The sequence below is a fragment of the Paenibacillus sp. EPM92 genome (genome assembly GCF_016586185.1).
Classification (GTDB): domain Bacteria; phylum Bacillota; class Bacilli; order Paenibacillales; family NBRC-103111; genus Paenibacillus_G; species Paenibacillus_G validus.
In genome coordinates this window covers 1-57671 of sequence record NZ_BCPS01000067.1, presented here as the reverse complement: position 1 = coordinate 57671, position 57671 = coordinate 1, and the positions used below count along the sequence as shown (strand labels likewise).

Annotated in this window: 49 protein-coding genes and 2 pseudogenes (1 of these 51 running past the window's edge); 11 read left to right on the top strand and 40 right to left on the bottom strand. The window is 56.4% G+C overall.

Annotated elements, in window-relative coordinates; translation table 11 throughout:
- Both JMF85_RS14825 and JMF85_RS14820 read right to left on the bottom strand, forming a co-directional pair.
- A protein-coding gene (locus JMF85_RS14825) for a hypothetical protein (protein ID WP_141333701.1) crosses the window boundary here: on the bottom strand, nt 1-216 show its 5' portion. It extends 45 nt beyond the left edge of the window; 216 of the gene's 261 nt are visible here — the first part of the coding sequence; it begins with the start codon at nt 214-216; the stop codon falls past the left edge of the window.
- Nucleotides 217-317: 101 nt separating this feature from the next.
- Entirely contained in the window at nt 318-773 is a 456-nt protein-coding gene (locus tag JMF85_RS14820; protein WP_201318446.1) for a hypothetical protein, read from the bottom strand.
- Nucleotides 774-1122: 349 nt separating this feature from the next.
- Between JMF85_RS14820 and JMF85_RS14815 the strand changes: the two genes are divergently transcribed.
- Nucleotides 1123-1605 (top strand): toll/interleukin-1 receptor domain-containing protein, encoded by a 483-nt coding sequence (locus JMF85_RS14815; RefSeq protein WP_054798191.1) that lies wholly within the window; start codon nt 1123-1125, stop codon nt 1603-1605.
- A 47-nt stretch (nt 1606-1652) separates the two neighbouring features.
- On the top strand, nt 1653-4058 hold the full coding sequence (gene fxsT, locus JMF85_RS14810) for an FxSxx-COOH system tetratricopeptide repeat protein (RefSeq protein ID WP_201318445.1): 2406 nt from the start codon (nt 1653-1655) through the stop codon (nt 4056-4058).
- A gap of 59 nt (nt 4059-4117) precedes the next feature.
- Here fxsT and JMF85_RS14805 read toward each other — a convergent pair whose 3' ends face one another.
- The 6 genes from JMF85_RS14805 to JMF85_RS14780 all read right to left on the bottom strand — a co-directional run bounded on the left by JMF85_RS14805 (nt 4118) and on the right by JMF85_RS14780 (nt 11169).
- Nucleotides 4118-5446, bottom strand: a complete 1329-nt coding sequence (locus JMF85_RS14805) for a right-handed parallel beta-helix repeat-containing protein (protein WP_201318444.1) — start codon at nt 5444-5446, stop codon at nt 4118-4120.
- A gap of 112 nt (nt 5447-5558) precedes the next feature.
- A complete protein-coding gene (locus JMF85_RS14800; RefSeq protein ID WP_054800063.1) occupies nt 5559-5846 on the bottom strand; it encodes a stage VI sporulation protein F in 288 nt (95 codons plus the stop codon).
- A 101-nt stretch (nt 5847-5947) separates the two neighbouring features.
- Nucleotides 5948-8002, bottom strand: coding sequence for an ATP-dependent DNA helicase RecG (recG, locus tag JMF85_RS14795; RefSeq protein ID WP_201318443.1), 2055 nt, complete (start codon nt 8000-8002; stop codon nt 5948-5950).
- 6 nt (nt 8003-8008) lie between these two features.
- Entirely contained in the window at nt 8009-8866 is an 858-nt protein-coding gene (locus JMF85_RS14790) for a DegV family protein (RefSeq protein ID WP_127608464.1), read from the bottom strand.
- A gap of 70 nt (nt 8867-8936) precedes the next feature.
- Nucleotides 8937-10736: a DAK2 domain-containing protein gene (locus JMF85_RS14785; RefSeq protein ID WP_201318442.1), complete on the bottom strand. Its 1800-nt coding sequence runs from the start codon at nt 10734-10736 to the stop codon at nt 8937-8939.
- Nucleotides 10737-10806: 70 nt separating this feature from the next.
- On the bottom strand, nt 10807-11169 hold the full coding sequence (locus JMF85_RS14780) for an Asp23/Gls24 family envelope stress response protein (protein ID WP_054798200.1): 363 nt from the start codon (nt 11167-11169) through the stop codon (nt 10807-10809).
- 188 nt (nt 11170-11357) lie between these two features.
- On the opposite strand from JMF85_RS14780, the gene rpmB reads away from it, so the two are divergent.
- Nucleotides 11358-11546, top strand: a complete 189-nt coding sequence (gene rpmB, locus JMF85_RS14775; RefSeq protein WP_054798201.1) for a 50S ribosomal protein L28 — start codon at nt 11358-11360, stop codon at nt 11544-11546.
- Between the two features lie 102 nt (nt 11547-11648).
- Here the strand turns inward: rpmB and spoVM are convergent, their stop codons facing one another.
- The 19 genes and pseudogenes from spoVM to JMF85_RS14680 all read right to left on the bottom strand — a co-directional run bounded on the left by spoVM (nt 11649) and on the right by JMF85_RS14680 (nt 33013).
- Nucleotides 11649-11729, bottom strand: coding sequence for a stage V sporulation protein SpoVM (spoVM, locus tag JMF85_RS14770; protein WP_014652194.1), 81 nt, complete (start codon nt 11727-11729; stop codon nt 11649-11651).
- A gap of 365 nt (nt 11730-12094) precedes the next feature.
- Nucleotides 12095-12412 carry a hypothetical protein gene (locus JMF85_RS14765; protein WP_201318441.1) on the bottom strand — a complete coding sequence of 106 codons (318 nt, stop codon included), beginning with the start codon at nt 12410-12412 and terminating at the stop codon, nt 12095-12097.
- Between the two features lie 7 nt (nt 12413-12419).
- Nucleotides 12420-13079, bottom strand: a complete 660-nt coding sequence (gene rpe / locus JMF85_RS14760; protein ID WP_054798202.1) for a ribulose-phosphate 3-epimerase — start codon at nt 13077-13079, stop codon at nt 12420-12422.
- 2 nt (nt 13080-13081) lie between these two features.
- On the bottom strand, nt 13082-14002 hold the full coding sequence (gene rsgA / locus JMF85_RS14755; RefSeq protein ID WP_201318440.1) for a ribosome small subunit-dependent GTPase A: 921 nt from the start codon (nt 14000-14002) through the stop codon (nt 13082-13084).
- Nucleotides 14002-16191 (bottom strand): Stk1 family PASTA domain-containing Ser/Thr kinase, encoded by a 2190-nt coding sequence (gene pknB / locus JMF85_RS14750; protein WP_201318439.1) that lies wholly within the window; start codon nt 16189-16191, stop codon nt 14002-14004. The genes rsgA and pknB overlap by 1 nt, the downstream gene beginning before the upstream one ends.
- An 8-nt stretch (nt 16192-16199) precedes the next feature.
- Entirely contained in the window at nt 16200-16973 is a 774-nt protein-coding gene (locus JMF85_RS14745) for a Stp1/IreP family PP2C-type Ser/Thr phosphatase (RefSeq protein WP_054798205.1), read from the bottom strand.
- Nucleotides 16974-16981: 8 nt separating this feature from the next.
- Complete coding sequence (rlmN, locus tag JMF85_RS14740; RefSeq protein WP_054798204.1) at nt 16982-18064, bottom strand: dual-specificity RNA methyltransferase RlmN; 1083 nt, start codon at nt 18062-18064, stop codon at nt 16982-16984.
- 90 nt (nt 18065-18154) lie between these two features.
- Nucleotides 18155-19666 carry a 16S rRNA (cytosine(967)-C(5))-methyltransferase RsmB gene (rsmB, locus tag JMF85_RS14735; protein WP_201318438.1) on the bottom strand — a complete coding sequence of 504 codons (1512 nt, stop codon included), beginning with the start codon at nt 19664-19666 and terminating at the stop codon, nt 18155-18157.
- A gap of 8 nt (nt 19667-19674) precedes the next feature.
- Entirely contained in the window at nt 19675-20622 is a 948-nt protein-coding gene (gene fmt, locus JMF85_RS14730; RefSeq protein WP_127608490.1) for a methionyl-tRNA formyltransferase, read from the bottom strand.
- 17 nt (nt 20623-20639) lie between these two features.
- Nucleotides 20640-21125 (bottom strand): peptide deformylase, encoded by a 486-nt coding sequence (def, locus tag JMF85_RS14725; RefSeq protein WP_127608470.1) that lies wholly within the window; start codon nt 21123-21125, stop codon nt 20640-20642.
- Nucleotides 21126-21419: 294 nt separating this feature from the next.
- Complete coding sequence (gene priA / locus JMF85_RS14720; RefSeq protein ID WP_201318437.1) at nt 21420-23918, bottom strand: primosomal protein N'; 2499 nt, start codon at nt 23916-23918, stop codon at nt 21420-21422.
- A complete protein-coding gene (gene coaBC, locus JMF85_RS14715) occupies nt 23915-25138 on the bottom strand; it encodes a bifunctional phosphopantothenoylcysteine decarboxylase/phosphopantothenate--cysteine ligase CoaBC (protein WP_155615688.1) in 1224 nt (407 codons plus the stop codon). Before coaBC ends, priA begins: the two co-directional genes overlap by 4 nt.
- Nucleotides 25139-25195: 57 nt before the next feature.
- On the bottom strand, nt 25196-25411 hold the full coding sequence (gene rpoZ, locus JMF85_RS14710; protein ID WP_054798758.1) for a DNA-directed RNA polymerase subunit omega: 216 nt from the start codon (nt 25409-25411) through the stop codon (nt 25196-25198).
- 1 nt (nt 25412) lies between these two features.
- Nucleotides 25413-26053 (bottom strand): annotated as a pseudogene (gene gmk, locus JMF85_RS14705) (guanylate kinase).
- Nucleotides 26043-26303: an extracellular matrix/biofilm regulator RemA gene (remA, locus tag JMF85_RS14700; RefSeq protein WP_009672664.1), complete on the bottom strand. Its 261-nt coding sequence runs from the start codon at nt 26301-26303 to the stop codon at nt 26043-26045. The pseudogene gmk and the gene remA overlap by 11 nt, the downstream one beginning before the upstream one ends.
- 76 nt (nt 26304-26379) lie before the next feature.
- Nucleotides 26380-27261 carry a YicC/YloC family endoribonuclease gene (locus JMF85_RS14695; protein WP_201318436.1) on the bottom strand — a complete coding sequence of 294 codons (882 nt, stop codon included), beginning with the start codon at nt 27259-27261 and terminating at the stop codon, nt 26380-26382.
- Between the two features lie 29 nt (nt 27262-27290).
- Entirely contained in the window at nt 27291-29195 is a 1905-nt protein-coding gene (locus JMF85_RS14690) for a bifunctional homocysteine S-methyltransferase/methylenetetrahydrofolate reductase (protein WP_141333709.1), read from the bottom strand.
- 24 nt (nt 29196-29219) lie between these two features.
- Complete coding sequence (gene dapF, locus JMF85_RS14685) at nt 29220-30068, bottom strand: diaminopimelate epimerase (RefSeq protein WP_155615689.1); 849 nt, start codon at nt 30066-30068, stop codon at nt 29220-29222.
- A gap of 158 nt (nt 30069-30226) precedes the next feature.
- Nucleotides 30227-33013, bottom strand: coding sequence for a calcium-translocating P-type ATPase, SERCA-type (locus JMF85_RS14680; protein WP_201318435.1), 2787 nt, complete (start codon nt 33011-33013; stop codon nt 30227-30229).
- A gap of 226 nt (nt 33014-33239) precedes the next feature.
- On the opposite strand from JMF85_RS14680, the gene JMF85_RS14675 reads away from it, so the two are divergent.
- Nucleotides 33240-35027, top strand: a complete 1788-nt coding sequence (locus tag JMF85_RS14675) for an Rqc2 family fibronectin-binding protein (protein WP_127608477.1) — start codon at nt 33240-33242, stop codon at nt 35025-35027.
- A 327-nt stretch (nt 35028-35354) separates the two neighbouring features.
- Nucleotides 35355-36533 carry an IS110 family RNA-guided transposase gene (locus JMF85_RS14670; protein ID WP_201318434.1) on the top strand — a complete coding sequence of 393 codons (1179 nt, stop codon included), beginning with the start codon at nt 35355-35357 and terminating at the stop codon, nt 36531-36533.
- Between the two features lie 211 nt (nt 36534-36744).
- On the opposite strand, the gene JMF85_RS14665 is transcribed toward JMF85_RS14670, so the two are convergent.
- The 7 genes from JMF85_RS14665 to JMF85_RS14635 all read right to left on the bottom strand — a co-directional run bounded on the left by JMF85_RS14665 (nt 36745) and on the right by JMF85_RS14635 (nt 45686).
- The gene (locus JMF85_RS14665) at nt 36745-40344 is read right to left on the bottom strand and encodes a CheR family methyltransferase (RefSeq protein WP_201318433.1); all 3600 of its coding nucleotides are present in this window, start codon (nt 40342-40344) and stop codon (nt 36745-36747) included.
- A gap of 260 nt (nt 40345-40604) precedes the next feature.
- Complete coding sequence (locus JMF85_RS14660; protein WP_201318432.1) at nt 40605-41945, bottom strand: UDP-glucose dehydrogenase family protein; 1341 nt, start codon at nt 41943-41945, stop codon at nt 40605-40607.
- A 33-nt stretch (nt 41946-41978) separates the two neighbouring features.
- Entirely contained in the window at nt 41979-42845 is an 867-nt protein-coding gene (galU, locus tag JMF85_RS14655) for a UTP--glucose-1-phosphate uridylyltransferase GalU (RefSeq protein ID WP_054797032.1), read from the bottom strand.
- Complete coding sequence (locus JMF85_RS14650) at nt 42842-43702, bottom strand: PHP domain-containing protein (RefSeq protein WP_155615457.1); 861 nt, start codon at nt 43700-43702, stop codon at nt 42842-42844. The genes galU and JMF85_RS14650 overlap by 4 nt, the downstream gene beginning before the upstream one ends.
- A gap of 24 nt (nt 43703-43726) precedes the next feature.
- A complete protein-coding gene (locus JMF85_RS14645) occupies nt 43727-44638 on the bottom strand; it encodes a selenium metabolism-associated LysR family transcriptional regulator (RefSeq protein ID WP_054797030.1) in 912 nt (303 codons plus the stop codon).
- Nucleotides 44639-44787: 149 nt separating this feature from the next.
- Nucleotides 44788-45228 (bottom strand): hypothetical protein, encoded by a 441-nt coding sequence (locus JMF85_RS14640; RefSeq protein ID WP_127608479.1) that lies wholly within the window; start codon nt 45226-45228, stop codon nt 44788-44790.
- Nucleotides 45229-45419: 191 nt separating this feature from the next.
- Nucleotides 45420-45686 carry a YlbG family protein gene (locus tag JMF85_RS14635; protein WP_127608480.1) on the bottom strand — a complete coding sequence of 89 codons (267 nt, stop codon included), beginning with the start codon at nt 45684-45686 and terminating at the stop codon, nt 45420-45422.
- A 53-nt stretch (nt 45687-45739) separates the two neighbouring features.
- Between JMF85_RS14635 and JMF85_RS14630 the strand changes: the two genes are divergently transcribed.
- Nucleotides 45740-46774, top strand: coding sequence for an asparaginase (locus JMF85_RS14630; RefSeq protein ID WP_054798755.1), 1035 nt, complete (start codon nt 45740-45742; stop codon nt 46772-46774).
- 55 nt (nt 46775-46829) lie between these two features.
- Here JMF85_RS14630 and JMF85_RS14625 read toward each other — a convergent pair whose 3' ends face one another.
- The 3 genes from JMF85_RS14625 to JMF85_RS14615 form a co-directional block, all read right to left on the bottom strand.
- Nucleotides 46830-47276 (bottom strand): YlbF/YmcA family competence regulator, encoded by a 447-nt coding sequence (locus JMF85_RS14625; protein WP_127608481.1) that lies wholly within the window; start codon nt 47274-47276, stop codon nt 46830-46832.
- Nucleotides 47277-47352: 76 nt separating this feature from the next.
- On the bottom strand, nt 47353-49416 hold the full coding sequence (locus JMF85_RS14620) for a helicase-associated domain-containing protein (RefSeq protein WP_201318431.1): 2064 nt from the start codon (nt 49414-49416) through the stop codon (nt 47353-47355).
- Nucleotides 49413-51110 carry a DNA repair helicase XPB gene (locus tag JMF85_RS14615; protein WP_127608483.1) on the bottom strand — a complete coding sequence of 566 codons (1698 nt, stop codon included), beginning with the start codon at nt 51108-51110 and terminating at the stop codon, nt 49413-49415. The genes JMF85_RS14620 and JMF85_RS14615 overlap by 4 nt, the downstream gene beginning before the upstream one ends.
- A 179-nt stretch (nt 51111-51289) precedes the next feature.
- Here JMF85_RS14615 and JMF85_RS14610 point away from each other — a divergent pair.
- Both JMF85_RS14610 and JMF85_RS14605 read left to right on the top strand, forming a co-directional pair.
- Nucleotides 51290-51757: pseudogene (locus JMF85_RS14610) on the top strand (thermonuclease family protein); the annotation flags it as partial.
- 53 nt (nt 51758-51810) lie between these two features.
- Complete coding sequence (locus JMF85_RS14605; protein ID WP_201318430.1) at nt 51811-52041, top strand: sunset domain-containing protein; 231 nt, start codon at nt 51811-51813, stop codon at nt 52039-52041.
- Between the two features lie 49 nt (nt 52042-52090).
- On the opposite strand, the gene JMF85_RS14600 is transcribed toward JMF85_RS14605, so the two are convergent.
- The gene (locus tag JMF85_RS14600; protein ID WP_054797028.1) at nt 52091-52528 is read right to left on the bottom strand and encodes a CBS domain-containing protein; all 438 of its coding nucleotides are present in this window, start codon (nt 52526-52528) and stop codon (nt 52091-52093) included.
- A 94-nt stretch (nt 52529-52622) separates the two neighbouring features.
- Entirely contained in the window at nt 52623-53810 is a 1188-nt protein-coding gene (locus tag JMF85_RS14595) for a M20 metallopeptidase family protein (protein WP_054798754.1), read from the bottom strand.
- A gap of 209 nt (nt 53811-54019) precedes the next feature.
- Here JMF85_RS14595 and JMF85_RS14590 point away from each other — a divergent pair, with 209 nt between their 5' ends.
- Nucleotides 54020-54367 (top strand): YugN family protein, encoded by a 348-nt coding sequence (locus JMF85_RS14590; protein ID WP_054798753.1) that lies wholly within the window; start codon nt 54020-54022, stop codon nt 54365-54367.
- A 13-nt stretch (nt 54368-54380) separates the two neighbouring features.
- A complete protein-coding gene (ftsW, locus tag JMF85_RS14585) occupies nt 54381-55538 on the top strand; it encodes a putative lipid II flippase FtsW (protein WP_127608486.1) in 1158 nt (385 codons plus the stop codon).
- 407 nt (nt 55539-55945) lie between these two features.
- Here ftsW and JMF85_RS14580 read toward each other — a convergent pair whose 3' ends face one another.
- The gene (locus JMF85_RS14580; protein ID WP_127608487.1) at nt 55946-56335 is read right to left on the bottom strand and encodes an Asp23/Gls24 family envelope stress response protein; all 390 of its coding nucleotides are present in this window, start codon (nt 56333-56335) and stop codon (nt 55946-55948) included.
- Nucleotides 56336-56612: 277 nt separating this feature from the next.
- On the opposite strand from JMF85_RS14580, the gene cax reads away from it, so the two are divergent.
- Complete coding sequence (cax, locus tag JMF85_RS14575) at nt 56613-57665, top strand: calcium/proton exchanger (RefSeq protein WP_054797026.1); 1053 nt, start codon at nt 56613-56615, stop codon at nt 57663-57665.
- The last annotated feature ends 6 nt before the right edge of the window (nt 57666-57671 follow it).

The window sequence follows — 57671 nt, the reverse complement described above, 5'->3', positions numbered from 1 at the left end:
CCCGGATGTCGCACCGCTCGTGCCGCTTTTCACCTTACCGCTGGAGCCGCCGTAGTAGCCCGACGAATGTCCCCCGCTTCCGTCATCGCAATAGCCGTCTTGATTTCGATCCGTGCAGCTGCCGTTACTTGAACAGCCGGCCGCACCGCCGATCACGAGCGCCGAAGCGACGAACAGCGAAACGACTTTGCGCGTTCTGCTTTTCGTTAGACCCATCGTTCGTTTCACCCCTCCCCTTGCGGCTGACCGCGATTACATAGCCCGGGAGCCGGGCAAGCCAAACTCCGCCGCCTCTCCCTCCGGGCTATTGCATTCATTTACGTCGAAGTCGAAATGGCGTAATATACATACGTTTCGCGGTCTTCATCGATTTCCGAAGACGTGCGCTGCCACTCCCGACCTTCCGCATATAAATAATTCGCTTGCACATGCAGCATTGCTTCCAGCGTATCGGCGAAGCGGTAAGTCTCGACCAGCCGGTAGTCGGCTGTGCCTTCGCTGTACTCCCGCAGCTCCATGTAGATGCCGCGCGGGCCGTTCGCATCCGGCCGGCGCCATGGCATCGTTCGTTCCTCTTCGGCTTCTTTCACATAAATGACGTAACCGTCCGACTCGACGGCGCATGACGTTTTTTCATACACCCGTCCGCTTTTGACGAAATAATCGCAAGCGAACCGAAGCGCCGCCTCGTCTCTCCCGATCTGCTCGTAGTAATAAAGGACCGGGAACGTCTCGCCGCCTTCCGTATATAACCGATATTCCAATCGCGCCAAGTAAACCGCTCCTTTCCGTCATCGACCGCGCGGAGGCATCAAGGCGTCGTCCGCGCTTCGGGCAGCATGCGGGCTGCATCCGCCCTTATCCGGTCATCCGTACCATTCATACGTGCAACAGCGCCTAAAGATTCGTTTCGTAACAACGGCCGCATTACCCATTACCATTTCGCTTAGACGCACTTTCGGGCTCCAAAGTTGCGCCTTCGGATAAAATCAGGTGCATTTTCCAGGCGCGTACACCGGCAGCGCGACAAGCTCACATGTCGGGCAATAAAAGGAAATGTATGGATGATGTCGAATATATAGCTGTTTCCATCTTTTATAGCGAATGATGAGGGGTATGAATATGTCGAATAAAGACTTCTTTATTAGCTACAACAAGAACGACGTGCAGTGGGCGGAATGGATCGCTTGGGTGTTGGAAGCGAAAGGTTATCAAACCGTCATCCAGGCTTGGGATTTCAGACCGGGAAATAATTTTATTCTAAAAATGCAGGAAGCTGCCAGTCAATGCCAAAGAACCATCGCCGTGTTGTCGCAAGATTATTTGAATTCAGCATTTACGCAGCCGGAATGGGCAAGTGCATTTGTTCATGATCCGACTGGTAATCAGTCTACCCTGCTGACTGTGCGCGTTAAACCATGCGAACTGGAAGGTCTGTTAAAACCGCTCATCTACATCGACCTGCTCGACAAGCCGGCCGATGAAGCGGAAGAAGCGCTGCTTCAAGGCGTGCAGCTAGGGCGGGCAAAGCCAAATCAAGCACCCGTTTTTCCGGGAGCAGCGGCAAAGACTGTTCCGTTCCCGGGTAATCGTGTAAACCCCTAGCAGGCTCATCGGGACAATCAGACACACACTTGATGGGCCCACAAACCGTGTCTGCCAGACGTTCACACTGGAATATTCCGCACCACCTGAAAAACAAAAACTTCGTAGGCAGAGATACGTTTATAGCCGATCTGAACCACCATGTACATACAGCGGTATCTAACCGCATTTTTGCTATTCACGGTATGGCCGGGATTGGCAAGACCCAGATTGTGTACGAATACATCCGTACATTCAAAGATCAATACGACCTGATCTACTGGATGAGCGCAGAAGATGAAACGCTGGCGCTGAAAGATTTTATCGGGCTCGGAGAAAAGCTGAAATTACCCATAGACCCGGATCAGGAGCAACGCTGCAATCTGGAACTGGTCAAAAACTGGCTTGGCGCGAACGAACGGTGGCTGTTAGTTTTTGATAATATGGATGATCCTAAGCTTCTTCAAACTTTTTTACCGGACGAGGTCCGGGGTAACATTCTGCTCACGAGCAGAAACCCGAACTGGATGCATGCTGCCGAACCGATTGAACTGGGCCTCCTGGATCCTGACTATTCAGCGTTGTATCTCCAGCAGCGATCCGGCGTTTCAGACCCTGCTGCCGCCCTTCAGTTGGCCAATCTTCTGGGCAATCTTCCACTAGCGCTGGAACAAGCAGGGGCCTACATTGAAGCCACCCGCTGTTCACTTGCAGATTATATCGAGGAATACAATAAATATAAGTCAAAGCTGCTCCAGCTTTTCCAACCGTACAATTACAATTTTACGGTAGTTAAGGTCACGGAACTAGCGCTGGAGCGAATACGCGATAGTAAGCCGGATGCGCTATGTCTGCTTAACGCGATGAGCTTCCTTCATCCTGAGGATATCCCCAAGGACTTGTTTGTCCAAGACGATACAGATTTGGAGCTCGAACACTACTCCATTAGGGATTCATTAACGCTTAACTCTTATATTTATGAATTACGGCGTTTTTCTATCATTCATGCGGATCAGGCTTCGCTATCCATGCACCGGCTGATCCAAGAGATTGTACGCGCGGGATTGCCGGAATCCCGGCAACGGGAGACGCTGCGTCTGGTGCTGCGGCTATTGGAAAAATCGACCTCCAAATGCAACGAAACGGAACTGGAGATCACCGCTAGCGGCGAACGGCTTGTTTCCCATCTGGTACGCGCTACCGAACATGCGCTGCAAATGGATCAATTTACGGATCAAGCCATTGATTTAATGACTTTTTTAGGACAGTATTTCACGCTAACCTCCAACTACGAAAAAGCGATCCATGTTTATGAAGAAACGATCGATTGGGTCAAAAAGTCTTTAGGCGAACAATATGAAGGCTTGATCGACCCCTACAGCGGGCTGGCTTTTACCTATTACCGCATGGCACAATACGCAAAATCGGAGTCTTTGTATCAACAAGCGCTACAATTGATTTCGAGAAGTAAGGCAAGCAACGAGTACGCCACCTACAATCATTACGGCTTGCTGTTGTTGAAAACGAATCGGTTTCCCGAAGCGAGAACATTTTTTATTCAAGCACTGCGGGGGTCAAGGAAAAAATTCGGAAAAAAATCATTGCAAACCGTCAATATTAATGGCAACTATGCCGAGCTGCTTTTAAGACTGGATCAAAACGAACGAGGGTTAAAAATTCTTAACCAAAACATAAAGTTGTTACAGGATTTGTACAGCGACAAGCATCCTTCCATAGCGACCTGCCACATTCTCCTCGGTCAAGCCTACAGCAATCTTCACCGATTCAATGAGCAGGAGCAGCATTGCCGTTTAGCCCTCGGGATGGATGAAGAGTTGTTTGGCCGCGAGCATCCCAAAGTGGCAACCGATTGCAATAACCTCGGACTGGCGCTCATTAATCAGGAGCAATATGACGAAGCGCTCGCTTATTTTAAACGCTGTTACCGGATCGACCGTCAATACCTGGACATGGATCACCCGAAAATAGCGGTTCGCCTTTGCAACGTAGGTCTCGCTTATAATCATAAAGGGAAGCATCGACTTGCCATCAAATTTTACAGAAAATCGCTTGCCATCAATCAAAAAGCATTCCCGGACGGTTCATTGGAAGCCGCAACGCAGCTCGTTAATATTGGAACGGCTTATCAAAGTTTAGGAAAAACGACCGAAGCCATTGAATATTTGGAACAAGGACTGGCTATGGAGAAAAAATTTTATAAATCCGATCATAGCGAGTTAGCGAAGAGTTATCTCAATTTGGGATTCTCGTATTGCATGACGCGTCTTCCGTTCTATTTGGATAAGGCGGTTACGTATTTCAACAAGGCACTTCGGATCTATGAAAAAAAACTGGCACCCGGCCATCCGTTAATTAAACAAGCTGTTGAATGTTTGTTGGTTGCCTACGAACTCCAAAAAGATTTCTTGAATTTCACTTCAACCCTTACCAAATACAGGAGCATTCTAAACTAGTACATTGGTGAAGATGAATAAGGCTCGGCGCCAATGCGCGCCGAGCCTTCCTCATTACTTCAAAACCCGCTGCGGATCGTGCCCTTGCCCGCATCGGCCAACGCTTCGCCGTTCGCGGAGCCGCCGTTGCCGAAGACAGCGTTTGCTTCGCAGCGCTGCGTGGCAAGGCGGATGCCGGCCTCCGTGCAGCGAAACACCGTATTGCCGGTGATGACGTTATCCCGGCAAACGGAACCGCTCTTCTCGCCGGACGTGTCCAGCTCGATGCCGACCTTCGTCCGCCTTACGTCGTTGCCGCTCACCGTGTTGGCGTCGCTGTTCAGCAGCGCGATGCCTTTCGGCGAATCTACGATGCGGTTGCCGGCGATCAGGTTGCTCTTCGGGCGTTCCGCCTCCGCCGCCCCGTCGCCTTCCAGCCAAATGCCGGCCGCGGACGCGCCGGCGATTCTATTGTCGGCAATTACGTTATCCGTGCAGTAATGGCGCAGCACAATTCCATGCCTGCAGCTCTTCTCCCCGGCGGCCAGACCGGTTGACGTCACCGTATTTCCTTCGATCCGCAAGTGGGAGCACGCCTTGAGCGGTGACGTAACGGTAATTAGCGATTCCTTGCAAGCTTCAGCCGTATTGCCTGCGATCGTGGAATGCGAGCAGCCGCCCGATACGTAAATGCAGGGCTTGTCCAGCTGTTGAAACCGGTTGTCGACAAGGCCGAGCTTCTCGCCCGCCTCAGCAACGATTCCGTAACCTTCGTACAAGCTTTCCGATGAGTACAGCCGGATGAACGAACAGCCGACCACCGTCGTTTCGCGGCAGCCGGTTAGCCAGACGCCGTTGGCAACCGCCTGGAACGCGCAGTCGCGGACGATAGCCTGCTCGCATTCCGTCAGCGCGATCGCCTTCTCCGTTTGCAAGTCGTTGCGGCCTGTCAGCGATCCCGAGCCTTCAAAGCCGAGCCGTTCCACCGACGACTGCTTCAGTTTCGCGCCCTGCACCATCACCATCGACGAACGGTTCGACTTGATGACCGAAGAAACGGGCCCGTCTCCGATCAACCGGACATTCGAATACAGAAACAAAGGCGCATCGATGATATATCGTCCTGGAGGAACGTACACCGTGCCGCCGAACCGGGAAGACCCGGCCGCATTGATTGCCGCCTGAATGGCCGGCGCATCATTCTCGAAGACGAGCCCGCCGCCTTTGGCGCCGTAATCTTTAACGTTCAACCAAGGGCCCGCCGCCGAGGGAAGCGGAGCTGCCGCCGAAGCGGTCCGCTCGAAGCTTGCGCTCCCTCCCAACATAAGTCCCGCCGCGCCCGTACCGATCGCCGCCAGCAGCTTGCGCCGCGACCACGTCTGTTGCTTTGAAGAAGAGTCCGATGGCATACCGATGTACCTCCCGTAAATCTACATAATCTAGCAATCTATGAAAATTATAGCCGTAGCCTGAACGTTTGACAATGCAGCCGGGAAGATCTTCAAAAAAACCATGCTCCGTTTAACGGAACATGGTCCACAATTTAATAAGATGGAACGTATTGTTCGGATCGATTTTTTGCGAAATTATGAAATTTACCAAATTCTCCATTTGGAGATCCGTTACCTTTTCTCCGAGCGCCTTGGTCAGCATCCCTACGAAACGCCGCACTTTCACCCGATCCTGCAAATCGGCCTTCGTCACGCCCTGCAGAATCATCTTCACCCGTTCCTTCGTCTCCGGGTTTTTCATCTTTTGCTTGATCCGTTCCACCTGTGCGGGGTCAAAACCGTATTTCGTGTAGCTCACGCCGCCCACCTCCGTCAATTTCAGCATAGAAACATACCTATACCGTAAGTCTATGACGGATGGCTTGACCATGTTTACCCTTCGGGCACCCAAATCATGAATTAGTCCAACATCTCGCTTTCAAAAATGTGCTCCCGCTGCAAGAAGCTCCTGAGCGGCACGTACGCCGCCCCGGTCCAGAATTCCGGACGCCGGACGATTTCCGCCGCGTCGTCGCGCGCCTGCTCCATGACCTCGAAGTCGGTCACCATATCCGCCAGGCGGAAATCCGGCACCCCGCTCTGCTTCGTTCCGAAGAAATCCCCCGGTCCGCGCAGCTCCAGGTCGCGCCGCGCGATTTCGAAGCCGTCGTTCGTCTCCGTCATCGCCTTCATGCGCTCCTTGCCGACTTCGCTCTTCGGGTCGGCGATGAGCACGCAGTACGACTGATGCTCGCCCCGGCCAACCCGGCCGCGGAGCTGGTGCAGCTGCGAGAGCCCGAACCGGTCGGCGTCGTAAACGACCATCAGCGTCGAATTCGGTACGTCGACGCCTACCTCGATGACGGTCGTCGAGACGAGCACATGCACGCGTCCTTCGCTGAATTCGCGCATCACTTCGTCCTTCTCGCCAGGCGACATGCGGCCGTGCAGCAGCCCGACGCGGTAAGACGGGAACGCAAATTGCAGCTGCGCGTGGATATCGATGGCGTTCTGCACATCCAGCTTCTCCGATTCTTCGATCAGCGGACAAATGACATACGCCTGCCTCCCGGACTCGACCTCGCGGTTGATAAACCCGAGCACGCGCTCCAGCATCGAATGCGGCACCGCATAAGTCTGGATCGGCTTCCTCCCCTTCGGCAGCTCCCGCAGCGTCGACACGTCCAGATCGCCGAACGCCGTAATTGCCAGCGTGCGCGGAATCGGCGTCGCCGTCATCGTCAGCACGTCCGGGTTCATGCCCTTGCGGCGCAGCACACTGCGCTGGTTGACGCCGAAGCGATGCTGCTCGTCGGTTACGACGAGCCCCAGCGCGCGAAAGAACACGTCTTCCTGAATCAGCGCATGGGTCCCGACGACGATATCGACGAGCCCCATCTGCATCGCGCCCAAGACGTCGCGGCGCCCGCGAGCCGTCAGGCTCCCGGTGAGCAGCGCCGTTTGGATGCCGTAAGGCTCGAACAAGCGGTCAAGCGAGCGTTTATGCTGCTCGGCCAAAATTTCCGTCGGCACCATCAGCGCGCCTTGGTACCCGGCCTTGACGACGGCGAACAAAGCAACCGCTGCGACGACCGTTTTTCCCGCACCGACGTCGCCCTGCAGCAAACGGTTCATGCAGTAAGGCTGCTGCAGATCATGCAAAATTTCGGCGATCACCTTCTTCTGCGAATCCGTTAATGTGAACGGCAGCGAGCGGACGAACGCCCGCACGGCCGGCAGATCGACCGGTTGCGCGACGCCGTCGGCGCGCTTATGGTTGATCGCCCGGTAAGCCTGCATTTTCAGCTGAAACAGGAACAATTCCTCGAACACCATGCGACGGCGCGCCCGCTGCCCCTGCTCCATATTGCCGGGCATGTGCAGCAGCTTCACGGCGGCCTTACGCGGCAGCAGCTCATATTTATGCAGCAGCTCGGCCGGCAGCACCTCGGGAATCATCTGCCCGAACTGAAGCAGCGCCTGCTTCATCGTTTGGCGGAACCACTTTTGCGTGAGCGCCCCGGATACGGAATAGACGGGCTGTAACGTTCCGGTCTGTGAAGCGCCCTGTCCGGGAAATTCGGATTCGGTTACGGTGATGTGCTGCCGCTTCTGATCCCATTTGCCGGTCAGCACGATCTCGGCGCCGCTCGTCAGCTTGTCCTTCAGAAAGTGCCGGTTAAACCAAACCGCCGTCACGAACCAGGTATCGACCAGCACCTTACAGAGCATGCGCGACTTCGTTCGCCCATACATCTGCACCTGCGGGATGCCGACGATCTGACCCTTCACCGTAACTTTGTCCCCATCCTTTACCTGGGTCAAGTCGCGAAGCGTGTAATCTTCGTAGCGGAAAGGATAATAATCAAGAAGCTGCCCCACGCTTGAAATGCCAAGCGCGTGCAGCTCCTCCAGCTTCTTTCCTTTAACGCCGACGACTTGACCGACCGGTACTTTGTACAAATCGATCGACATGTTCATTCACTCCTGAGCCGGATAGGCAAACACCGCAATGGTTCCCGGTCCGGCATGAGCTCCGATAACGGAGCCAATTTGCGTATAGTTGATACTCTGCACTTGAAATTGAGACTCCAGCTGCCTTTGCAGCTCCTGCGCATGCTCTTGCCCCTTCGTATAAGCAAAAATAAGATGAAGAGGACGATGGCCGAAATCCTGCTTCAGCATCTCGGCAATGCGGCCCATCGCTTTCTTCGTGCCGCGCACTTTATCGACGGAAAACACCTGACCGTCGTCGCTGATGGACAAGATCGGCTTAATATTGAGCAGCGAGCCGACCAATGCAGCCGCTTTGCCGATACGTCCGCCTTTTTGCAGAAATTCCAGCGTATCGACCAGAAAATATATTTTCGTGCTTTCGCGAATCCCGGCAATCATTGCCAAGATTTCTTCCCTGCTCTTCCCTTGCCGTGCGGCTTCCGCCGCTGCGACGACGAGCAGACCGAAGCCGTAAGACGCGGACTTCGAATCGACGACGTCAATGTCGATCTTATCGTCGATCATTGTCTTCGCGATCAGCGCCGACTGGTACGTGCCGCTCATCGCCGAAGACAGATGGATCGAGATGATCGGTCCGTCCCCCTGTTCGGCCAGCTGCTGATACACTTCGAGAAATTCGATCGGCGACGGCTGCGAAGTAGTCGGCATGACGTTCGAACCCGTCAATTTATCATAAAACGCATCTGCGCTAATATCAACGGCGTCGCGGTAAGATTCGGTGCCGAACAATACCTTCAAGGGCACCATCTCGATCCCCAGCTTCTCGCGTACGTCTTTGGGAATGTCGGCTGTGCTGTCGGTTACGATGCGAACTTGGCTCATGGGAGCCTCCCCCCGTCCAAATGGTAATTGGGTGACGCGCCTCGAGACCGAAACGGTCTCGAACCGTGCCTTACTCTGCGGAAATAATGTAATAGTACAACGGTTGACCGCCTTCGTGCACTTCCACTTCGACGTCGCCGTGCGCCTCATGCACATACGCAACAAGCTGCTGCGTCGTCGATTCCTCGGCGTCCGCCCCGGCGTACAATGTTAATATTTCCGCGCCGTCCGCAAGCAGGCTGTCGATCAGCTGCCGGCAGGAGGCGACCAAGTCCGGGTTCGAAGCGACGATCTTGCTGTTGTGAATGCCGATATAATCGCCCTGCTTAATGTCGATGCCGTCCATCTGCGTATCGCGGACCGCGTACGTCACTTGACCGGCATGCACCTGCTGGAGCGCCTGCTGCATATTGTCGGCATTCTCGTCAGGCGCCGCTTCCTCCTGAAACGCGATGATGGCGGCGATGCCCTGCGGAATCGACTTGCTCGGAACGACGATCACTTGCTTGTCTTCCACGAGCTCGACCGCCTGCTGGGCAGCCATGATGATGTTGGAGTTATTGGGCAGTACGAACACGGTATGCGCTTCGACCTCCGAAACGGCCTTTACGATGTCCTCCGTGCTCGGATTCATCGTTTGTCCCCCGTGCAGCACGCGATCGACGCCCAGGCTGGTGAAGATTCCGCTCAGCCCCTCGCCTGCGGACACCGCTACGAAGCCGTATCGCTTCAAATCGTCCGTATCCGCAATTGCGGCAGCTTCGGCCGGAACCGCGGCAGCGGCTGCTTGAAGCGCAGGCTCTACCGTTCCGAACGGCTGCTCCGATTCCAAAATGTGCGTGTGCTGATCGCGCATATTTTCGATCTTGATCCGGCTCAGCTCGCCGTACTGCTGGGCATGCGTCATTACCGTTCCGGGATATTCGGCATGGATATGAATTTTGACCAGATCGTCGTCAGCCACGACGAGCAGCGAATCTCCATACGCGGACAGCTGCTCGCGGAAGAGCGCTTCGTCAAAAGGCCGGGAGGCCGTCTTGGACGGGTTCAAACGGATCATGAACTCGGTGCAGTACCCATATTCGATATCTTCCGTCGCCAGGTGGGCCTGCGCGCTCTTCGGTTCGGCGTGAGCCTGGACGTTCACGGCCGTATTCTCCGGTTCCAGCAGCTCGTCGATCGGCTGCACCGCGCCAAACGCCACATACGGCATATCCGCCGGCTCAACCACCTCATCTTGACCTTCAAGCGCCGACATAAACCCTTCATAGATCAATACCAAGCCTTGTCCACCCGAATCGACAACGCCAACCTGCTTCAGCACCGGAAGCAAATCGGGTGTACGGTTTAAAGCGTCCTGCCCTTGACGCAGAAGCTCGGACACAACCGTCGTCACATCCGATTGACGCTTTGCCGTCACGACCGCTTGTTTGGCCGCTTCTTTGGCTACCGTCAGAATGGTGCCCTCCACCGGTTTCACCACTGCCTTATACGCCATATCGACGCCGTTCTGAAAAGCGGCTGCGACCTGCTGCGCGTTCGCTGTGCTAAGGTCGGCCACGGCTTTCGAAAAACCGCGGAACAACTGCGACAGAATGACGCCCGAGTTACCGCGTGCACCCATCAACAGCCCTTTGGCCAGCGCCTCGGCTGCCTTCCCGAGGTGTTCGGACGGCCTGCGCCGCAGCTCCTCGACCCCGGATGTAAGAGTTAGATTCATATTCGTTCCTGTATCTCCATCCGGCACCGGAAACACGTTCAGCGCGTTGACTCGATCGACATTCGTCTTCAGCCGAAGAGCCCCCGCCTCCACCATTCGGATAAAATCCGCACCGTTCAATTCATTGAAGCGCTTACTCAAAAAGACCATTCCCCTTCCTGCTATTCCCTATCCCGCGCCAGGCCCCTGGCCCGGTCGCAACTGATGCCTCTGCTTAGTCTTATTGGGCGATACGAACGCCTTGTACGAAAATGTTGACGGCATCGACTTGCAATCCCGCCACTTCGCGAAGCATGTACTTCACTTTGGTTTGAACGTTGTGCGCCACAACGGAAATCTTCGTGCCATAGCTAACGACGATATATAAATCAATGGCGAGAATGCCCGTTTCATCGCGATGCACTTCAACGCCGCGGCTCAGGTTATCCCTTCGCAGAAGCTCGGCGATTCCGTCCTTGAACTGGTTGCGCGACGCCATGCCGACAAGCCCGTAACATTCCAGAGCTGCGGAGCCGGCGAGTACGGAGACTACTTCGTCCGTCACATATATTTTGCCATAGGGTGAAGCCAGTTCAATAGCCATCTTTAGAACGCTCCTTTAATTTAGATTACGATGGACTATGTAACATTGTACTATATCTGTTGCAAGAAATAAATAAACTTCCATGAAAAGTGCCAAGATTGTCCTTTCGTTCCGTTGACGGCTTTTACCCACTGTGCTATCATAGTTAAGTATGCTTTGAGCGCGTATGCTTTAAGGAGGTGTAACACATGTCCCGTAAATGTTTTATTACCGGTAAAAGTCCGAGCACTGGAAACCACGTATCCCATGCGAACAACAAAGCGAAACGCACATGGGGAGTTAACGTGCAAAAGGTCCGCATTCTGGTGGACGGCAAACCTAAACGTGTTTGGGTAAGCACGAAGGCTTTGAAATCCGGCAAAGTAACTCGCGTGTAATCTGCGCTTGCAGACAAAAAGCACCTGTTTCAGGTGCTTTTTTAGTTTGCCCCGAACTTCGAAGGCTGCAAGTCGACCCGTATAAGTATGGGTGGCGTACGTTCAGTTTTTACTGAATGTATTAAGTACCGCCTTCACAAACCCACCTAAAAACTTCGGAAGCTTGATTGTGTAAAATTTCATTTTGCATCCTCCTCCCGGGCTTTGACTGGCAAAGCCACTTCGTCAGCATAGTCATAAGCTTTGCGAAAGCAAAGTCGCTTCGTAAGCAGTTGCTCGGCTTTGCCCGGCAAAACCATTTTCGTAAGCATTATATTCGTACCGCTCCCCAAAGGTGACTTACCTTTTTCTTCCGGTTCACACATCCAATGGCAGGCTAGAGCCATAACTTTTTACTTTATATTATTAACTCCTCCGATTAATTATGACTTCACACGAGACAAGATTTACGCAGTCCGGGGGACTTTCTTCCTCTCGGCTTTCCCGCTTGACCCTAAGCAAGATAGCAGCACGCCGAGCACGCCGAGCACGCCGATTCGCTGCAGGTGTCACGCTTGGTTTGAAGGAGGGGCACAAGGTGAGCCGGATGGTAATGCCGATGCGTCCGCCATGTAAAGCTCACGCCCGAAAAAAAAAAACGCCGCCCCAACCGATAAGTTGGAGCGGCGCTTACACGGCGTCAAGCCGACTGCCGCGGCGACAAAACCGATGCGCATGGCGCGCGAGTCGTTGCGCGTAAAAAACTGGTAGCCGACGTACAGTGCTCCCAGTGAGAACACATACTTGCTCAGATCCTGCATAATCGAGAATAGAAAGATAAGACCGCCGCCTAACAGGCCGAACATCACAACTTTTGCCGCACGCAAGCTGGAATCAGCGCTCCTCCCCGCGAATGGCGCGGATCGCGGCGGCACGGTCCGGTTGGCCGAACACCGCGTTGCCCGCCACCAGCACGTTGGCCCCGGCAGCCGCCACAAGCTTGGCCGTCTCGGCATTGATGCCTCCGTCCACTTCGATGTCGATGTGCGCCAAACCCCGCTCATTCAACATCTTACGCAGCGAACGAATTTTCTCCAGCGACCCCGGAATGAAGCTTTGGCCCCCGAAGCCGGGGTTTACCGTCATGACGAGCACCAAGTCCACGATTTCCAGCGGCGCGTATTCGATCGCCGATAACGGCGTAGCCGGGTTTAAGACAACTCCCGCCTTGACTCCCTGCTCTTTAATGCCGTGAAGCGTGCGGTGCAGATGCACGCACGCTTCCGCATGCACGGAGATCAGATCTGCGCCGGCTTTGGCGAACGCCGGCACATAACGATCCGGTTGTTCGATCATCAGGTGAACGTCGAGCGGAAGCTTCGTTCTCGGCCGAAGGGCTTCCACCACAAGCGGTCCGATCGTCATATTCGGCACAAAGTGCCCGTCCATCACATCGACGTGAAGCCAATCGGCTCCGCCCTGCTCCACGTCTGCCACCTCCTCGCCCAGACGGGCGAAGTCGGCGGAAAGAATCGATGGCGCTATGCGCAGCATCGTTAATACCTCCTTTTTTGACCGCGGATTTCTTCCAGAAACAGTACGTAATCCGAATACCGCGAGGCCGCGATCCGCCCCTGCTCCATCGCTTCCTGCACTTTACAATCAGGCTCGTGCAGATGAAGGCAGCCGCGGAATCGGCATTGCGCCGCGAACGGCGCGAACTCGCGGAAGCATGCGCCGAGACCTTCGGCGTCAACCTGCAGAAAGTCAAGCTGGCTGAACCCCGGCGTATCGGCGACTATGCCGCCGTTCGGCAGGCGCAGCAGCTCGACATGACGCGTCGTATGCTTGCCCCGGCCAAGCTTCATGCTGATTTCGTTCGTTTCCAGCTGCAGCCCGGGAATCATCGCATTAAGCAGCGTCGACTTGCCGACGCCCGACTGACCCGCGAACACGCTGATCCGTCCGGAGAGACGTTTACGCACCTCTTCCACGCCGACCCCTTCCTTGGAGCTCGTGACAAGCACCGGATAGCCGATCGACTCGTACAAACGCACGACCGCCTCAAGCTCCTCCGACGAATCCTCATCCGTCTTGTCCGATGCGGACGGGGACCACAAATCCCGCTTCGTCAAGCAAATGATCGTATCCAGTCCCGCGCTTTCGGTATGCACGAGAAATTTATCGAGCAGCGGAATGTTAAGCGCCGGCTCCCCGACCGAAAACACAAGAACGACTTGTTCCACGTTGGCGATCGGTGGACGCACGAGCTCCGAGGACCGAGGCAAAATTTCCGTGACCGTTCCTTCCCCGTTCTCCGTCAATTCGTAAGCGACCCGGTCTCCGACCAGCGGCGAGATGTTCCGCTTCTTGAAGACGCCGCGCGCCCGGCATTGAATATATTCGGAATCGTGGGACCCTTCCGCCAGCACGTAGTAATATCCGCTTAATGCCTTGACGATCAATCCGTTGGGCATTATGACATTCGGCCTCCCGTTGTCGTATTTCCGCTTGCTCCTCCGGCCGGCACGCTTGTGCCGCCCTGCGCGGGCTTCGCCCCGCCGTTGTTTGCAGGAGCCTGACTATCCGTCCCGGCCGGCTTGTTGGTGCCGCCCTGCTGCTGAATCCCCGTCCCGCCGGCGCCGGTATTCGGCGTTCCAGTGCTCGGCGTTACAGGCTTGCCGCTTTTTTGCATCAAATAATCCTGATACGTCACCGTAATCAGATCGGCGATATTGTTATCCACCTTAACCTGGATGACCGCGTTTTTATCCGGGGACACGACCAGCTTCACTTGAAGCATCTCCGTCTTCGTTACGTTGCTCAGCGTTTGATATTCCGTCGGCGTGTCGTAAGTCGCGTCGGTCAACAAAATTTTGACCGTTGACGCTTTCCCCTCTTGCGCAGGCTTGATCGGTATGCTGACGGACATCGGTCCGGCTTCTTCCGGAAGACCCGAACTGACCGTTAACGTGATTTCTGTTCCCGGCGGCACGGAATCATTCGGCTGGTAAGGGAACTGCCCGATGACCTTGCCCTTCGATTGCTTATAGCTAGCCTCGTAGGTAATTCCATCCTTAGCGAGATTCAGGTTGTTGACCAGCAGCATGTTTTTCGCTTCATTCTCCGTCTTGCCGATCAAATTCGGCATCGGGATGGATTCGCGCCCTTTGGACACAACCAGCTTCACCATGACGGCCGCCGGATCGGCGAATTCTTCGTCCGCCGCCGGCGTCTGGCTCACGACCGTGTCCGGCGGCTCGTCCATAAACTTCGATTCGACGACGATGTTCTTCTCGGCGATGCCCAGCTCCTTCAACCGCGTTGTCGCATCGCCAAGCTTCAATTTCACCAGGTCGGGCATTTTTTTCTTATCCGGCCCTTGGCTGACGTACAGCGTAATCTTCGAGCCGACATTCACCTTCATGTCGGAATGGCTTTGACGGACAACCGTGTCCTTAGGCGAATTTTTGTCATCCTTGACGTACTCGAATTCCGACTCCAGCTTCGCGTCGTGCAGCATCTGCTGCGCTTGCACGAGCTGCAGGCCGACGACGGTCGGGACGTCCACCCGCTCGATCATCACTTTAGCCTTAACCACACCGACCGCATACCACATGCCGCCCAGCACCGCAAGCAGCACAAGGATGATAACCAGCGGCTTTACCCAGCGTTTCTTCTTGCGCGGAGCCGCAGGTTCCTCCTCATCGTCCTCGTCGTCCTCGGCTGCCTGCAGCGAGGAACGGTCGATCGTAAATTGGTCGGGCCTTAGAGCCGGCATGACGCGCGTCCGTTCTTCATCGAGCTCGTCGTCATCGAGGAAGTTGACCTTCGGCTCGTTTCGGCGATGCGGCAGCAGGCACGATTCCAGATCGCCGAGCATTTCTTTGGCGGAACGATACCGTTCCGTCGTGCTTTTCCGCATCGCCCGCAAAATGACGTTCTCGACGCTCTGCGGAATGAGCGGATTTACTTTGCGCGGCTCCTCGACGTCCTCCTGCAAATGCTTCAGTGCGACGCTGATCGGGCTCTCCCCGAGAAAAGGAAGACGACCGGTCAGCATTTGGTACATGACGATCCCTAGCGAGTACAAATCGGATTGCTCGCCGGTCGGCGTACCTTTGGCATGCTCCGGCGAGAAATAATGCACCGAACCGACCACCGAGCCGGTTTGTGTGATCGTAGAGGATGTAACGGCGCGCGCGATGCCGAAATCGGTCACTTTGACGCGTCCATTTTTGCCAATCAGGATATTGTGCGGCTTGATGTCGCGATGGATGATTTGATTATGGTGTGCGTGATCGAGCGCATCGCAGATTTGACCGGCGATATGCACGGCTTCTTCCACCTGCAGAGGCGCCCTCGTTTTAATCAAATCGTTCAAGGTCGTCCCTTCGATGTACTCCATCACGATGTAATGCACGTCTTCTTCCTGACCGACGTCGTAGATGCTGACCACATTCGGATGCGATAAGGAGGCGGCCGCTTGCGCTTCGCGGCGGAACCGCTGGATGAATTCCTCGTCGTGCACGTACTGCTGGCGGAGCACTTTCACGGCCACATGTCGATGTAATAAAATATCTAGTCCTTTGTATACGATGGCCATTCCTCCGCCGCCGACCCGCTCGAGAATTTCGTAACGTCCTCCTAGCTGTCTGCCGATCATTCCATCCCTCACCCCGCTTCTCCGTTAGGTTCCGACGCCCGATGCCGGGAATCGTTAGCCATCAATACGACAGTGACGTTATCGTCGCCGCCCGCAGCCAGCGCTTCGTTGATCAAGCCGCGAACTTTGTCCTCAAGATCGCCTTCTCCCAACACCGTATGTAAAATGCGCTGCTGGTCCACGAGACCGCTAAGGCCGTCGCTGCACAGCAGCAGCATGTCGCCGGACTGCCAGGAAATTTCCTGCACGTCAACCTCGATCGTAGGCTCCGTGCCCAGCGCCCGTGTCAACACATTGCGGCGCGGATGGTGTTCCGCCTCTTCACGGCTGATTTGCCCGCTCTTGACCAGCTCGTTCACGAGCGAATGATCCTCCGTCAGCTGTTCGATATGACCGCCGCGAATGCGGTAAGCCCGGCTGTCCCCGATATGCGCGATCACAGCGGATTCACTGCTGGCCAGAACAGCGACCACCGTCGTTCCCATTCCGTGGTAGTTTTCCCGCTCGGAAGCGTACTCAAATATTTTCTCATTCGCTTTTTCGATCGCAGAACGCAGACGCTGGCCCCGCTGCTCGCCGTTCAGATCAGCGTCCATCGGATGCAGACCTTGCGGAATCCATTCGATCGCCATTGCGCTTGCGATATCGCCCGCCTGATGACCGCCCATGCCGTCGGCGACGATGGCGAGCGCCCATCCGTCCGGTTGATCCTGAACGAGCGCACGGTCTTCATTGACCGTGCGGACCCGTCCAATATCGGATAAAAAGGCCATTTTCAACATCGTAGGTTTCACCTCGCACCCGACTCCATATGCTTCGCCCGCAATTGTCCGCAAGCCGCGGCGATGTCGCTGCCCTGCTCGCGGCGGATCGTGGCGTTCACTTTGTTCTTCTCGAGAATGCGCTGGAACGCGAAGATATCGTTGCGCGGCGTACGCACGTAGTCGCGCTCGGATACGAAGTTGACCGGGATGAGGTTGACGTGAGCCATCGGGAACGTCTTGAGCACCCGAGCCAGCTCCTCCGCATGCTCCGGTCTGTCGTTTACATTCCCCATCAAAGCGTATTCGAACGTGATGCGGCGGCCGGTCTTGGCCACATAGTAACGACAGGCTTCCAGCAAGTCGGCAAAAGGATAGCGCCGGTTCACCGGCATCAGCTTGGAACGCAGCTCGTCGTTTGGCGCGTGTATCGAAATCGCCAGATTGATCTGCGTATCTTCGTCCGCAAAACGGTAAATGTTCGGCACGATGCCGCTCGTCGATACCGTAATGTGGCGCTGCCCGATGTTCAGACCTTTCGGATGAATCATCACCTTGAGAAACTTCATGACGGCGTCATAGTTCTCGAACGGCTCGCCAATGCCCATGATGACGATGCTGCTGACGCGCTCTTCCGTTTCATCGAGCAGTTGCTGGGCTTTGACCACCTGCGCGATAATTTCGCCCGAGGTCAAATTCCGCTTCAAGCCGCCTAGCGTGGAAGCGCAGAACGTACAGCCGATCCGGCAGCCGACTTGCGTCGTGACGCAAATGCTGTTGCCGTAGCTGTGCTTCATGATGACCGTTTCGATCGCGTTCTTATCCGTTAATTCGAATAGAAACTTCACGGTACCGTCTTTGGACCGGTAGTGCGCCACTTCGTTTAACGTGACGAAGTCGAACTGATCCCGCAGCTTGTCCCGCAGCGATTTCGGCAGGTTCGTCATCGCGTCGAAGCTTGAAACTCTTTTCACATATAACCAGTCAAAAATTTGGCCGGCGCGAAAGCCCGACTCTCCGTTCTCTTTCACCCAAGCCTGCCAATCCTCTAACGTATAATCGTAGACGTAGGGCTTAAGGTTGGTGGGCATTTTGCTTGCTGGCAGTTCCATATCTTATCACGACCCGTTTTTTCTAAATTGAAGGCCCTTCGGGCAATACTGCCGAAAAGGCCACGTTTTATTTTACCACATTTTAAACGCTTATGCTCGTTTGCGCAGACGGGCGATAAAAAAGCCGTCCGAGCCGTATTCGTACGGCATCAGCTGGCGCATCGCCGCCGGCCCGCCCGGAGGCGCGTCCGCCGAAAAATCGGGGTGCTCGCGTAAAAAGCTTTGCACCATCTCTTCGTTCTCGGCCTTCTCCACCGTACACGTGCTGTAAACGAGCACGCCGCCCGGCTTCAGCAGCGGTGCGACCGCCGCGAGGAGGTCGCGCTGAATGCTGCAGACGGCTGCGATTTCCGCTTCCGTTTTGGCCCACTTCAAGTCCGGCTTGCGGCGGATGACCCCGAGCCCCGAGCACGGGGCATCGAGCAGGATCCGGTCAAAGCTCCCCGGCGGAAAATAGCGGTCAAGCTCGCGGGCGTCGGCGGTCATCGTGCGGATCGACTTCAGGTCAAGTCGATCCGCTTGCCCGGCGATCAGCTGCGCCTTGTGCTCGTGCACGTCGCAAGCGACGATCTCGCCGCGATCGCCCATCTTCTCGGCCATATGCGTCGTCTTGCCGCCCGGCGCCGCGCAGCAGTCGAGCACCCGTTCGCCCGGCTGCGGATCGACCCATTCGGCGACGAGCATCGAGCTCTCGTCCTGCACGGAGAACAGGCCGCTTGCGAACTCGGGCGTCAGCGCCATGTTGCCGCCGCCTCGAACGACGACGCCGGAAGGCGCCAGCGCGGAGGCCTGCGCGTCCAGGCCCTGCTTCTGCAGCCGCTCGATCAGCGTCTGCGGATCGAGCCGCAGACGATTGGCGCGCAAGCTGACCCGGGGCGGCTCGTTGTTTGCGCGGCACAAGTCGCGCGCTGCGGATTCGCCGTACTGCGCGATCCAGCGCCGCACCATCCATTCGGGGTGCGACTCTTCGAGCGCGATTCGCGCCGCTGGCGGTAAATCCGCCGGCAGCGCAAGCTCGCCTTTGCGCCGGAGCACATTGCGCAGCACGCCGTTCACCATGCCTGAGATGCCCGAATGGCCGCGGCGCTTCGCCAGATTGACCGCTTCGTTCACGATCGCGTGGTCGGGAATCCGGTCCAAGTAATACAGCTGATAGAAGCTTAGACGCAGCAAGCTTCGCACCCACGGCTCCAGCTTCGCCAGCCCTTTCGCCACAAAAGGCGTTAAGAAATAATCGATCGTATTGAGTCGCTGCACCGTCCCGTATACGATTTCCGTCGCGAGGCCCGCATCCGGCTTATCAAGCTTGTACGCCTGCAGCGTTTGGTTCAGCAGCAGGTTGCTGTAAGCGCGGTCGGCGTCGATCCGCGTCAGCACGTCGAGAGCTGCTTCCCGGGCCGTGCCCCGCACAGGCTTGCGGGCCGGCGGTTTAACGGCGGGACCGCTCCTGCCGCCCGATGCGTTCGGGCGCCCCGCCCCGCGTCCTGCTCCGGACGTTCCTCTCGTCCCGGCTCCGCGTACGTTGCCCGCACGTTGCGGCGATCCGGCAGACGGCTGCCCTTCGCGGCGGCTGTCCGCCCCTGCTTTCCTTGTGTCGCTCATGTTAGATCTCAGCTCCCGTCATCCTGCGAACCCAGCACCGTGCCGGGCGCCAATTGTCCGCCCCGCACGAACGTAGCGGCGTCCATCGCTTTCTTGCCTGCCGGCTGCAGCTCCGTAATCCGCAGCACACCTTCGCCTGCGGCTACGACGATGCCGCCGGGGCCCACTTCCAGCACAGTGCCCGGCTGAACGCCGGCCCTCGCAACTTCCGCTGCATTCGGCTTGGCGCACGCCCATATTTTCAGCACCTCACCGTTCCATAGCGTATAGGCGCCCGGACGCGGGTGCAGCGCGCGCACCAGATTCCAGATGGCCGTGGCCGGCTGGTGCCAGTCGATCCGCTCCTGCTCGCGCGTGATGTTGGGCGAGTATACCGCATCGCTATCCGCCTGCGGCACCGCTTGTACGCGCCCGGCCAGCAAGTCCGGCAGCGTCGATTCCAGCAGCGCCGCCCCGGCGGCGCTTAATTTATCGAACATCGTACCGGTTGTATCTTCGTCGCCGATCGGCACCTCGATACGGCTGATCATATCGCCCGTATCAAGTCCTTCGGCCATGTACATGATCGTGACGCCGGTCACTTTGTCACCGTTCATGACGGCGTAGTGAATCGGCGCGCCGCCTCTGTATTTCGGCAGCAGCGAAGCGTGAATGTTGATGCAGCCGAGCTTCGGCAGGTCGAGCACCGACTTCGGTAAAATTTGACCGTAAGCGGCGGTGACGATCAAATCCGGCTTCAGCTCGCGAATCGCTTCCACCGATTCCGGCCGTCGCAGACGCTCCGGCTGCAGTACGGGCAGGGCGTGCTTCTCGGCCTCGACCTTAACCGGCGTCGGTGTCAGCACACGCTTGCGTCCGACGGGACGGTCCGGCTGCGTCACAACCCCGACCACGCGGACTCCGTCGAACCGCAGTAAAGCTTGCAGCGCCGGAACAGCAAATTCCGGCGTTCCCATAAAGACGACTCTCACACTCATGCTTCGTCCTGCTCCGAATCTTCAGGCGTTCGATACATCGACTCCGCCAAGTCCGTATACAAAATCCCGTCCAAGTGATCCACTTCATGCTGAATGCAGCGGGCGAGCAGCTCCCTGCCTTCAATTACGATTTCTTCGCCGTTGCGGTTCAAGCCTTTCACCTTCACGCGCTCAGCCCGGCGCACGTCCCCGCGAAGTCCGGGAATGCTCAGGCAGCCTTCCGGCCCGAATTGTTCGCCGTCCTTCTCGATAATTTCCGGGTTAATCAGCTCGATCAACCCGTGCTCGTCGCCGACGTCCATCACAATGACACGCTTCAAAATACCGATTTGCGGCGCTGCCAAGCCTACCCCTTCCGCATCGTACATCGTATCGGCCATATCATCCAGTAGCTTATGAATGTTGGGTGTAATTTTCGGCACCGGCTTGCTTTTTTCCCGCAGAACGGGGTCCGGATCTTTCACGATGATTTTAATTGCCATAACGTTCAGCACCTTTCTATAGTAAACATGACTTGCTGTTGCTTCTAAGACTTATAGTATGTAGAGCAGCTGCACAAGGTAACGTTAGGAATAAGAGGAACAAGAACACCGTCTGTTTCGAATACGGACTTCTCCGGATCATAGCGGAACTTCCGTACGCTATCTGTTTCAAACGCCGCCCGGTTCCGGAAACAAGCTTGCCAACCTGCAAATAACGAACTCGAGGCTCCGCTATTTCCTCAACAACGCTTGCCGACCCGACGATAAGCGTTCAAGTCGGCTTCTCCTTGCGGCTTACATCAAGATCTGCGGGTCCACATCGATCGAGACGGTCAGCTTGTGCTGCTTCACCGGTTCGTCGAGCACCGAAACCGCTTGCTGCACAAGCTCTTCGATGCGGGAATCTCCCCGATATTTTATCATGCATTGGAATCGATATCTATCTTTGATCCGGGAGATCGGCGAAGCGACGGGGCCCAAGACCTCAAACTCCGTCGAGTCTTTCGGCAAAGCGACCGCGAGCGCCTTCAACCGTCCGGCCAGCGCTTCCCCGGAACGAATCAGCAGCTGCACCTGTTCGTGAGACAGCGTAATCAGCACCAGCTGATGAAACGGCGGGTAATGGTGAAGCTTGCGCATCAGCATTTCCTTGCGCATGAAGCCCAAATAATCGTGACGGCTGGCGCTGACGATGCTGTAATGCTCCGGTGTGTACGTCTGCACGAACACCTCGCCCGGCAGCTGGTGGCGTCCGGCCCGGCCCGCTACCTGCGTCAGCAGCTGGAACGTCCGTTCGGCCGCGCGAAAATCCGGCAGATTCAGCACCGAATCGGCGGCCAGCGCTCCGACCAGGGTCACATCGGGAAAATCAAGCCCCTTGGCCACCATCTGCGTGCCGAGCAGCACATCCGCCTGGCGGTTGCGGAACATCGTCAGCCACTTCTCGTGCGAGCCTTTCTCCGTCGTCGTATCGACGTCCATCCGGATGACCCGGATGCCGGGAAACAGCTTGCCGAGCTCCTCTTCCACCCGCTGTGTCCCGGTACCGAAATGGCGGATATGCTCGCTCCCGCAATCCGGACAGACGGACAGCTCCCGCTCCGCATAGCCGCAATAATGGCAGCGGACGGCGCGCGAGCTCTGATGGTACGTGAGTGAAATGTCGCAATGCGGACACTGCGCCACATACCCGCACGTGCGGCACATGACGAACGTCGCATACCCGCGGCGGTTCAGCAATAAAACGATCTGTTCTTTCTTGTGTAACCGTACTTCGATCGCTTTATACAACGCGCGGCTGAACATCGAGCGATTGCCGTTCTTGAGCTCCTCCCGCATATCGACGATATGCACCGGAGGCAGCGGACGGCCTTCCACCCGGCTTGCCATCGACAACAGCTCGAAGCGCGGCCGGTCCTCCGTGGCCAGCCGTTCTGCCTCAACGCTGGTGCGGTACATGCTCTCCAGCGACGGCGTCGCCGAACCGAGCACAACCGATGCCCCATGCTCGCGCGCGCGGGCGATCGCCACGTCGCGCGCATGGTACTTCGGGCTCTCTTCCTGCTTATAGGTCGATTCGTGTTCTTCATCGATAATAATGAGGCCGAGCTTCGTAAAAGGCGCGAATACCGCCGATCTTGCGCCGATCACGACACGCACCTCGCGGCGTACGATTTTGCGCCACTCGTCATAACGCTCCCCATGCGACAAACGGCTGTGCAGCACGGCGACTTGGTGGCCGAACCGGCCCTTGAACCGCTCCACCATTTGCGGCGTCAGCGAGATTTCGGGCACGAGCACGATCGCTTCGCGTCCCTGATCCAGACACGTCTGGATGGACTGCAGGTATACTTCCGTCTTGCCGCTTCCGGTTACGCCGTGCAGCAGAAAGATGCGCCGCTCCCGGGCCAGCACCGCCCGGCGAATCCGGTCGTACACGTCCTGCTGTTCAGGCGTCAACGGCAGCGGCGTCGTCGGCTTGAAGGTGCGGGACCCATAAGGATCCCGCCGCACCTCCACTTCCTCGAGCCGCAGCCAACCGCGCTCCACCAAGCCTTTGACCGCCGATGCCGTAATATGCAGCTTGGTCTGCAAATCCGTCAGCTTCACGGGCTCCGGTACCGGCTGCTCGCGAAAAAAACGCAGCACCTCGTGCTGCTTCGCCGCGCGCGCCGGCAGCTCCGCGATCCACGCATCCAGCTGCGACGGATCGTCCGGCGGGAACACGGTCAGCGCCTTCTTCACCGTCATCCGGTCTTTGACCATCTGCCGTTCGACAAGAACGCCTTCCTCCAACAGCTGCTTGATCCGCCCGCCGGCTTCGGGAAATTTCGCAAGCAGCGACTCGAGCTCAACGCTCTCCTGCTTGCGGACGTAATCGACGATCATACGATGCTCGGGAAACAGCATCGCTGCGGTCTCTGCACGTTTGCTCTCCTCCGCGACCGCCACGTGACGCTCGTATTTCGCCTTCAACGCGCCGGGAATCATCGCCTGCAAGGCGACAATTTCATGGCACACATACGTACGGCCGATCCAGCGGGCAAGCTTGACGAGCTCCGGCGTAAGCGGCGGCGTAACGTCGAGCACCTGCTTGATCGGCTTCAGCTTGCTTACGTCGATATCGGATCCGTTCTGCAGCTCGACCACGAACCCCTGCACCGTACGCGGGCCGAACGGGACGCCGACCCGGCTGCCGACGGCCACGAGCTCGAGCAGCGGCTCCGGCACCACATAGTCGAACGCGCGATTCGTCGGCTTGGCCGGGACATCGACTATCACTTTGGCGATCATGCGCCCGTTGCATCCCCCTTCGTCAGACGGTCGGCGATCAGACTGAGCAGCCGCGATGCGACCTCCCGCTTACCCAGCATCGGCAGCGCTTCGACCAAGCCGCTCGCATCGAAGATGCGCACGATGTTCGTATCGGTGCCGAAGCCGGCCCCTTCCAGCGTCACGTCGTTCGCGACAAGCAGATCGCACCGTTTCCGTTGCAGCTTGTCCATCGCGAACTTCTCCAGATCCCGGGTTTCGGCCGCAAAACCGACGACGAGCTGCTTCGTTTTCCGTTCGCCGACAAGCTGCAGAATGTCCGGATTTTTGACCAGCCTCATCGTCATTTCGTCTTCCGTCTTTTTGAGTTTATGTTCATACTGCTCGGCCGGCCGATAATCGGCGACCGCCGCCGCTTTGATGATCACATCCTGATCGTCCATCCGGGACAATACCGCATCGCGCATCTCCAGTGTCGATTCCGCCTGAACGAGCGTCACGCCCGGCGGGACCGGAACCGAAACCTTGCCCGACACAAGCGTGACGTCCGCTCCCATACGAGCCGCCGCCTCGGCGATCGCGTACCCCATTTTGCCCGAGGAATCGTTGCTGATGTAGCGAACCGGATCGATGCGTTCCAGCGTTGCGCCAGCCGTGATCAGCACCCGCTTCCCCTTCAACCGTCCGTCTTCGGCAAAATGCTGCTCGATCGCCCGCACGATCTCCTCCGGCTCGGCCAACCGGCCTTTGCCTACATAACCGCACGCCAATTGACCGGTACCCGGTTCGACGAAACGAACGCCGCGGTCCGCCAGCGTCTTCATATTTTGCTGAACGGCCGGATGCGCGTACATATGCACGTTCATTGCCGGTGCGACCAGGACCGGCGCCGTCGTCGCAAGCAGCGTCGTACTGAGCATATCGTCGCCAAGTCCGTGCGCCATTTTGCCAATCACGTTGGCCGTCGCAGGCGCAACGACGAACAGGTCCGCACGGTCGGCGAGATCGATGTGCTGGACGACGGACGCATCCTTCTCGTCGAACGTATCGACTGCCACCTCATGACGCGATAACGTCTGGAACGTCAGCGGCGCCACAAACTTAACGGCCGATGCGGTCATAATGACCCGAACTTCAGCACCCGCCTGCGCCAGCTTGCTGCACAACGCGGCCGCTTTATAAGCGGCGATGCCTCCGCTAACGCCGAGGACGATCGTTTTTCCGTTCAACCCTTTCGACATCCGCCGAATCCCCTCTCCCTTTCTGCGCTAAAAAAATAACAACCACGAAGGGTTGTTTTACTTAATCGTTTCTTTGTTTTGGAGCTTCTCGTACGAAATATGATCTTCGTATATTTCTTCTAGCGCCAGGCCAACAAATTTATGCGAGCGTTTTTGACGAACTTCGCTTTTGGCTCCGTCACGCAGCAAGCGCGCCCGTTTGGCGGCTGCGACGACGAGCGAGTATTTGCTGTCGACTTTATCCAAAAGCCGGTCAATGGAAGGATACAACATGTTATTTTCTCACCTCTTCCATCCAATGTTGAATTTTTGACACCATGCGGTCCTTGCGGCAATGTTCCGCCGTCAAGATGCTGCGAATGCGATGGCAGGCCAAATCGACCTGATCGTTCACGATCGCATAATCGTATTGCTCCATCATCGCGATTTCTTCCAAGGCGACCGACATCCGGTTTCTAATGGATTCTTCCGATTCGGTCCCGCGGCCGACGATGCGGCTTTCCAGTTCAGTCAGCGAAGGAGGCAGCAAAAATATAAATACGCCGTTCGGGAACTTTTGTTTCACCTTCAAGGCGCCCTGCACTTCGATTTCCAGAATGATGTCTTTCCCGCTGTTCAACGTATCTTCCACGAATTTGCGAGGGGTTCCGTAGAAATTACCGACGTACTCGGCCCATTCCAGCATTTGGTCCTGTTCGATCAACTGCTGAAAGTGTTCCCTCGACTTAAAAAATAATTCACCCCGTCGACTTCGCCCTCTCTGGGCGAACGCGTCGTAGCCGATACCGAATAAACGATGTCCGGCGCACAGGCGCGAAGCGCTTTGCATACGGTGCCCTTGCCTACGCCGGATGGTCCGGACAGGACAATCAAAATCCCTTTGTCCGAAGGGGAAACACTTACATTACTCGTCATGATCATCGTCCTTATTGGAAAGTCGGTGTGCCACCGTTTCCGGCTGGACGGCGGACAAGATCACATGATCGCTGTCGGTAATAATCACAGCACGGGTACGGCGACCGTAGGTCGCATCGATCAGCATATGGCGGTCTCGCGCTTCTTGGATAATCCGTTTGATCGGCGCCGATTCCGGGCTGACGATGGAAATGATTCGATTCGCGGAAACAATGTTCCCGAAACCGATATTGATAAGTTTGATCGCCATTGAATGGTTCCCCCTGGTTCTTTGCTTCCCTCGGCGTTTCGGTCGCGAGCGGAAAAGAAAGAATGATAGTCCGAATTTACTCGATATTTTGAATCTGCTCGCGTATTTTCTCGAGTTCCGCTTTCATATCCACGACGACGGCGGCAAGACCCGCATGACTCGCTTTCGAGCCGACGGTATTGACTTCCCGGTTCATTTCTTGAACGAGAAAATCGAGCTTGCGACCGACGGGCTCCGTTTCGCTCAGCAGCTTGCGGAATTGCTCCGCGTGGCTTTTCAGCCTGATCAATTCTTCATCGATGCTCGCGCGATCCGCGAACAGTGCCACTTCCATAGCCAGACGCGTTTCGTCCAGCTCCGTCTGCTGCAGCATATCCTGAATGCGGCTCCTAAGCTTGACGGCATATTCTTGAATGATCTGAGGTGCAAGCCGGGCGGCGTGCTGCCGGAACCGTTCGATGGCTTCCAAGCGACTGTGAATATCCCCCAGCAAAAAATTCCCTTCCCGCTCCCGCATGGAAACAAGCTCGGAGACGGCGGCATTGGCGCAAGCAGCGATTTCGTATTCAAGCGACTCCTCATCGAGATCCGGTTTGTCGCGGAACGACACAATCCCCGGCAAGCCCAGCACCTCGCGCAGCGTGAGCTCGCCCGTAAGCGAGAGCTTCTCGCGGAGCGCCTCGGCCGCATGGCGGTAGCTTTGCGCCAGCGCCCAATCGATATCGACCTCGAGCGGCGCCTCACGGTCCCGTTCGACCGTAACGAACGCGTCGACGCGTCCCCGCTTCACTCGCTGTTGGATCGCCTGCTTCACCGTATTCTCATAACGGGCAAACTCGCGCGGAAGGCGAACCGCCACTTCGCAGTATCGATGGTTCACCGATTTGAGGTCGATCTGCATCCGAAATCCGGCGATGGAACGCTCAGCTTGTCCGAAACCGGTCATACTCGTCACCATGGCAGTCACATCCGTTACCCTATTTTAATTCATTTTGCAAGTGGGGACAAGTGGAAATCCCTGCGGCCCGCCTTCTCCCACACGTACTGCGTCAGCTCTACGGTCATCTCGTAAGCCATGAACGGCGTCATCAAGTAAATGCCGTTAAACCGCGAAATCGCCACGTCAAGCAGTTCTTTGGCGATTTGCACCCCCATCGCGCGTCCTTCCTCGCCCTTCAACCCGTTCATGCGCCGGCGCACATCGTCGGATAATTGAATGCCGGGCACCTCATTGTGCAGGTACTCCGCATTGCCTCCGCTGGCGAGCGGCATGATGCCAAGGAAGATCGGAATGTTCAGATGACGCGTCGCTTGATAGATGCTCTCGATCAGTTCGGCGTTGTACACGGGCTGCGTCATGATGTAGTCGGCGCCCGCCTCGATTTTGCGTTCGAGGCGCTGCACGGCTTTGTCCAAGTATTTGACATTCGGATTGAAGGCGGCCCCGACGATGAAGTTCGCTTTCTTCTTTAACGGCTTCCCGGAGAAAGCAACCCCTTCATTCAGCTGTTTGATCATACGAATGATCTCGAACGAAGTCAAATCGTACACCGAGCTGGAGCCGGGCAAATCGCCGAATTTCGCCGGATCGCCGGTGACCGCGAGCACGTGGTCGATGCCCAGCGCATGCAGCCCCATCATATGCGACTGCGTACCGATCATATTGCGGTCGCGGCATGCGATGTGAATAAGCGGCCGAATCCCGACGCGTTCCTGCACGATCGAACCGAGCGCCAGATTGCTCATCCGCGTCACGGCTAGCGAATTGTCGGCCATCGTCAGCGCGTCGACGCCGACTTCCTTCAAAGCGGCCGCGCCCTGCATAAACTTCGCGATATCCAAATCGCGAGGCGGGTCGAGTTCTACGATAACCGTCGGCCGTTCCTTGACGAGATCGACAATCGTCGGCTCCGCGGGTGGCGGCTCCGTGATCGCGATACCGCGCACCTTCTGCCATTCACTCGTCGCAAAGACGCCGGCTTCGCCGCTTATCCCCCGTGTCTGCGCCCCGCTCTCGTTCGGCATGTAGCCTTCCAGAGCGGCGGCGATGGCGGCGATATGCTCCGGCGTCGTGCCGCAGCAACCGCCGACAATGCGTGCGCCGAGATCGGCGAATTTACGGGCGGACTCGCCGAAATAGGACGGCGTTGCGGCGAACGTATACCGGCCGTCCACGTAATCGGCCAGTCCCGCGTTCGGGAACACCGAGAACGGCGGCTTCTCGTCCATGCCGCTCGCCTGTTCGAGGGAGCGCAGGAGACCGTTCGGGCCGCTGCGGCAGTTGAAGCCGACGACGTCTGCGCCAGCCGCGAGCAGCTTCGAGAAAGCCTCGGGCATCGGCACCCCGTCCATCGTCGCGCCGACGCCTTCGGTCGTAAACTGGCAAATGACCGGCAGAGAGCTGACTTTGCGAATCAGCTTCAGCGCAAGCATCATTTCCTCCAAATCGAAAAACGTTTCAAGCAGCAGCCCGTCCACGCCCGCATCGACCAGCACCTCGATCTGCTGGCGCAAATCTTCCTTGACCTTGGCGGTACGGACGTTCTTCCGTTTGCCTGCGCGAATCGAACCGACAGCCCCGACGACATAGGCATCGTCCCCGACCGCTTGACGCGCCAGCTTCACGCCGGCCCGGTTAATCGCCTCGACTTCTCCCTCCAGACCGAACTTCGACAGCTTCTCGCGGTTTGCGGAGAAAGTATTCGTCTCGATCAACCGCGCGCCCGCTTCATAATATCGCCGATGGACGTCCCGAATGACGTCGGGCTTGAGCAAATTCAATTCCTCGTAGGAGATGCCGACGGGAAAGCCCATTTGATATAAATAGGTGCCCATCGCCCCATCTCCGACCAGCACGCCACGGCGCAGCGCTTCTCTCAAATCCGGTTTCACTCGCGGCCTCCCCTTTCTTGCTTCTTATATAAGTGACGGGAGCGTTCCCGTATACACCGTCTCGGCAGGACCGGTCATGTACACGCGGTTGTCCGTCTCGTTCCATTCGATCAGCAGCTCGCCGCCCTTCAGAGCGACAATGCCCTTCCGGTCCATTTTGCCGTTCAACACGCCGGCAACGAGTGTCGCGCAGGCGCCTGTCCCGCAGGCCAGCGTAGGACCGGCGCCTCGTTCCCAGACGCGCATATCCGCATAGTCCCGGCTTTTGACCGTAGCGAACTCGACGTTGATGCGGCGCGGAAACAGCGGGTGCGTTTCCAGCTTCGGCCCCCATGCGGCCAAGTCGAAACGGACCGCGTCCTCCACGAAAATGACGCAGTGCGGATTGCCCATCGACACGGCGGTAAACGTGAATTCACGGCCGTCTACCGCGACCGGATGCTCCAGCACCGGCTCGGCGTCGACCGTCGTCGGCACCTGCAAGCCGGCGAGTACCGGCTCGCCCATATCGACGCGCACCCGGGTCACCCGTCCGTTCTCCACCTGGAGCTGGACGACTTGCGGCCCGGCGCCGATCGTCTCGATCGTCAGCTCGGTTTGCCCCGCATCGACAAGCCCGTTGTCGTAAATGTACTTCGCCGCGCAGCGGATCGCATTGCCGCATTGTTCGGCCTCCGAGCCATCGGAATTGATAATGCGCATCATATAGTCAGCACGGTTGGACGGCAGCACGAACACGAGTCCGTCGGCCCCGATCCCGAAATGGCGGTCGCACAAGCGGACAGCCAGCTCGGAAGCGTCGGCGGGAAGCGTCTCCGTATTGGAAAAAACGATGAAATCGTTGCCCAATCCGTGCATTTTCGTGAAATTCATAGCGAAAACTCCCATTTTTACGGTTTATCCCCTACTATAGCGTAAAAAAGTGACGCTGCAAAGCGGTTCCGCAAAATTTTACCGCATCGCTCCAAAAAAAGCAACGGCCTTAGCCCCTGCTTCGCTGCAGGCGGCTCGGGCCGCATGTTTAGAGATTCTTATCGGACGACGGGCTTCATCGGGTTGCGCCCTTTGGGCAGCGTCGTCTGTTTGCGTTTGGACGTGCTGAGCAAGCTGCCCAGCCCCATAAGGAACGTCGGAATACCCGCGAACACGAGCACAAGCCCCCAATCGACGAGACCGAGCGGCACCGTCTTGAAGATTGGCTGCAGCGCGTCGACGTAAAGCACCGGGAACATCAGCAGCAGCGAAGACGCCACCGCCAGCACGAGCCAAACGTTCTGGAGCGGGTTGCGATGGAAAATCGAGCGCGAGCTGCGGCAATCAAACACGTGAATCAACTGAGCCATAACCAGCGTAACGAACGCCACGGTCTGCGCTTTCATGAGCGCGTTCGGGCTATCGGCGCCCTGTTTCAGCGTAATGTAGAATGCCGCCAGCGTACAAAGCCCGATCAAGATTCCGCGGCTGACGATTTTCCAGCCGAGCCGGCGGGCGAAGATGTTTTCTTTGGCCGAACGCGGCTTTTGCTGCATCAAATCTCTCTCTGCCTGGTCGACGCCAAGCGCCATCGCCGGCAGCCCGTCCGTCACCAGGTTCACCCACAAAATTTGAATCGGCACGAGCGGCAGCGGCAGGCCGGCCATCATCGCGAGGAACATCGTCATAATTTCGCCTACATTCGACGCCAGCAGGTATCGGATGAATTTACGGATGTTCTCGTAAATGCCCCGGCCTTCCTCAATCGCCGCCACGATCGTCGCGAAGTTGTCGTCGGACAAGACGAGCGACGACGCTTCTTTGGAGACGTCCGTGCCGCTGATGCCCATCGCAATGCCGATATCGGCCGCCTTGATCGCAGGCGCGTCGTTGACCCCGTCGCCGGTCATCGCAACCGTGTGGCCTTGGCGCTGCAGCGACTTGACGATGCGCAGCTTATGCTCCGGCGATACGCGCGCGTACACGAACACGTCGTTCACCCGCTTATCCAGCTCGTCGTCGCTCATGGCGGCAAGCTGTTGGCCGTTCAAGGCCAGCCCGTCCTGCTGCAAAATGCCGAGCTGCTTCGCAATCGCCTCCGCCGTCGTCTGATGGTCGCCGGTGATCATGACCGTCTTGATGCCGGCGCGGCGGCACTTCACGATCGCGTCGCGCACCTCGCGGCGAGGAGGATCGATCATGCCGGTCAGACCGATGAACACGAGCTGACTCTCGACGGTCGACTCATCAAGATTCCGCTCCGTCGCTTTCAAATCGCGGTACGCAAGACCGAGCACGCGCAGCGCGTTTTTGGCCATGCCCTCGGCTGCGGCGAGCACCTTTTGCTTCAGCGTCGAGGTGAACGGAATGACTTTATCGTCCCACAGCACATAGGCGCATTGCTGAACGAGCAAATCCGGCGCTCCTTTCGTGCATGCCATCCGTCCGCCTTGATGCTCGACGATCACGGACATCCGCTTCCGCTCGGAATCGAACGGAAGCTCAAGCGTGCGCCGGTACAGCCCGTCGAGCGCTTGTTTCGTAAGACCCGCTTTTGCTCCGAGCACGGTCAGCGCGCCTTCCGTCGGGTCGCCTTTAATCGCCCAGACGCCGCTCCGCTCGGTCGCCTCCTTCTTCTTCTTCGTTTCGTTCGCTTCTTCATATAGCATGGCGTTATTGCACAGCACGGCGACCTGGAGCAGACGACGGAGCATCTGATTGTCGCGCAGGTCGGCGGGCTTGCCCCGGTTCATGATGCTCCCGTTCGGCTCGTACCCGTCGCCCGTCACCTCCAGCACCTCGCCGCCCAGCCACAGGTGCGTCACGGACATTTTGTTCTGTGTCAGCGTGCCGGTCTTATCCGAGCAAATCACCGACGCGCAGCCGAGCGTCTCGACCGACGGCAGCTTGCGGACGATCGCCTTGCGCTGAATCATCCGCTGCACGCCGAGCGCGAGCGCGATCGTGACGATCGCCGGCAGCCCTTCGGGAATCGCAGCGACCGCCAGGCTGACGCCCGCGAGAAACATGCCGTAAGGCTCTTGGCCGTGTACAATCCCCGCGACGACGACAAGCACCGTCAGCGCCAGCGCGACGATGATCAATATTTTACCGAGCTGCTCGAGCCGATGCTGCAGCGGCGTTTCCATGGCATCGGTATTCTGGATAAGATCGGCGATCTTGCCCATCTCCGTCTGCATGCCGGTGCGTACGACAACCCCTCTGGCCGTTCCCCGGGTGACCATCGTTCCCATGAAACCGAGGTTGCGCTGATCGCCTAGCGGAATATCGTCCTGCGTCAGCGGGGATGTATGCTTGGCCACCGGCACGGACTCTCCGGTTAGAGCCGATTCCTCGATGTAAGTGCCGAACGTTTCGATGAAACGAATGTCGGCCGGCACCCGGTCTCCGCTTTCGAGCAGCACGAGATCGCCGGGCACGAGATCGCGGGCCGGAATCAGCTCGAGCTTGCCCGCTCTTACCACCTTGGCGTTCGGGGCCGACAGTTCCTTCAGCGCGCGCAGCGAACGCTCCGCCCGAAACTCCTGGGCAAAGCCGAGAATGCCGTTCATAATGATGATCGCAATGATCGTAATGGCATCCAAATACTCCCCGAGCAATCCGGAAACAAGCGTGGCTCCTACCAGCACAAGCACCATAAAATCTTTAAATTGATTCAGGAACAACGTGATCGGCGAGATGCTCTGACCTTCGGCCAGCTCGTTCTTGCCCTGCGAGCCGAGCCGCTTGTCCGCCTCCTCCCAGCTCAAGCCTTGTGAGGGCTCTGTTCCCGACGACTGCAAGATCTCCTCGGCCGTCCATTGATACCACGGTTTCTGACTCATCTGCTCATTCCCTCCCATAAGGTTGTCTAGGGTAAATGTATTCAGACAAGCCGCAAATTAGCACGTTTTCCTGCAGCTGCAAAAAGACCTTAAGTTTTTGATGAAAATATGGCATGATAGGGGGTAGCGTTTAAAACTTAGCCTACGTTTGCCCGCAACGCGTGTCCGGTCCGGCTGGTAAGCCTGGCCGCGCCGCAGCGGCAAACACGATTGGAGTTGTTCCCTCATGTCTTTTGACGGTCTCGTTACACACGGGCTCGTAAGCGAGCTGCAAAGCCTCCTGCCCGCCCGTATCAATAAAGTGCAAATGCCCTCCGCGAACGATATCGTGATGCAGCTTCGCGCCGGAGGCAAAAATACGAAGCTTCTGTTATCGGCCAGCCCGACCTATCCGCGTGTACACGTTACGGAGGAAAGCTTCTTGAATCCACTCGAAGCGCCGATGTTCTGCATGCTGCTGCGCAAGCATTGCGAGAACGGCATCATTGAAGCGATCGATCAGCCGGGCATGGAGCGCGTCATCCGCTTCCACATCCGGCAGCGCGACGAGCTCGGCGACCTGTCCTTGAAGACGATCGTCGTGGAAATTATGGGCCGCCATAGCAACATTATTTTGCTAGACCCGGCGACCGGCACGATTCTGGACGGCATTCATCACGTCACACCGGCGATCAGCAGCTACCGGATCGTCATGCCCGGCGTACGTTACACAGCTCCGCCGGAGCAGCACAAGACGCTGCCGCTCGGCCTGAGTGCGGACGCATTCGAGCAGCAGCTCGGCGATACGGCCGCCGGGCTGCTGGAAGCCGGCGGGGAATACGGCGCCCGGCTGTGGGAGCAAGCGATCGTACAGCGCTTTAGCGGCATCAGCCCGCTTGTGGCGCGCGAGCTCGCATACCGCGCCTTCGGCGGCGCCTTTGACCCGGAGCTTGACGCGGCCTCAGCCGTACGCAAGCTGTGGGAGCCGTTCCATGAGCTCATCGGCAAGCTGGAGCGAAGGCAGCTGACGCCTGTCATAACCGAGCATCCGTCGTCGGGAAAGAGCTACTTCTCCATCCTCGAACTGACGCATATCGGCGGCGGCATGCGCCGATTCGATTCGATAAGCGCCTGCCTGGAAGCCTATTACAGCGATAAAGCCGAGCGGGATACGGTCAAGCAGCGGGTCAGCGACCTGTTCCGCTTACTGACGAACGAGCGGACCAAGAACGTGAAGAAGCTGGAGAAACTGGAGGAAACGCTGCAGGACGCGCAGCAGGCCGATCGTTTCCGGATTCTCGGCGAGCTGCTGACCGCCTCCATGCATCAGATCCGCAAAGGCGACAGCCGTATCGAAGTGATTAACTACTACGATGAAGAACAGCGTCCGATCGAAATCGAGCTGGACCCGCTGCTGTCACCGTCTGAAAATACCCAGCGGTACTTCAAAAAATATACGAAAGCCAAAAACAGCCTAAGCGTCGTGAAGGAGCAAATGCAGCAGGCGCACGAGGAAATCGCCTATCTGGACAATTTGCTGCAGCAGCTTACGAGCGCGAGCCTCTCCGATATCGAGGAAATCCGCGAGGAACTGACAGAACAAGGTTACTTGCGCGACCGCGGCAAGAAGGGCAAGCGCAAGAAGGCAAACGCCAGGCCGCAGCTCGCCTGCTACACATCCAGCGAAGGCATTGCTCTTTATGTGGGCAAGAACAATACGCAGAACGAGTACTTGACCAACCGGCTCGCCGGACCCGGCGATACGTGGCTGCATACGAAGGATATTCCCGGCTCTCACGTTGTCATTCGCAGCGCGGAATTCGGCGACGCCACGCTGCTCGAAGCGGCGCAGCTCGCCGCGTATTACAGCCAAGCGAAGGAATCCAGCGGAGTGCCGGTCGATTATACGCTGGTCAAGCACGTCCGTAAACCGAGCGGCGCCAAGCCCGGCTTCGTCATCTACGATCATCAGAAGACGCTGTTCGTCACACCGGACCCCGAACGGATTAAACAGCTGCCCTTTACCGTGAAATAACGTTCGCCGCCGGGAGAACGACATAAAGACCGCCGGTCCCTTGATGAAGCAGCAAGGACATGCTGCATTCCGGGACAGGCGGTCTTTTTCGTATTATGAGGTCAGCCAGAAACTTCTGGTTGGCCTATTTCCTTAGGTGCATTACGATGGCGGTAGCCGGGAGAACGTGGGCTTTTTTGGGGTTCGACCCCGTCAAAAAAACTGTTCTCCCACTGCCCCCAATGACCATGTTTGAGCTGGTTGAGGCTATGACCTCGCATCACAAGCGAAGCTATGGGTTTGGAACCATCGTGGGAGTGCCGGCGGACTATAATTCAGGAGGATGAAATGGAACCGGTTGTAGGTTTGGATGTATCGAAAGGGACAAGTATGATCCAAGCATTTCTTAAGCGTAATGAGGCCTATGGAAAATCGGAATCCATAAGGCACACAGAATTGGGATTTAGGCGACTTGGGGAAGTGCTGATCGAGCTCAGAGAACGTACGGGAGAAGAACCGGTTGTCATTCTGGAGGCGACGGGCCATTATCACCGTGTCGTGGTGGCGTATTTGACAACAAGCGGAATCAAACATATCATCGTCAATCCGCTTCTGTCCAAACGTGCGAAGAGCGCACAACTTCGAAAGGTGAAGACGGATGCGGCGGACGCTTGGCACTTGGCCGAGATGTATTACCGCGGCGATGTGCACCCGCATCGAAGCTGGAACGAGAATTATACGGAACTTCAGCATGTAACCCGACAGCACGAATTCGTCACCTCGCTTTATGTTCAGGCGAAGCTCAATATGCGGGCGCTGCTGGATCAGGTGTTTCCTTCCTATGAGGAAGTGTTCTACGATCTCTACTCAGTCACGGCTCTAAAGGCTCTGCAGGCTTGCTTGTCTGGTCAGACGCAAGAATTGGATGAACTCATCCGTCAGGTTGCCGGGAAGTCGCATTCCGAATCCTGGATAGGTACGAAAACAGAGCGGTTGGGTAAGATCCTGCAAGTGTGGTCAAGGGAGAAGAAGAGCGCCGCTCAAATTCAGATGCTGTCGAGTATGGTTTCGTTACTTCTCACCATGCGGGAACAGCTCCAAACGATTGAAGAACAGATGGATCGGCTAGCGGAATTACTGCCGGAAGTCGAACTCATAAAGAGTATTCCGGGGATAGGGGATAAACTGGCAGCAGCCATAGTGTCGGAAATCGGAGACGCAAGCCAATTCGGAGATGCTAAGCAGCTTGTAGCATTTGCGGGGCTGGATCCTGGTGTGTACAGCTCCGGACAATTTACGGCCTCTAGCAACCGAATAACAAAGCGGGGCTCAAAACGCTTGCGTAGAGCCTTGTATATGGCAGCTCAATGCGGATTAAGGCGCGGCACGAACCCGAGGCTAAAGGCTTACTATGATAAGAAAAGACTAGAGGGCAAGCCCTACAAGGTGACGGTGATTGCTTGCGCCAACAAGCTATTGCATCACATTTACGCCATCTTGAATAAGAGCCAGCCCTACCACGCATAAACCATATTTAACCAAAAACCTCCACGCCAATGGAGGTTATTTGGCATGCTCAGAAAATTATATCAGCAATTCGATTCTAAGCCAAGATCTCAGAGCTTGACAAACATTAGCTGGTTTTTTTGCGCTTCACCCGCTTCCCCCACATATAGGAAGGCTGGTACGCTTTCCCTTGCGCCAAAAAAGATCTGCTGGGTCTTGTATTGGAAGAAAATCAGGAGATCGTCGGCAGCTGAATGACAACGGCCGTTCCGACATTTTCTTTGCTCGTAATTACCATCACGCCTTGATGGTTTTCAATAATTTTATAGCTGACCATCAGACCCAGGCCGGTCCCATTGCTTTTCGTCGTGTAGAACGGTTCTCCGAGACGCGCAAGCTTCTTTTCGGGAATACCGCAGCCATGATCGATAAACCCGATGTTCACCATACCGTCTGCTGCAAGGCGCGCGCGCACAATTAATTGTCCGCCGTCCGGCATCGCCTCGACGCCGTTCTTCACCACATTAATGAATACCTGCTTTAATTGGTTTTCCACACAACTGATGAGCGGCAGCGGATCGTCGATTTCATTGACGATTTCGACATTCGTAATGATCGCCTGCGTATCAAGCAGCATGATCACATCGTTCAGAATGGAGGAGACCGACTTCGGCAAATAATCGACCGCCTGCGGCTTCGCGAGCACGAGGAGCTCGCTGACGATTTGCTCGATCCGCTCCAGCTCGGCGGACATGATCGATAAATAACTATCGTTATGAGCCCCCGAACGGAGCAGCTTGGTGAACCCTTTCAGCGCGGTAAGAGGGTTGCGGATTTCATGGGCGATGCCCGCTGCCAGCTGGCCGACGGCCGAAAGCATTTCCGACTTGCGCAGCAATTCTTCCGTATGTCTCCGCTCGGACATATCTTCAGCGATTTTCAGATAATGAATCGTCTGTCCTTCGCTATCTTTGATCGGCAAAAACTTGACCGATTCCCAGTAAGTCAATCCGTTCCTGCTGTGGCTCTCCAGCTCGCCCTTCCACTCTTGACCCTCCGACAGCAGGCTCCAAATTTCCGTGAACGGCACGCTGGAACCTTCCCAATGCTGCAGTTCTCGAATGTGCCCGCCTATGGCGTCGGCCGGCTCGAATCCGGTCACTTCCGTGAATTTCGGATTGACGTATTCGATGGTCCCGTCCAAACCGGCAATGACGGTAATCGACGGGCTTTGTTCAATGGCGTACGACAGCTTCAGCATTTCGATATTGGCGCTCTTCAGCTCGGTAATATCGACAAAAGTAAGCACGATTCCTTTAATAACATTGTCGCTCGTCCGATACGGCAGCACGCGCATGCTGTACCATTTGCCGCCTTGGTTCTGGATCTCCCGCTCTTCGGGCACTAACGTTCGGAGCACTCGCTTCGCGTCTTCCACGAAGCCGTTATAGCGGAAGTTGTGCGAGATGTGCGCGAGCGGCCGGCCGCAGTCGGCATCCAGCAAATTGATCTCCTGAGCGATCACTGGCGTGAACCGGCGAATGCACATATTCCGGTCCAGAAAAATGGTGCCGATCCTTGTGCTGACCAGAAAGTTATCCATATCATTGTTCAAATCGGTCAGTTCTAAAATTTTGTACTGATATTCGAGGTTGACCGTCACCAGTTCCTCGTTGACGGACTGCAGCTCTTCGTTCGTGCTCATCAGCTCTTCATTGGCGGCCACCAGCTCTTCATTGGTCGCCTGCAGCTCTTCGTTCGACGTTTCCAGCTCCTCGATCGTAGCCTGCAGCGACTCTTCGGCCCGCTGCAGCTCCTGCTCGAGCTCCACCATACGCTGGTTTACGTTATTTTCAATATCGAACGATTCGACGACGCGTACCTGCGGCGACTGCTGCTGCGCCGACTCCTCGAACGAAACGAGCACGAGCTTGTCGAACTTTTTATTGGTCAACGAGAACGGCTTGACTATCAGGTTAATGTACGGCGAATGCTCCGAATTGTTGACCTTGATGTCTTTGTAATAAATAGCGCGCCGTTCCCTGCGTACCTTCTGGATCGCCGTAACGATCGCCACCGACAAATGCGCCTCCACCATCTTATAGATGTTCCAGCTCGGCTTTCCGCGCGCAAGCGCCAAGTACGGATTGATGTTGCCGCTCAAGTGCAGCACTTCGTTGTTCTCGTCGATAACCATGCATGGTGGCAAATGTTCATCGACGAACGTCGTGTACAAATCGTCCGTTTTTTTGCAGCCGTGAACCTCTTTCGAGAGCGGAACCCACCTCTGTGCCATCTGATGAATCTTCGGGATATGCGCAGAACCGTTCATTCCGGGAACTCCGGCCGCAGCTTTATTCGAGTTGATGCTGTGCTGCTGAAATATGTTCCATTTACGCTCGAACGGCGTGAACAAATTCGCCAGTCGTCCGAGCGTTTCACTTGGCCCGAGGAACAGATAACCGTTCGGATTCAAAGCAGCATGGAATAAAGAGATGAGCTTCTGCTGCATGTCCGATTGCAAGTAAATCAGCATGTTGCGGCATGTGATCAAGTCCAAATTATGAAATGGAGGATCTTTGATCATGTTGTGAGACACAAACACAACCATGTTGCGGATTTCTTTGTTGATCTGGTGCATATCGCCGATTTGCGTAAAATACGTCTTGCGAAGCCGCTTGGAGACGCCCTTCATGGCAGCTTCCGGATACACGCCATGTCCCGCGAAATCAATCGAGTCTTGATCCAGATCGGTTGCGAAAATTTTTACCGAGAACGATTGCCCGGTCTTCGCCATATGCTGGTGAAACAATATCGCCAGCGAGTACGCCTCTTCTCCGGTCGAGCAGCCGGCCGCCCATATTCGGATTTGCCGCTCGCTTTGCTTGCTTTCCAAGATCGCGGGAATCACTTTGTGCTGCAGCGCCTCGAACGCTTGTGCATCGCGAAAAAAGCGCGTAACGCCGATCAGCAGGTCCTTGACGAGCGAACCGAGCTCGTTCTCGTCGTTCTGCAGCAGCTGCAAATAATCGGCCTGCTTGTTCATGCCGATCATGCTCATTCGACGCTCCATGCGACGGAAGATGCTGTTCTGCTTGTAGTGCGAAAAATCGATGCCTCTGGACATGTTCAGCAATTCGAAAACGCGCTGCATCGTTTGCTCGTCCCAACCGACGATAGATGGCAGCGCTTCGTCCCCCGGCATATCCCTTTCTTTCTCATGATCGACGACCGCCCGACCCAACAAGTAATTGGCTATCGCGCTCGGCGCAAGCACGTGGTCGACGCAGCCGGTCGATCGGGCGCTATTCGGCATCCCGTCGAATTTCGCCGACTTCTCGTCCTGCACGATAACCAGACCCCCGTGCTCCTTGATCGCCTCCGCACCGCGCGTGCCGTCGCTTCCCGTGCCGGACAAAATGACGCCGACCGCTTGGGTGCCCACATCCATGGCCAGCGAAGTCAGAAACATGTCGATCGGCAGATAAAGACCGGCCGATTGCAAATAACCGGTCACTTGCAGCTTTCGGTTTTTGATCGTAATCGCTTTGCGCGGCGGAATCAAATAGACGCAGTTCGGCTTCACCTCCATTTGATTCTCCGCTTCGTATATGCGCATCCGAGTGTTCTTGGCCAAAATCTCCGCCATGAAACTCTTGTAATTCGGTGAAAGATGCTGAATGACCACAAAAGACAAGCCACTGTCCGCTACCATATGATCGAAGAAGTGCTGCAGCGCCTCCAGACCGCCTGCAGAGGCGCCAATTCCTACGATATAACCGCCAGCAGCAGGCTGCTTCCGTCTTTCTTGTATCGCTGGTTTATCACTCATTCACCTCAACCTCATTTCATTCGGCGTTGTTCCGCACACCGTTGTCCAGTCTATTATATCAAAATGGGTACTCTGCATCAAAATCCCTATTTACCCAACAAATACCTTTTTTCGGTCCTACTCCCCATGCAGGCGAAGATGTTGCACGACGGCGCTTCCGCCAGATGGCTGCAAAATGTGCACGACCTGCAGCGCAAATAAGCCCGGGGCTGACAAGCTCCCGGGCTTTGCTTTATTAACTTTCGTATACGCGCACCGCTTCATTGGCGAACTAGCGCCGTGCTGTCCGGCTGAATCACGATCTCCGGACGACCTACGCCGATATACCGGATGCCGCGCTTCGCCATTTGGACCGGATCGAAGCAGTTGCGGCCGTCGATCACGACCGGCCTGGCGAGCCTTGCCTTTACTTCCTCAAGGTCCAGCGTCCGTACGGCGCTCCATTCCGTCGTAACGACCATCGCATCGGCGCCGGTTAACGCTTCGTAGGGGTCGCTGACGTAAACCGCGCCGTCCAAACTCAGAACATCCGCCGCAAGCTCAGCGGCGACGGGGTCATATGCGCGTACGCGAAAGCCGCGTTCCACCAGCATGCTTAAGATATCGAGCGCCGGTGCGTCGCGCAGATCATCGGTCTCCGGCTTGAACGTCAAGCCCATCAGCGCTACCGTGCAGGGGCCTCCCAGCGTCTGCTCGATCTTATCTGCGAACCTCTCCCGCTGGCGGCGGTTCACCTCGATGACCGACCGCAATATAAGAAAATCGTAATCGACATGCTCCGCCAAGCGGAGCTGCGCTTTCGTATCCTTCGGAAAGCAGGAGCCGCCGTACCCGATGCCCGCCTGCAGAAAGTGCGGTCCGATGCGCCGGTCCATCCCCATCCCTTTGGAGACGAGGTCGATGTCGGCGCCCACCTTCTCGCATACGTTTGCCATCTCGTTAATGAACGAGATTTTGGCTGCCAGGAAGGCATTGGACGCATATTTGATCAGCTCGGCGCTCTCTCGGTCCGTGTACAGCACCGGTGCACCGAAGGACGCATGGAGCGCGGCAATTCGTTCCGCCGCGTCCCGGCGGTCCGCGCCGATGACGATCCGGTCAGGTTGCAGCGTATCCCGAATTGCCGAACCCTCCCGCAGAAACTCCGGATTAGACACGACATCGAACGCCAGAGGCTTGCGTAAAGCTGTCTCAATCCATCCTTCCACGAGCCGCGACGTGCCGACCGGCACCGTGCTTTTCATCACAATGAGCTTTGGCGCGTCCATCGCCTCCGCAATTTCAGTAACGGCTGCCTGGACTTGGCTTAGATCGACCTCGCCGTTCGGGAGCGTCGGAGTGCCGACAGCCAGAAACACGATATCCGATTGACGCACCGCGTGCTTCAGATCGGTCGTAAAGGCCAGTCGCCCGCCTTGCAGATGCCGCTGCACCATTTCATCCAGGCCCGGTTCATAGATCGGAATATGACCGCTTTGCAGGAGCTGTATTTTCTCCTCCGCCCGATCCACGCCAATGACGAAATGCCCGGCTTCTGCATAACAGGTGCCGGAGACGAGTCCGACATACCCGGTTCCTACCACTGCAATCCGTTCGAACATAAACGCCTCCCGATTCCTGATTCGATTCGCCCGTTACAAACCTAACCGCCCGCGCAAATATCGCTCAAGCGGCCCTTTCAACTCGTCGCGCTCGAGCGCCATCTCGACGGTTGCTTCAATATAGCCGAGCTTATCGCCGACATCGAAGCGTCGACCGCCGACCGGCATCATCACCATACGCTGCTGCCCGTTCAGCACCCGCAGCGAGTCGGTCAATTGAATTTCTCCGCCTCGGCCTGGAGCGCTGTTCTCCAGAATGCCGAAAATTTCCGGCATCAATACGTAACGGCCGATGATGGCCTGATTGGACGGCGCCGTATCGCGATCCGGCTTCTCCACCAAATCCTCGATCCAAAGAAAGTCCGATGCCTCCTTCACCGGAGACAAAATCCCGTACTTGGACACGTCCTCCCACGGCACTTCCTGCGCACCGATGACCGAGGTGCCCGTCATGCTGTGCAAGTCGATCATTTGCTTCAAGCAAGGCGGGTCCGACTGAATGATGTCGTCGCCGAGCAGCACGGCGAACGGCTCGTTCCCGATAAATTTGCGGGCGCACAAAACCGCGTGGCCGAGGCCGAGCGGCTGCTTTTGACGTATGTAATGAACGTCAGCCAGATTGGAAATCGACTGGACCATCTGGAGCAGTTCGGTGTTTCCTTTTTCCTCCAGGATCATCTCCAGCTCGGCCGACTTGTCAAAATGGTCTTCGATCGCCCGCTTGTTGCGGCCCGTCACGATGATGATATCTTCGATTCCCGAAGAAATCGCTTCTTCCACAATATATTGAATCGCCGGTTTGTCGACGATCGGCAGCATTTCTTTTGGCTGCGCTTTCGTTGCCGGCAGGAACCGGGTTCCCAGTCCTGCCGCCGGAATAATCGCTTTGCGTACGCTCATGTCCTCACTCCTCTTCTCTGTTTCAGCCTCTCGACGACCTCAGCGTCGATCCGGCGTCCTCCGACCGGGGCGTGAAACACGACGCCCCCGCGCTCGCCGTGGTAATCGGAGCCCGCCGTGACGACCAAGCCGTAACGATCGGCCATCGCAGCATAGTGGGCCTCCTGCCCGGGCGAATGGTCGGCATGGTAGGCTTCCAGTCCGACCAAGCCTTCCGCGGCAAGAGAAGCGATAAGATCGTCCCGCCCGTATAAGCCGGGATGCGCCAGCACCGGCGCGCCGCCGGCTTCCTGAACCCAGCGAACCGCTTCAAAGGGCGTAATGCGCGGCGGCGACACGAACGCGGCGGCTCCGCTGCCCAGGTAACGCTCGAACGCCTCAGCCATCGATCCGACGTAGCCCTTGCGCACGAGCGCGTCCGCAATGTGCGGGCGCCCTATCGTATCGCCTTGCTTCTTAACGGTCTGCAGCGATTGCAGCACGTCGTCCATCGTCAGGTCGAGGCCGAGCTCGCGCAGCCGCTCCACAATCATCTCGTTGCGCCGGTCGCGCACGCGCCGAAGCTGTTCCAGCCGGGACAACAACACAGGGTCGTCCTTGTCGATCCAATACCCGAGCACGTGGATATCGATCCCTTCATGCATCGTGCTGATCTCTACGCCAGGCACGACGGTGACGCCGTAGACGGCGCCGGCTTGAAGCGCTTCCTCCAGCCCTCCGACCGTATCGTGATCGGTCACCGCGACGGCGCTGAGGCCCGCTTCCGAGGCTAATCTCACATTGTCCGTCGGAGTCCCCGTACCGTCGGAAGCCAGCGTATGCGTGTGCAAATCGGCGAATGCCACTTGAGCCAACATCCCCTTCTCCTTAATGTCAATGCGCTACAGCCATTGGCTGAGATCGCGCTCCCGTAAAAACGTCAAAAACGTTACCGCCGAAATCGGCAGTAAGGTCGAGCTTAAATAAATGGCATGAAAGCTGCGGACGAAGCTTACATCCTTCACATCTTTTACCTGCAGCACCCCCAGCGCAGCCTCGTGTTTAAGCGACGATTGGGACAAGATCGAGATGCCGAGTCCCGCCTCCACCGCCGATTTAACCGCTCCTGTGCTGCCGAGCTCCATCACGATTTTGAGCGAAGACGGGTCATAGCCCGCTCGCGTCAGCTCTTCTTCCATCACACGCCGCGTACCGGAGCCCTGCTCCCGCAGGACGAAAGGGTACTTCATCAGTTCCTCCACCGGCACCAGGTCGAAGTCGCCAAGCGGATGATCCTTCGGCAGGATCAGCTTCAATTCGTCGCTGAGCACGGCTTCCGTATGCAGATCCGAATGCTTCACTTCTGCCTCCACCAGCCCGAACGTAAGCTGATGATTCAGGACTTCCTCCAAAATTTGCTTGGTGTTGATCACCTTCATGCTGACCGAAATATTCGGGTACTCCAAACCGAACGGACCGAGCAAGCGCGGCAGGATGTACTCCCCGACCGTCAGGCTAGCCCCCAGATGAAGCCGGCCCTCCAGCATATGCGTGAACTTTGACATACTAACGTCCGTTTCCTTAATCAGCTCGATACTTTTCTTCGCGTAAGGCAGCAGCGTGCGTCCCGCTTCCGTCAGCTCGACCCGCTTGGTTGAACGGACGAACAGCTTCGTGCCGAAATAATCCTCCAGCGATTGAATTTGCATCGTCACTGCCGGTTGGGTCATATGTAAAGCCCCGGCCGCGTGTGAGAAGCTGCCCTTTTCCGCGACCGTGTAAAAAATGTGAAGCTGATGAAAATTGAGCGCCATAACGTACCTCCGCAAGGGTCTTCCTTCAAATTATATCTAAAATAACGGCGATTAGCCATCCGAACGTTTTAAGCCCGCGTTAAAAATGAAAAAAGGTACGCCTTGAGGGCATACCTTCAATAACGCATCGTAAGTCGGAGAGCTTGGCGTTATCTTCGCTTCCTGCTGTTCTTGATCAATGTCATGCGGCGGGAGTGGCGCAGCCACGAGTAATACGAACGCAAATCGCGCAGTTCCATCGTTTCGGACATCCGTCCGAGAAAGGTGACGACGATCATCTTGTAAGTCGGAGGCCCTGGTTGAGGCCCGGGCTTCACGGTTTCGGCGAATTCGCAGACCATCACCAGATCATCATCGATCAGAAAGACGTCCTGCTCATTTTTGTAGTAAGTCCGAATGGAATTTGATCTTAATTTGCTCCACAAAAATTCGGTGATGTCATGGAAACCGGTTTTCTCGGATTCAACACGATCGGCCCACCGGCTGCGGGCATGATGCGTAATCACGATATCTGTAATTGCTCGACCCCCAAGCACGATCGGGTTGGTATCGTTTCGGTTGTCACGTTCGCCGACTCTGCGTTCTGCCACAAACCAAACCCTCTTCCTACAAAAATAGTCCGTCAAACCTATATACTTTTTTAATCTACTATTATATTTTACAGCATCCCTCGCGAGAATCAACTTAAAAAATCTTTAGATAAAAGGCCCCGGTTCGAACCAGAGCCTTCATTTCGTCATAGAATGCTAAAAAAACCGCCGTTTGCGGCGGCGGGTTTGTCTTACAGGGTGTAGAATCTTGTTTTATCAGGCATATTACTGCTATACTCGGTTTTGATTTCATTCCGGTAGGAACGCTCCACTTTTTTGACGAAGGGCAGCTTTTGCAATTGTTTGACCGTGTCGTCCAAACGGCTTGCATAAACATACATAGCGGCATAATGCAGCTTCTTGGAAATAAAATGGACGTTTCCGTATTTCTCCAAATGCTTAGCCGCCGCCTTGACGTCGGACACCCAAACGATGATTCCGGTACGCTCGGTAAACATATCGTTAACCTTCTTTCTCCAGCTTTCTTAGACAATGAAAGGAATGAAACTCGATGTCCACTTCAGATGCCGAACTTCTTGTCGCCGTCACGCGCGGTCCGGTTACGGAAAGCGTTCATCGCGGCCATATCGCCGTATCGGACTCGCAAGGAAGGCTGCTGGCTTATGTGGGAAATCCGCACTTTTATACGTTCGCCCGCTCCACCGCCAAGCTGCTGCAGGCCATTCCGCTTCTCGAAGCGGGCGGCGCCGAACGGCTGTCGCTGACCGATGCCGAAACGGCCATCACTTGTGCGTCCCATAACGGGGAGCCGGAGCATACACAGGCGGCGATGTCCTTGCTGGGCAAGGCCGGCCTGGGTGTAAGCGCTCTTGATTGCGGGCCGCAGGAGCCGTTGCTGCGGCGCGAAGCGGATCGGCTCAAATACGAGCATGTCGCGGCCGCGCCGATTCACAACAATTGTTCGGGCAAACATGCGGGCATGCTCGCCCTAGCCTCGTTGATGCAAGTATCTACTCATCAGTATACTCACCCCGATCATCCTGTCCAGCACAAAATGCTGCAAACCGTCAGCGACATGTGCGGAATCCCGGCCGAGCGCATCGAGCTTGGCGTCGACGGCTGCGGGGTTCCGGTATTCGCGCTTCCGCTGGCTGCTCTTGCCTACGGATATGCGCGCCTCGGGCGCCCGGATGACTTGGCGCCGAAGCGTGCGGAAGCTTGTCGGCGCATTATAGCGGCCATCCGCCGTTCCCCGTTCTATCTAGCGGGCACGGATCGTTATGATACGCGCTTGGCGGAATTAACCGCCGGACGGATTATCGGCAAGATGGGCGCTGAAGGCTTGTACGCGGCGACCGTCCCGGAGCTGGGCATCGGCATCGCCATTAAAGTGGACGATGGCGCCGAACGGGCGCTGTATCCGGTTGCAACGGAAGCGCTGCTGCAGCTCGGTCTGTTAAGCGAGGAGGAAGCAGAACGGCTCGCCCCGTTCCACCGGCCGGACGTCGTCAATCGCCGGCATGAGACGGTCGGACGGATTCAGCCGGTATTTCGGCTTATTCGCACACAAGAACACACATGCTAATAAAACAGAAAGGGCGGCGTCTGCCGCCCTTCATTGGTTCCGGTTTACTCCCGCCTCAGCCGCAATTCCCGCTGCAGCTCCCTCCGGAAGAACAACCCCCGGAGCTTGCGAGCGGATCGTTCGAAGGCACCTTGATCGTTTCCGAGACGGAACGTGCGATCGTCTCCGAGACGGTATATAGAAGGTCGTCCAGCTTCCTCTCCGCCTCTTTATATTTACGAACCGCCTCTACTTCGTCAAGCTGCGCCTGCACGGCTTTCACCTGATCGAGCGCCTCGTGATAATTCGGATGATAGTGGCCAAAGCGTTCGCACTCTTCGAAAAGCTCTTTCTTCTTGGCGAACTCCTTCACCAGACGCGCCACTTCCGGATCGGCGTCCTTGGCTTGCTTCCAATATAAATAATCCGCGGTTTCTGCGGAGTACTTGATCATATCGGCCAAATCGTAGGCCTCCAACAGGATGGCAGACATATCGAGCGTGCGCGATTCCATAACCGCCATGTTTAAGCACCCGCCTTTCGGATAGTATAAGCTTACCCTTCTATCATATCACATTTTAAAGAAATACGCCGTTGGATTAATATTTATCGTTGATCCCAGGCAAAATCAGCTTCATCTCCTGCCATTCGTCGGCAAGGAGACGAATTTCGCCGGCGTTCCCGCTCCGTTCCTCCGCCGGCCCGAGCCCGGTCATGCACCAGGTGCCTCTGGTTTCCTGCACCTTGCGGGGGGCGAACCGAACATCGGCGCCATCCTTGCGGATTTGCAGCAGCGTCCGCATCTCGATCGCTTTCTCAACCATATCTTTGCGCGTAGATGGGTGATAATTCCGATAATCCCGCAGCCAAGCCGCCGGGATATCCCGCAGGTCCGGATACAGATCGGCAGGCTCAGGCAGCCGCGCTTCCATCTGAAAGTATGCGATGGAATGCCGCGAGTAGACGAGCCCCTTCGCCGTTCCGGCATCAAGCTCAAACTCCGGTTCACGCGGCGGCTGTGTTCTCTCTTGCCCGGAATCCCGGAGCAGCGAAGGATAGCGGCGGCCTCCGCTTCCGGCAGCAGGATCGGCAGCCGGAAGCCCGGCCATAAATCCGGCCTTCTCCAATGCGGCGGCGAGCGGCTTGATATCGTTCTCGTCGATGACGTAATGCATGTCCCCGATCCGCTCGCCCAACAGCTTCGACACCGGCGGCAGTCTCGTTAAGGCTGCCGCCGTATCGGCATCGGCGCAGCGCAGCAGCACGACACGCGTGAGATTCGTTTTGCCGAACGGCTTCGCCCATTGCTCGACGGTCAACCGGACGTTGTCCGGCAGCCCGTATGCCGCGTGCTCTTCCAGAAAGTACAGCACGTCGTCCGCAGTTCTCCCCTGCTCCAGGGCATACTTGAGGCTCGCCTTGGTCAGTTTGGTTACGGAGAGCACGTCCCGGACAGGCGGGTCGCATAGGCAGATCAGCTCCCATTGCACCCAAAGCGGCACGTCAGGCGGTACGAGGATTTCGAAATCCGGCTGCACGAGGAAGGCACCCGGCATCTCCTCGACCGCCTCCCCCTCCGTACCGGCGGCTCGCCAACGCCAACGATAATACGTAGAAGCGCCTCCCTGGCCCTCGCGGCCGAGGCCGATGCAGCCTCGCTCCAGCCAGCCGAGCCCGGTTAACGGCTCCAACCATTGCTCCCTTAGCAAACGCACGCGTTCGGCCGCATCGTCCGAGTTTTCCGCGCCCTCGGCGAGCCCGTAACGGCGCAGCGAGCTCAGCAGCATCTCAGGGGCAAACCATTCGCCTTCCGGGATCGTCTCCAGCAGCAGCACTGCGTGCTGCTGCCACGCATAGGCCGGGAAGGCAAGCTCCTTCCACAGCCGGTACAACCGTTCGTTTTGCCGGGCACGGGTAGCGTGGAGAAACGAACGCAGTTGTTCTTCCTGCAGACGCAACCCTTCGTCATCCATCTCAAGCAATCCCATTTTCAGCAGCATATCCAGGACCAGCGCCGTCTTCAACGGGTAGACGTCCGCATAGGCATACTTCAGCGACACGCCTTGGAAGCACTCGTCTTGCCAAGGCAGCCCTTCATTCAGCCGTTGAACGGCTTTCTTCGGCAGCGTGCCGTTTTTTGTCAATTTCATATCCAGCTTCGCAATCAGCGTCAGGATGTCGAAGATGGCGATGACAGGTTCCCGGCCGCCCCCGGCTTGCAGTTCAATCGAACCCGGGTCCAGCCGTTCCTCCGCCGCTCTTTCGCCGAGCAGCGGGTAGAGGATGCGCTGCCACCGCGGAAGAGCGTCTTCAGGAAGCAGGTACACAAGCTCGCCCCACGACTTGCGGAATGCGAACACCAGTCCTTTACGCCGAATGCCGGCGAATCCGGCTTGTACTTCCGCACCGGATAGCGCCGCCCCAACCGATCGCTCTAAACGCGCGTCGTCAAAGGGTTCGCAGCCGATCCGCCGCACAACAGCGTCCAACACCGTACGTTCCGCCGGCGCAAGCCGATTGTACACAGTCTCCAGCACCACATCGTCCTGCCAAAGCCGCTCCAGCGCTTGTCCTCGCCTCAGCCACGGCGCATAAACGGTTTCCGCTTCAAGACGACCGCGCAGTTCGGCCGGCATCAAGGCAAGCAGTCGATCGTAATTCATCGCACGGTCACCTCCGACACACCGGCCGCACCGACCATCCGGTAGTTGTAGCCTTGTTCGATCAGAAACAACTGACGGTTCATCGCAAACTCCTGCTCTTTTGTATCTTCGCTGACAATCGTATAAAAGTAAGCTTTATTTTCTCCCGATTTCGGCCGTAAAATGCGGCCCAGCCGCTGCGCCTCCTCCTGACGGGAGCCGAAGCTGCCGGACACCTGTATCGCCACCGCCGCATCGGGTAAATCGACGGCAAAGTTGGCCACTTTGGACACGATCAGCACGGGAATTTCGCCGCTGCGGAAGCTGTGGTATAACGCCTCCCGCTTGTCGTGCGGCATCTCGCCGCTGATCATCGGCGCGCCGGTCCGCTCAGCAAGCTTGTGCAGCTGCTCCAAATATTGCCCGATGACGATTACCTGCTCGCCTTCATGCTTGCGCAATAACCCATCCACAACGTCCAGCTTGGCCCGGTTATTGCTTGCGATGCGCATCCGTTCCCGTTCGGCCGCCGACCGGTAAGCCTCCATCTCGGCGGGCGGCAGCGGCACCCGCAGCTCGACACATTCGACGGAGGCGATCCACCCTTGCGACTCCAGAGTTTTCCAGGGCATCTCGTACCGCTTCGGACCGACGAGCGAGAATACGTCCTCCTCGCGTCCGTCTTCGCGGATCAATGTAGCGGTAAGCCCCAGCCGCCGCGTCGCCTGGATATCGGCCGTCACCCGGAATACGGGAGCGGGCAGCAGGTGGACTTCGTCATAAACGATAAGCCCCCAGTCCCGTTTATTAAACAGGTCCATATGAACGAACGATTCGTTCTTCGACTTGCGGTACGTCAAGATTTGATACGTTGCGATCGTCACGGGGCGAACTTCTTTTTGCAAGCCGGTATATTCGCCGACCATATCCTCCGTGAGGTCCGTTTTATCCAAAATTTCGCGCTTCCACTGCTTCACCGACGTGCTGTTCGTCGTCAGAATGAGCGTCGCGCACGACAGCTTCCCCATCGCCGCAATGCCGATAACCGTCTTCCCTGCGCCGCAGGGCAGCACCAGAACGCCGCTGCCGCCCTGCATCGAGCCCTCGCGGTAGAAGGAATCGACCGCAGAGCGCTGGTAATCGCGAAGCGCGAAGGCGCCCGTACCGGCGGCATCCGAACGCAGCTGGATCGGCAGCGATTCGCCTCGGCTGTAGCCGGCAAGATCTTCAACCGGAAATCCGAGCTTGACCAGTTCCTGCTTCAATAAACCCCGGTACTGTGCAGAAAACCGCAGCGTCCGTTCATCCAGCTGGCATAGCCCATAGGAACGGAGCGATTTGTAACGAGCCATTTCCTTAATGATATCGATATCGTCGGAGATTAGAAGCAACTCATCTCCAAGCCTTTCCAACCGCACTAACCCGTACCGCTCAATAAATCGCCGGATGTCCTGCTTGACCGACACCGGGACGCCGAACTTCGAATTCGCTTCGAGAAAAGCGATCACATCCTCGGCCGTGACTCCCGCGGCAGCGGCGTTCCAAAGCGATAGCGACGACATCCGGTACGTATGCATATTATCCGGCGATTTGACAAGGTCGGCGTACCGGATCAGCTCGGCGCGCATTTCCTCGAATTGGGGGTGTCTCGTTTCCAATAAAATGCAGAAGTCGTGCTGTACAACGAGCGGCCGGTCTTTATGAAACGTAGGCATCGCAGTTCCCTCCAAGCATTGACAGATATTTGTAGTATGAGGGAACGGCGCACGATTTAAACCTCCTTTACCGAGAATCAAACTCGAAATTCCTTGAAAAACGTCGAAATTTGTGAAAAAATGTGTGGAGCAACCGATCTTTACCGTTGGGGCGGATCGGCGTAAAGGAGATTGCAATCATGATGAGACATCTTTGGGCGGCAGTGATCTGGGGAATGATATTCGTCTTGTCCGGGTGCGGGGTCCCGCCAGAGGGCACGGCTGGATCGGACGACGACGCATTCGTACAAGCCGTCTTGGCGGATTATCCTCAATTAAAAGGAAAGCCTTATTCGGTCGATCAAGTGAAACGTGTGGTCGACGGCGATACGTTCGAGACGGCCTCGAACAATAAAGTTCGCCTGATCGGCGTAAACACGCCGGAAAGCATCGGCAAAATTGAGCCGTACGGCAAAGAGGCCAGCGAGTATACGAAGAAACATCTGTCTAATCGGAAGGTCTTTCTGTTTACGGATACAGGAAACACCGATACTTACGGCCGACTGCTGCGCTACGTATTCGTCGAAGGGGAGCGAATCATGTACAACGAACTGCTGGTGCGTGAAGGATACGCCAATCCGATGACCGTGCCGCCGAATGTGATGTATGCGAAGCTGTTCGTCCAGGCGGAGAGAAGCGCTCGCGAGCAAGGCAAAGGCTTATGGGCCGCAGGAAAAAACCAGGCAGCAGCACTGGCGTCTCCGCGGGAACAAATAACGAAGCCGCCGATTCCACTTGCGCGAATCCGGAGATTAAAGGCAACATCAACGCCAGGAAGGAAAAAATATACCATGTTCCCGGCGGCCGCTACTACGAGCAAACCGTGCCGGAGCAGCTGTTTTGCAGCGCCAAGGAGGCCGAGAACGCCGGTTATCGCAAATCGAAAGAATAAGCAAAAAATCCTCCGGCTCCCCGGAGGATTTTTCATACGAGCGTATCATTTAATTGACGGTTTGTTTGTGGTTCTCGGAAATTTGGCTGAGCGCCTCGCCCGCCTCGTTCTCGAACTTGTCGCGCACCGCCAGATCCCCTATGGAGACGATACCGACAAACTCCCCGTTCTCGACGACCGGAAGGCGGCGAATTTGCTCCTTCGCCATCACCTTCGCCGCTTCATCGACGGTCGTATCCGGCGAGACGGATACGACTTTATCGCTCATCACCTCTTTAATCGCGGTGGATCCTTCCTTTTTAGCCGCAAAGCCACGGATGACCAGGTCGCGATCGGTCAGCACGCCGATCAGCTTCTTACCGTCGACGACCGGGATAAATCCCGTATCTTCCTGCTTCATTTTTACGGCAGCTTCATATACGTTGTCCTTCAGCGTCACTGTCGCGCAATCTTTCGTCATGATTTCCCGAAGCGTCCTCGATGCCATCGCGCTCATCCTCCTGAGAAAAAAATCGGCGGTACGCCGTCTCCCATAGATTTGCCCTGGCGGCGCGATCCCATGCGCTTCGAAGAACTAGCACTTAACGGGAAGTCCGGTACTCGTTCATATAATCGAGCGTCATGCTCACGAACAGCTTCGCCGCGTGCAGCATCGCATTCTCGTCGATGTCAAAGCGGGGATGATGGTGCGGATAAACAATTCCCCGCTCCCGATTGCCTGCGCCGACGAACATGAAGCACCCCGGAATTTGCTCCAAATAATAAGCGTAATCTTCCCCGGCCATAATAAGCGGCGAAAGCTTCGTGCCCGCTTCCCCGAATGTCTGCGGCGCCGTGCGCAAGAACCGGTCTGCTTCCTCGGCATGATTAATGACCGGAGGATACCCCATCTTGTAATCAAGCGTGTACGTGGCGCCGTGCATCAAACAGGTCTGGCGCACGATCGTTTCCAGCCTGTCCTTTACCATCGACCTTAAGTCCGGATGAAAGGTCCGGACCGTTCCTTTCAACGTCGCCGTTTCGGCGATGACGTTGAACGTCGTGCCGCCGTGTATCGATCCGACCGATACGACGCAAGGCTCCGTCGGATCGGCTGAACGGCTGACGATCGATTGCAGATTCACGACGAGCTGCGAAGCGACGAACACACTATCGATCGCCTCGTGCGGCAGTCCGCCGTGACCGCCCTTGCCTTTAATCTCGATCACAAACTCGTCCGCGGCAGCCATCATCGGTCCCGGCTTACAAGCCGCCGTGCCGACCTCGAACGGCGTCCATAAATGAATGCCGTATACGACATCGACACCGTCCAATGCGCCGTCTTCGATCATCCCCAGCGCTCCTCCCGGCGTCGTTTCTTCGGCAGGCTGGAACAGGAACACGACGGTGCCGTTCAGACTGTCGCGATGCCGGCTCAGCGTCTTGGCCACCGCGAGCAGCGTAGACGTGTGGGCATCGTGTCCGCAAGCGTGCATGACGCCGGGTACGGTCGATGCGTATTCGCACGCTTTCTCATCCTGAATCGGCAGCGCATCCATATCCGCCCGCAGCGCCACCGTCGGCCCTGCGTTCCGGCCTTCCAGCCGCGCAACGACGCCATGTCCCTTGCCCGCAAATGTACGGACCTCGAGTCCCCAAGCCAGAAGCCGTTCGGCTACGTAGGCAGCGGTCTCCGATTCGTAATAGGAAAGCTCCGGATTCCGGTGCATATGTCTGCGCCATTCGATCATCTCGGGAAAAACCGATTCAAGCGTTTCATTCATATTCATGGTCTTTCCCCCTTTGTATACGTCTTTAAGTCCACGATCCGTACCTTCGTTTCTTATTGTAACAAATGCGCGGGGCGGTTTCATCCATGTGTCACAAAATTTCAAATTTTCCCTTTGACGCCGCTTGGGCGGGATGCATTAGGCTTGCACAAGTAAGGGAAACATACTATCATGAGTAAAGTGATGTACATAGATTAGGAGGGCTTGCTGTGATTATTGAGAACAGTGGATTGAAGGGCTTGAAAAGCGATCTCGCCCATTTGGACGAAAGTATGGAGCAACTCGGGTTCGTGCGTTGGCAATGGGAGTACTACCGCGCCACTTACGACCTGAAGCTGGAAGATAAAGCAAACCGCGAAGATTACTTCCTGCGCATCAATACACGGGTGGAAAGCGGTAAATTGGAATCCCCTTACGCGATTCTTTACATTGAAGACGTTTATATCGGAAGAGCGACCTTCCCGCACGGTTTGGACTATCAATCTCCGGTGCCGGACTCCATCATGAAAGCCGTAAACGGTAAACTGGCGGAATTGAAAGTTAAGTTGACCCACTAAGCGGAGACTCTCGATGAATTCGCCGCGACGAGGAACGCCTGATTTTCTGCTGCTCTTTCTGACGTTTTTACTCGTGTGCATCGGTTTGGCGTTCGTATTCAGCGCAAGCGTAGCGATGAACGATCCTTGGAGTTTGGTCATTAGGCAAGGCTTGGCCGTCGGCTTGGGAACGGTCATCATGTTCTTTTGCATGAATGTCGATTTCCGCAAGTTTCAGAAATGGGTGGCCCCCTTCCTTACCTTCTCCATCGTGCTGCTGCTTCTAGTGCCGATCGTCGGACGCGAAGTGAACAACGCCAAAAGCTGGATTTATATCGGTTCCTTCGGTTTGCAGCCTACGGAACTCGCCAAACTGGCCGTCATCCTCTACTTGGCGGCCTTGCTTAGCAAAAAGGGGGATAAAATCCACGATTTCAAGCGCGGACTCGTTCCTCCTTTGCTCGTTGTCGGATTCCTGTGCATGCTGATCATGTTTCAGCCCGACCTTGGTTCCACCATGATCGTAGTTTTGAGTGCGGCGCTGGTCATCGTCGTTGGCGGCGCCAGCATCAAGCATATTATGCTGCTCGGCGCAGCAGGCGCCTCCGCCCTCGCGCTGCTGGCGTCCGTTTACTTGTTAAAAACGGGTGGAGACAGCTATCGGGTCGACCGGTTTACGACATTCTTGGACCCGTTCGCCGATCCGCAGGGCGGCAGTTTTCAAATCGTACAGTCGCTTTATGCGTTTGGACATGGCGGTCTGACCGGCGCCGGCTTCGGACAAAGCGTCCAGAAGCTGCACTACCTGCCGGAAGCGCACAACGATTTTATTTTCTCCATTATCGGCGAAGAGCTCGGCTTTATCGGATCATCCATATTTTTGATTATTTATTTAGTATTCCTGCTGCGCGGTCTTATCGTGGCCTTACGCTGCAAAGACTTGTTCGGCATGCTGGCGGGCGTCGGTATCGTCGGCATGATCGGCATCCAGGCCTTCATCAACATCGGCGGCGTTACCAACACCATTCCGATGACCGGTGTTACGCTTCCACTGATCAGCCAAGGCGGAACATCCATGCTGGTGACGCTGATGAGTCTCGGAATTCTGCTCAGCATCTCGCGGGAATACAACCGGCCGGATAAAGAGCGGGAGCCGGGAAAGAAATTGAATGAGCGCCGATGGGCGAGATAGAGAGAAAACGGGAAAACCTAGCGGCTCAACGCTAGGTTTTTTTGGGGTATTCGGATGCTGATTTTCATCAGGGATTAGGTTTGTCCGGAACAAAAGATGGCCAGAACCAGTATTCACTTCCTTGAGCTATAATTAGAAGTTCAAGCCAGGTCGCAAAATCCATGTTCAAGTCAATGGCATACTCATATGAATTGATACAATCTTGCCAAAATAAATAGTTTTTTCCCTCAATATAGGCTAGAGAGTCAATGAAAATCATGGCGGTGTTCGCCATTCAATGCTCGCACAATCTTTTCTTGATTCATCTCATTGTCACATCATTTCGAATAATTAATCCGATGGGCATCTCGCCCCGGACATGAAAAAGCAGAGGGCGATTTCTCGGCACCCCCTGCTGCGCTATCTTCCTATTTTACCCGATGCTGCGGGTCTTCGGTATGTACCGCTTCTTCTTCGCGGAAGGCGACCCCTTCCACTTTCACGTTGACTTCAATGACCGATAAACCGGTCATGTTCTCCACCGCTTCGCGCACGTTCTCTTGAAGATCGCGGCAAACCTCCTGGATCTTGCTTCCGTAGTGAACGATTACGCGCAGATCGATGGCGGCCTCGACTTGACCCACTTCAACGGAAACGCCCTTTTGCGCGTTTTTCCCGCTCAGGCGCTTGGCCAATCCTTCCGACATCCCTCCAGACATGGCGGCGATCCCCGGCGTCTCCAATGCAGCGAGTCCTGCTATGGTTGCAACGACGTCATCTGAAATGCGGATAAGACCAGTTTGAATTTCTTCGTTCATGAGGATCACTCCTTCACCGATTATACTTCTATTGTAATAACTTCTTTCATGGAAAGCAAATCCAACGTACCCTCGGATTGACAAGGTTCGACACCGGTGCAGCTGATAGTTCAAGGCTTTTCCCGGTGCTTCGCCCTTAGCGTTATTGCACCGCGATTCCGTACTTTTCATCACCGGACTGCGGGTCCAATAAATATTTTGATTGCCTTACATCTTGTAGGGGATTAGAATATTGTTTGTTGATTTAAGGAATACTTTCCCATATGAGGTGATTGTTATGAGACGATACGGTTTTGCCATCGGACTAATCGCTAGCTTCATTTTGAGCGGAGTGGCTCATTATGTCGGCGCTCCAACCTTTAGCCCAACGGTGCAATTTCTGATTTCCGCGGTATCGATCGTGTTCGTTGCCGGGTTTCTTGGCAAAGCGACGGAAAGCGTCGCTCATTATGCCGGAGAACGGCTCGGCGGTTTTCTGAACGCAACGTTCGGGAATGCGGCGGAGCTGATCATCGCCATCTTTCTGGTCAAGGACGGCATGTTCGACATCGTCAAGGCGAGCGTCACCGGTTCGATTATCGGCAACATGCTGCTCGTGCTTGGATTAAGCGTCCTGCTCGGCGGGTTGAAGTACAAAGAGCAATCGTTCAACCTGAAGCTCGCCGGCCATAACGGCTCGCTCATGCTGCTCGCCGTCATCGCACTGTTCATTCCCGCCGCCTTCACGAAAAGCTTGACGACGAACGAGACGATCAACCTAAGCATTATCGTTTCCGCTATCCTTATTGTCGCCTACTTGCTGTGGCTTTACTTCTCGATGGTCACCCACAAAGACGAGCTTTCGGACCCGGTTGTCGAGCATGGAGAAGCGGCCTGGTCCAAAGGGACCTCCGTGCTTTTTCTTATCCTTGCCACGGTCATGGTCGCATTCGGGAGCGAATGGCTCGTGGGCACGCTCGAAGGCTTCAGCCATCAATACGGATTATCCGAGCTGTTCGTAGGCGCTTTCCTCATTGCGATCGTCGGCAATGCGGCCGAGCACAGCGCCGCTATTATTATGGCACGCAAGAACAAAATGGGCGCCGCGGTCGAGATCGCGATCGGCAGCAGCCTGCAAATCGCACTGTTTGTCGCGCCGCTGCTCGTCCTCGTGTCCGTATTATTCGGCAAAACGATGGACCTCGTCTTCACCGGGTACGAGCTGGTCGCCATCGGCGTTGCCGCCTTTATTGCCAAATCGATTTCCAGTGACGGAAAAACCACCTGGTTCGAGGGCGTCCTGCTCTTGGTCGTGTATCTGGTGCTCGGCATCGCCTTCTTCCTCGTTTAACCCAAA

Coding starts and splice junctions, on each gene's coding strand:
- recG (WP_201318443.1), bottom strand. CDS start 8,002: ATGTCGATCGATTTGTACAAAGTACCGGTCGGTCAAGTCGTCGGCGTT.
- dapF (WP_155615689.1), bottom strand. CDS start 30,068: ATGAATTTCACGAAAATGCACGGATTGGGCAACGATTTCATCGTTTTT.
- JMF85_RS14615 (WP_127608483.1), bottom strand. CDS start 51,110: ATGCCTACGTTTCATAAAGACCGGCCGCTCGTTGTACAGCACGACTTC.
- ftsW (WP_127608486.1), top strand. CDS start 54,381: ATGAATTCGCCGCGACGAGGAACGCCTGATTTTCTGCTGCTCTTTCTG.
- JMF85_RS14745 (WP_054798205.1), bottom strand. CDS start 16,973: ATGTTGAAAATGGCCTTTTTATCCGATATTGGACGGGTCCGCACGGTC.
- def (WP_127608470.1), bottom strand. CDS start 21,125: ATGGCAATTAAAATCATCGTGAAAGATCCGGACCCCGTTCTGCGGGAA.
- rpoZ (WP_054798758.1), bottom strand. CDS start 25,411: ATGTTGTATCCTTCCATTGACCGGCTTTTGGATAAAGTCGACAGCAAA.
- JMF85_RS14665 (WP_201318433.1), bottom strand. CDS start 40,344: ATGAGTGATAAACCAGCGATACAAGAAAGACGGAAGCAGCCTGCTGCT.
- JMF85_RS14620 (WP_201318431.1), bottom strand. CDS start 49,416: ATGAATTACGATCGACTGCTTGCCTTGATGCCGGCCGAACTGCGCGGT.
- JMF85_RS14805 (WP_201318444.1), bottom strand. CDS start 5,446: ATGCCATCGGACTCTTCTTCAAAGCAACAGACGTGGTCGCGGCGCAAG.
- fmt (WP_127608490.1), bottom strand. CDS start 20,622: ATGGGAACGCCGGAATTTGCTGTTCCGGCGCTGCAAGCTTTACTGCGG.
- coaBC (WP_155615688.1), bottom strand. CDS start 25,138: ATGTCGAAAGGGTTGAACGGAAAAACGATCGTCCTCGGCGTTAGCGGA.
- remA (WP_009672664.1), bottom strand. CDS start 26,303: ATGGCGATCAAACTTATCAATATCGGTTTCGGGAACATTGTTTCCGCG.
- rsmB (WP_201318438.1), bottom strand. CDS start 19,666: ATGAGCGACACAAGGAAAGCAGGGGCGGACAGCCGCCGCGAAGGGCAG.
- JMF85_RS14650 (WP_155615457.1), bottom strand. CDS start 43,702: ATGTTGGCTCAAGTGGCATTCGCCGATTTGCACACGCATACGCTGGCT.
- rsgA (WP_201318440.1), bottom strand. CDS start 14,002: ATGCCCAACGGATTGATCGTCAAGGCATTAAGCGGATATTACTACGTG.
- pknB (WP_201318439.1), bottom strand. CDS start 16,191: ATGATCGGCAGACAGCTAGGAGGACGTTACGAAATTCTCGAGCGGGTC.
- spoVM (WP_014652194.1), bottom strand. CDS start 11,729: ATGAAATTTTACACAATCAAGCTTCCGAAGTTTTTAGGTGGGTTTGTG.
- JMF85_RS14680 (WP_201318435.1), bottom strand. CDS start 33,013: ATGAGTCAGAAACCGTGGTATCAATGGACGGCCGAGGAGATCTTGCAG.
- JMF85_RS14675 (WP_127608477.1), top strand. CDS start 33,240: ATGTCTTTTGACGGTCTCGTTACACACGGGCTCGTAAGCGAGCTGCAA.
- rpe (WP_054798202.1), bottom strand. CDS start 13,079: ATGCTGCGCATAGCGCCATCGATTCTTTCCGCCGACTTCGCCCGTCTG.
- galU (WP_054797032.1), bottom strand. CDS start 42,845: ATGAGCGTACGCAAAGCGATTATTCCGGCGGCAGGACTGGGAACCCGG.
- JMF85_RS14660 (WP_201318432.1), bottom strand. CDS start 41,945: ATGTTCGAACGGATTGCAGTGGTAGGAACCGGGTATGTCGGACTCGTC.
- JMF85_RS14670 (WP_201318434.1), top strand. CDS start 35,355: ATGGAACCGGTTGTAGGTTTGGATGTATCGAAAGGGACAAGTATGATC.
- JMF85_RS14600 (WP_054797028.1), bottom strand. CDS start 52,528: ATGGCATCGAGGACGCTTCGGGAAATCATGACGAAAGATTGCGCGACA.
- rpmB (WP_054798201.1), top strand. CDS start 11,358: ATGTCCCGTAAATGTTTTATTACCGGTAAAAGTCCGAGCACTGGAAAC.
- JMF85_RS14595 (WP_054798754.1), bottom strand. CDS start 53,810: ATGAATATGAATGAAACGCTTGAATCGGTTTTTCCCGAGATGATCGAA.
- JMF85_RS14815 (WP_054798191.1), top strand. CDS start 1,123: ATGTCGAATAAAGACTTCTTTATTAGCTACAACAAGAACGACGTGCAG.
- JMF85_RS14645 (WP_054797030.1), bottom strand. CDS start 44,638: ATGGCGCTCAATTTTCATCAGCTTCACATTTTTTACACGGTCGCGGAA.
- JMF85_RS14790 (WP_127608464.1), bottom strand. CDS start 8,866: ATGAGCCAAGTTCGCATCGTAACCGACAGCACAGCCGACATTCCCAAA.
- JMF85_RS14785 (WP_201318442.1), bottom strand. CDS start 10,736: ATGGTCTTTTTGAGTAAGCGCTTCAATGAATTGAACGGTGCGGATTTT.
- cax (WP_054797026.1), top strand. CDS start 56,613: ATGAGACGATACGGTTTTGCCATCGGACTAATCGCTAGCTTCATTTTG.
- priA (WP_201318437.1), bottom strand. CDS start 23,918: ATGATCGCCAAAGTGATAGTCGATGTCCCGGCCAAGCCGACGAATCGC.
- JMF85_RS14605 (WP_201318430.1), top strand. CDS start 51,811: ATGGGCCGCAGGAAAAAACCAGGCAGCAGCACTGGCGTCTCCGCGGGA.
- rlmN (WP_054798204.1), bottom strand. CDS start 18,064: ATGGAACTGCCAGCAAGCAAAATGCCCACCAACCTTAAGCCCTACGTC.
- JMF85_RS14635 (WP_127608480.1), bottom strand. CDS start 45,686: ATGTTTACCGAGCGTACCGGAATCATCGTTTGGGTGTCCGACGTCAAG.
- JMF85_RS14625 (WP_127608481.1), bottom strand. CDS start 47,276: ATGGCGGTTATGGAATCGCGCACGCTCGATATGTCTGCCATCCTGTTG.
- JMF85_RS14780 (WP_054798200.1), bottom strand. CDS start 11,169: ATGGCTATTGAACTGGCTTCACCCTATGGCAAAATATATGTGACGGAC.
- JMF85_RS14630 (WP_054798755.1), top strand. CDS start 45,740: ATGTCCACTTCAGATGCCGAACTTCTTGTCGCCGTCACGCGCGGTCCG.
- JMF85_RS14580 (WP_127608487.1), bottom strand. CDS start 56,335: ATGAACGAAGAAATTCAAACTGGTCTTATCCGCATTTCAGATGACGTC.
- JMF85_RS14695 (WP_201318436.1), bottom strand. CDS start 27,261: ATGGTGACGAGTATGACCGGTTTCGGACAAGCTGAGCGTTCCATCGCC.